Consider the following 54,644-nt stretch of genomic DNA (forward strand, 5'->3'; position numbering starts at 1 on the left):
GGCTGAAGCCGGTGACGTTTCCCTAGATGAGCTCTGCGATATCTGGCTCAAGCGTGCCAAGGAAATCCACGTCGATGACATTCGTATGTGTGAAGACATCGGTAAGTTCGGCGGCGAACTTATGGATGACGGCGACACCATCATGACCCATTGCAACGCCGGTGCTCTGGCTACCGCTGGTTACGGTACTGCTCTCGGTGTTGTGCGCGGCGCTGTTGATCAGGGCAAGAAGGTTTCCGTTATTGCTAACGAAACCCGTCCTTTCTTGCAGGGCGCACGCCTGACAGCATACGAGCTGCATCGTGACGGTATTCCGGTTAAGGTTGCTTGCGATAACGCCTGCGCACTGCTGATGAAAAAAGGTCTGGTCCAGAAAGTTGTTGTCGGTGCCGACCGCGTTGCCGCTAACGGTGATGCTGTGAACAAGATCGGAACCTACGGCGTAGCTCTGCTGGCCCGTGAATTCGGCATTCCTTTTTATGTTGCCGCTCCGGTCTACACTATCGACCCCGAAACTCCCACCGGTGACGATGTGCCCATCGAAGACCGCACTCCCACCGAAGTAACCCACGTGGGCGATCATCGCATTACCCCCGAGGGCGTGGAAGTTTTCAACTTCGCTTTCGACCCGACTCCCAACGAACTCATCGCCGGGATCATCACCGAGAAGGGCGTGCTGAGACCTCCTTATACCGAGGCTATCAAGAAGCTTTTTGAAGAAGAGTAAGGTGAGATTGGGCTAATAAACTGCTTTACAGTCCCATACTCATATGACATAGGACTCCTTTAGGGAGATTTTAATAGCGGGAAGCGGATGTCTTCCCGCTTTTTTTGATATATATTGCTTTGCACGGGATCCGTTATTCCTGTGGAGCGCATTCATTTTTTTTCGGAGGCCAGCCATGCTGCCAACCATAGCACTTATCGGACGTCCCAATGTAGGAAAGTCCACCTTATTCAACCGACTGTTGAGGAAAAAAAGGGCAATCACACACGATATGCCCGGTATTACCCGCGACCGCATTTATGCCGAAGGTAATTACAACGGCGTCCATTACGCTTTGATCGACACCGGCGGTCTGGTCATGGAAAGCGATAATAATTCTGAAGAATTTCAGGGTGATATTTTCGAACAGGCCCGTGAAGCCATTGAAGAGGCTCAGGCCCTTATTCTTGTTGTTGACGGACGTATCGGAATAACCCAGCTTGATGAGCAGGTTGCCGCATACATTCGCCAGAGTAACAAACCGATCCTGCTGCTGGTCAACAAGGTTGACGGTTCAGAGTTGGAAGCAACTGCCACAGCTGATTTTCATAGCCTCGGCTTTGAGATGATGGCAGTTTCCGCTGAACACGGCTTTAATCTGCTTGAACTGCGTGAAAAGGTTGCCGACATGGCCCTTGCCACCGGGATCGAGTACGAGGAAGAAGACGAGGAAGCTAAAGGTCTCAAGATCGCTATGCTTGGCCGTCCTAATGCCGGTAAGTCTTCTATGGTCAACGCCTTGACCGGTGAACAGCGTGTTATCGTCAGTGATGTTGCCGGAACAACCCGTGACAGCGTTGACGTAACCTTTGAGAGCGGTGGAAAGGTTTATACCTTTGTAGACACCGCCGGGGTTCGCCGCCGGACCAATATTACCGATACCATTGAGCGGTTCAGCGTTGTGCGTGCTCTGAGGAGCAGTACCAAGGCTGATATTACCGTCATGGTTGTGGATGCCCTGGCCGGGATCACCAAGCAGGACAAGCGTCTGCTGGAATACCTGCTGCGCGAGGCTGTTCCGTTCATTATTGCAGTAAACAAGATTGACCTTGTTTCCAAATCTGAGCGTAATTTATTGCGCGATGGTTTTGAGCGTGCTCTTCGTATGGCGCACCATGTTCCGGTCGTTTATACTTCCTGTATTTCCAAATCCGGTCTCGGTGGAATTCTGCCTCTCGCCAGCAAGCTTAAGGCAGAGTGTTCACTGCGTATTTCTACCGGTCAGTTGAACAGGATCATGAAGGAAATCATCGAGAAACATCAGCCTCCGGTAGTTAAGCGTAGAAGGGCTAAGTTTAAATATATGACTCAGGCCGACGATGAGCCGCCAACCTTTATTTTCTTCATTAATGATGAAAAATTGATCAAGTCTTCTTACCATCGTTTTCTTGAGAACAGACTCAGGAAGATTCTGAATGTGAAGCATGCTCCTTTGAATATTGTCTTCCGTTCAACTTTTAGAGCAAAAGAAGATATAGTTCATAAATAATTCAAAAAAGTTTAAAAATGTTGTTGACAGTCAGGGGGCGTGGATGTATTACAACGCTTCCTGAGTGAGTGAAGCGGATCACGCTTCTTCACCACATATACGGAGAGGTGGCCGAGCACGGCTGAAGGCGCTCGCCTGCTAAGCGAGTATAGGGCTTAAAACTCTATCGAGGGTTCAAATCCCTCCCTCTCCGCCACATGAAAGTCAAAAGGCAGTTGGAGGAATCCAGCTGCCTTTTTGCTTTAAGTGGGCTTGCAATCCTCGAGGGCAATCTGCCAATTTATCCGTTAGTGTCAGGTTGCTATTTACCTGCTTTTCTTGTTAAGAATGAATCTCAGTTTTATAGCTGGAGCTTTATATTATCTATTCCTTTTGGGTGGTTGATGTTAAATTTGGTTACAGTTGTTATTGCCGATGATCATGCGCTGGTCAGGGAAGGGCTGAAGACGATACTCAAGTCTCAATCTGGGATCAGCGTTCTTGGCATGGCTGAGAACGGCGAAGAGGCGGTGCGTCTTTGCAGGCGTTTGAATCCGGATGTGGCTCTTATGGATCTATCTATGCCCATCAAGAGCGGCGTTCAGGCTATTCAGGAGCTTTCCGGTGAAGGTAAGACAAAGTTTCTGGCCCTCACTGCTCATGTTGAGCCTGATCATATCTATTCTGCTCTTGATGCAGGAGCCAGCGGTTACGTTCTTAAGACTTCTTCCAGTAAGGAACTGGTCATGGCTATTGAAACTGTTATGCAGGGCAAAGTGTATCTTGCTCCTGATATTTCAGCGGAAGTGGCTAAAGGATTTCTGCAGAGGGAACGCGGCAATAGTTGTGATAGCCTTGAGTCTCTCACCGAACGTGAACGTGAGGTGCTGAAGCAGGTTCTCGCGGGTTATAAAAACCGTGAAATTGCCGATCTGCTGGTCATCAGTGTTAAAACCGTGGAAAAGCATCGCTCCAACTTTATGAAGAAGCTCGGCTTGCGTTCTAAAGCAGAGCTTAAGACTTACGGTGAAGAGCTTAAAGAAAAGGGTATTTACCTTTAAAATAGGGGATGTGGGCAGTTGGAGGAGCTTGAATAAGCAACTTTGCATCGCAGTAAAGGAAATAATCAGGTAGCTGCCGCATTTACCATACAAATTTTACGTGTTATTTTTAAAAAAAGGTTGACATCTGAGGCAAGTTCGGGAAAGTTCTTGTCTCACCTTTTGGAGAGGTGGCAGAGTCCGGTTGAACGCGGTAGTCTTGAAAACTATTGAGGGTTTACGCCCTCCGGGGGTTCGAATCCCTCCCTCTCCGCCATTGATATTAAAGGGTTTTAGGACATAGTCTGAATGTCGTGCGTAAATCCATGCGTAAATCGACACTCAGAATCGAGTTTCTAGCCTGTTATTTTAGACCGTAGTGTGCCAGCACTGCGGTCTTTATGTTTTGGATCGAAGAGCTCTTTCAGTGCAGAACTCTTGCCCTGTATCTTATGGATGTAGATTTCAGTCGTTCCGAGGCTGGCATGGCGCAGCGCATCGCTGGTGCGTTTGAGATCCGTCGCGCTGATCGCCATCGAAGCGACCAGATGCCGGATGCCATGGAATCCGAAAGCCGGTTCCACTCCGGCGCGTTCGCAGAGCTTACGCATCAGCTTTCCCCGGCTGGTGTATGGCTGACCATTCCGCTGGCAGAATACGAATACTGATTGCGCATTCTGTTTGTGCTCCCGCAGCCGGTCGGCCAAATCAGTCGACATATCCATCCAATCATACTTAAGATCACCACTGGAACGCTTACGGTGTCCCAGCCTGATCAACCCACGTTCGAAATCTATATCGTGCCAGGTCAACCTGAACAGTTCCGCTTTCCTGCCTGCAGTGTGCAGATAGGTGAAGAGCATCAACTTATCTTTGAGTCTGGCCACATTATAGACCTTCCAGAAATCATCCAGCGAGGGAACAACTGCAGGCTTTTCGTCAACCGCATATTTCTTAGTTCCATTCACTGGATTGGGTTCTCCGTGTTTATAGATTGCAAGCCCCCATTCCCACATGGCCGATACTTCCTTGCGGAGAGTATTTGCCGGGCCGGGACCGAATTCAGCTTTAACCGTTTTCATCACCTCAAGGACCATGGACGTTTTCACGTTAGCAATGGGGGTGTCGGGGTGGACGATTGGTTTCCGCTTGATCTTGCTCTGAAACAGCCGCTTCATGGCAAGTTTTTTGCGGGCAAATACCTTCCCGTCATGAGCTTCCTGAGAATAAGCCAGGTACGCATTAGCCAGCGAGAAGATCGAAAGGATCTCTTCCGGTACATCCGGTGTTTCCCAATCCTCCAACGTTTGTTCTGACTCCCACCTTTGGGCGTCCCTTTTTCTGGTGAACGATTTTGACCGACGTTTCCCGTCGATCATGCGTTGTGCCCTCCATTTCCCGCTTTTCTTCATTAGATATGGCATGTTCTCCTCGCAATATCTGGTCAATCTTAGCGGAGGAGAAAAGGATCGAACCACGCTTTTGCGGTTGAAATCCTCCCAGTGCTTCCTTGTTGCGATAAACCCAAGAGGCGGGTTTATGCAAGCGTTCAGCAACGTCCTGCGCAGTGAGCATAGCCATGACCAGTCCCTTATTTATTCGCCTCGTACAAAGCGAGTTGGGCCTTGTACTGGTCGATGACATCGTTGGCAATCTTCATAAATTTTGCCGCTTCTTCTTCAGGATCGCGGCCTTCGGCCTTAATCTCAGCGATTAGTTCTTCATCGGACATGGACATGATTCTATCGACATTGGTGTCAACGACAGCCATCAATTTGTCATGAATATTCCCAGCCAGCTTTTCGTATCCTGCAGCCTGAACAGTGAATGCGTACTGATTTATAGCAGCCCAAGCGTTTGGATCATCGAATTCCAGCACAATGCAGCCGCCTTTGATGGGCTTGCCGTCCGTGCGCTGAACTATGTATTTATCGTAGAGTCCTTTTTCTTTGTCAGACATCTAAAGTTCCCCTTCAAGGTTTTCAAACGCCCAGCGATCCTCGATGCGCCTTTCAACTTCCTGAACATGCTTCCGCAGAGGCTCTTCATCACCCTGCATCCATGCCGCCATACCAGCACAGCAGTCCTCGCAAAATCTGAGAGTGCGCATGCTGCCGTCATAAATCTCGTTACGGACGCGGTGATGTGTGCCGGGCTTGCATTCCTGGCCACATTCAAAACACCAGCCTTTTGATTGCCCGACAACGACCTTGTCGCTGATAACGCGGTCAAGATCTTCATCGTGGTCGCTGGTGAGGTATTCGAGGCATGCTTCCTGTTGTTCAACTGTCAACATGGCTAATTTCCACCTACACAAATATGCCGCAGCGCAATATCACGCGACTTGCCTGTCTTCTCATTTTCAACGCTGAAGGACAGACTGCCGTCCCAGTTCCAGCGCACACCCTGAACTCTGCCGGTCGCAGGTTTTTTCATGGGCGGTTTCACGAACTGCAGGCGGGTTCCTTCGGGATAGAGCTGGTTAGCTTTTTTCTCGATGGCCTTCTGCTTGTCGTGAATTTCGTTTTCCATGGAAGTCAGTTTTGAGATTTTGGACATAATCAACCTCCCGCCGCTTACGCGGATTTACGGTGTGCGTAGAGCGATTCTTCGTATCGAAAACGCTCGTCCCACCAGCGCAATTTTTTACCTTCTTTAAACCAATGTTTCTGCCTGTCGTCCCTGTCGAGCATGTCGGCCCACAGGTCCGGGAAATATCGTCTCAATGTCCGTAGCTCGGGGATGTTCTTTTGTGGGCAGAGATAGCAGGACACCCGATCAAAATAGTTGTATAGCCCCCCCCAATCGAACCCATAACTATAGCAAATATCTAATGCGTCCTTTTCAGTTATCCCCCATTCTACGAGGGGAAAACGGACGTTGCGCCCTTCGAACTCTTTTGCCTCGCAGCGGTGCTTTTCATCTGCGGCAATACCGATACACTCAACGCTGTTCGGAATTGCTTGAGCATACGAGGTGAGAGCGTTAATCTTTTCGCGTTTGCACCACGGTCCCGGCACAGGCCAGCCGTACCCCGTCTTTTCTTCGCCGCTTCGGGTGTTAACCTCATGCTCAAACATCAGGTAATCAAACGGCTTGGACGGCTGGAGGGTTACGACTTCACAGCCGAGAAATTCAGCGGCTTCCTGCGCGGTCTCAACCAGCTGCGGAAATTCCCAGTCAGTGTCGAAAGATACGAGAGAGTGAATAGGCTCTTTGCGTTCAATCATCAGCAGGGCCAGAGCAAGAGAGTCTTTGCCCCATGAGACGTTAACGACATAATTCGGGCTACCCACTTTAAACCGCCTCCAGCTTCGCAGCGTAACTTTCCGCGACCGGCACATAACCGATCTGGTGCGCAGTCTGCCGAATCAGTCGGGCAAAATAATAGGTGCAGTGCGGGACTTGCCCGTTACCGATACCTCGACATCTGTCCACCCGATTGGCACACCCATCAACCACTCTTCCCAATCCGGGTTCAACAGCCCACCAGCTCGCTCCCCATTCCGTAGGAGAAATCCCGGAATCGAATCCCGCTCCAGCTGCGAAGGTGGAAGCGTTGAATTCTTCGCGTCTTGTGCTGTTGGCGTTGGAAGCAACTTGTGTCCGTTTAGAAATGCAACCTTGTCGTTCAGATTCCGGCTTCTCTTTTCCGGTGTCTGCCATCGGGAACCTTCTCCGGTTCGAAAGTCTCTGCTCTGTGGTGTAGGCCATTTCTCTGGCGTGTTGACCATCTGAGGCAGGGACTGTCCGGTCATGTTTTCCGTGATTCGCCCCCCCCTGGTTCCGTCCGACGCTGCCGGGGTAGCCCACAATCCATATCCGGTCGCGTTTGTGGGGTGCTCCAAGGGCGGCTGCTGATAGACAACGCCACTCTGCATCATACCCGATCTCGGAAAGGTCTCCGAGAACTCTGGATAACCCCCGTCCAGTAAGGCGCGGGCTGTTTTCCACGAGCACGAAACCGGGTCGTAAAACGTCAATGGCTCGTGCGAAATATTTCCAAAGACCAGACCTTGTGCCATTGATCCCAGCTCCTTTACCTGCAGTACTTATATCCTGACAGGGAAAACCGCCTGTCAGCAGGTCGACCCTTTCGACCTTAGAAAAATCAACTTCCTGAATATCACCGTAAATTTCGCGTCCGGGCCAGCGTTTCGCCAGCACCTGCCGGGCATAATCATCGACCTCACAGAACCAGCGGTGCTCGAATCCGGCCCACTCGATACCGAGATCGCCGAGGCCGCAGCCGCTGAAAAGGGAACCGCAAGTGAGGTTAAGCATGGCTAGGCTCCCTCGAATCACGCCACTGCTGCAAATCATGGACAGTCAAACCACGATCCTTGAAAATTCTGCCTGTAACCTCAAAAGTCGCTTCTCGGATATTGTCCAAGCCATGAGGCAGCATGATCGCGCAAAGCAGCTCAAGCAGATCCGTTTGCTCGAAGTGCTTTTCAGCGCACTTAGGGCAAAACCAAAGGCCGCACCACCGACAGCGGTACAGATAGATAAGTCGGACTTCCTCTCCACACTCGGCACAGGGAGCTTTCTTTTGCCCATGCTCAATAGCCTTAAGTTGCTTCTTGAGGATGACTCTTTTCTGAATTCGCTCATCTTCGGGGATGTTGGGGTCAAATCCGCGTTTAAGCATGGTTAGGCTCCCACTCAACCAACACGCCCCTAAAAGGAAGGCCGTGCTCTTTCTTGAAAAATGCTACGAACTCATCAATGGAATCAAAGCCGTCAGCCAGTGCAAACGCGGTCAACCGCTCAGCACCGACCAGATTGACACCAGCAACCCGGACATCTGCAAAGTCATAAATGGAAGCAATCTCGATATCCCGTACCGCCGTGCAGATCGGATCAGGATCAACCAGCTTGCGGCACTTCTTTGTGCGCATGCCTGTATAAAGCTGAACAGCCTCACCGGGGCGCGCATGGCGTTTGCGGTCAGCGCGGATGGTCTGTTTCTTTTTGCCGGATTCAACGTCCTCGGCGAATTGGAGTTTGAAGCTGTAGGCAACCATTTATTTGGCCTCCTTCCGCCATTCCCGCATATGCTCAAGGCAAGCAGGGCCGTACTTGTACAACACCTCGGCAGCATCTACCCAGAGCTGGGAGGGCTGGCAGGACATTACCGCGCTGCCTTTAGACTCAGACCTGTTAGCGATAAAAGGACCAATCATGTGCAGATCGTACCGCCTGAAAAGTCTTGTGTGCTCACCGTTCTGATCGTCGACATTAATTTTACGGAGGCAAAGCCAGCTCAAAGCTTTCCCTTTTACACGGTAAAGCTCTTCACTTTCACAAGTTTCAAATCCATCCTGTATAAACTGTTTTGAGGGGTCATGCTCGGACGGGACACACAATTCGATTTCAAAAAATTCTGACTCGCAATATCTGCATTCATAGACACCTACAGTTGAGCTGTATTCTGTCCACTTATTGCCAATACCGAAATACTCATGGAAAGGAGTGTCTCCATCAATGAAATTAGCTATCGCTTTGAAATCACAAACTTCTTCATTCTGTTTAACCGTATAAAATACTTTGCCGCACTTAGGGCAGGTAACTGTTGCTGTCTCCATCGGTGAAAATTCAAGCTTACCCATCTTACGCCGCCTCCTGTTTCACATCAGCCAACCAACGACTGGTCCAGACAACATCACCATCCAGATTCACAAGCACGGAACCTGCTGTGGTCTTGCTGCAGCCGAGCCTTTCTGCTTCGGCCTTGGCCTGCTCGATAGCCTGTTCCATTACGCGGGGGCGGATTTCGCCTTCCACTGTTCCGAGTACGGCTTTTCTACGACCATTATTGTATAGTGTAATTGTAGCTTTCATGATTACCTCAGCGGACAAACCTGCGGATCAAATGCATTGAGTCCGGTAAATTCTGTGTATGCTGCGCATCTTCCTACGCGGTAACTTGCCTCGCCTTCTATCCAGAATTTGAGCCAGCCCTTGGATAGTGCCTTGGACTTTCTGGGCTGCTCTATGGGAGCGGGGGTGACGGGGGTCATGTCGCGGCCTTCTGCTCTGGCTTCTTGGTATTCTTTACGCAGCTGGACATTATAAATGTCAGCCTGCTGGCGAATACGGTCGTGCCATTTCAGGTTGAATTGCGGTCCGCCATCGAAATAATGAGAGTACAATTCCTCAGCTACGAAAACTTTTGCCACGCTTCCCCTGTGCAGGGTGTATGCGGGACGCTTGCATGCGCTGACTTTTACGGGCTTGATCTGTCTGCCTACGCCATAACCATTCTGTTTACTCAGGCTGAAAACAGCTCCGTTTTCGTCAATCTCGTAGTTGTAGCCTTTAATTCTTTTCCGTTCCGGTACCTGATCCTTATTCATAAAACCTCCCTGAAAACACATCTCGGACCGTCCTCGGTCATGATTGCTGTTACGTGTTCCGGCTTGAACGTGCGCAGATACGTTTTGTTGCGCCTTCCGTTCGTGACTAAAGCTCCCACCCAGAAGCCTCGGGGGTCAGGCCTTAGAATTTCAACCTCGACTTCCTTGCGCCTCGGTCGCTGGAACGTTACCCGCATTCCCGGTTTGAGCATCAGTCGTTAACCCTGCAGCCGCGATGAACGGCATTCTCATCCGGCGGACACTGCGGTTTCGCATGATCTTTCAGGTCCGCCAGACTCGCCATCACAGAACATGTCTTCGCTCGGCCCTGCGCAGTCATGTGACACAGCAGCGCCCGCAGTTCTTTCTGCAGGATATCCAACCTCTGATTCACAAACGGATTCGTGCTCGTTGTCATGATCCACCTCCGCAAAAGCTTTACAGTTACGATGCTCCCGCTCGAAATCTTTGACCTCTTCGGCACTGAACAGAAAATCGCAGGCCCCGCAGCCGGAGCAATAAGCCTTGAAAATTACCTCGCGGTCGATACTAAGATGCGAAAGCATTGCTTCTCTCCAAAGCGTTTTGCAGCCGGGCAGAATGTGTTGCGGCTATGAAATCGGCCTTGTTCTTGTAAAGACCTTCCAAAAATTTGATTGCCGCCTGTGCTGCTTCTTCCAGCGACTCAGTGCAGGCCGGGCCGTCAGGATTATCAAGGAGAGAGCTTGTGCCCAGCCCTGGCACAGGTTTGCTCGGATTCATGGGGCAGAGTGCGCAGGATGAGCCGTCACACCCGTTATCCTTGTTGTACCTGCATAATTCGTGATTGAATTCTTTACTCATGATGTCCTCCAGGGAAGCGGCTCCGCTCCGTATTCACGCAAAAAATAGTATCGAATTATTTTTAGTTGTACGGATGTTGGAGCCGAGCCGCTCCGGTTTCTGGCTGTTTGTGTTTACATCCTCAGCAGATTCACGGATTACCCACCATCCCGGACCCTGTGTCCGAGCAGCAGGCAAGGGATTGCCAGAAATATTTACAGGTTGCAGAGTATGCCCTGAATCGCGGTCAGGGCCTCATGGCCTTCCTTGCGTATTTCGTCTTTCTCATCAGCAGTGAGCTTCTTGTCTTTGATAGCCCGGCCATATGCGGCGACAAATTCTCCGAACTCAGTAACCACATTAATCATGTCCTGTTCGCAATCCTTGGTCTCAGGAAGCGGGATATAAACGCCGCCCATTCGCTCAGAGAGATAACGTAACGGTTCCACGCTATTGCATGCATTCATCAACGGGATGAGCATGTCAGCACCGAGCTTGTGACGGTCATTTTCTGAATTCATTTCATTGAGCAGGACCGGATACTTCTTGCCCACGGCCTCGGCGACATCACGTGCTCCGAGGGTTGAATTCAAAACCATTTCTTGAACTTCGTCCGAAAGGGCCATTTTTCCGCTCCTTATAATAATGATAAAATTAACGTCGCGTACGGTCTGGTATTCCGTACAATCATGCTATGCTTATCGATTTACCCGTTAACCAGTTCCATGAAGTTCTCTTCGCTCAGCACCATCACCTTCAGCTTTTCAGCCTTGTCGGTTTTGGCCTTGCCCACGTTCGCGCCGCAGACCAGATGAGTGGTCGCAGCGGTGATGGAACTAAGCACGTCTGCCCCGTGCTTTTTCGCCAGCTCGGCAATGGTCTTGCGGCTTCCGAATTCCATCTTTCCGCTGAACACAACCTTGTACCCAGCCAAAGCGCCGGACTCCGGCTCACGGGCTACCTCAAACTTGAAGTGGTCCATGAGCTTTTTTATTGTTGTGAGGTTCTCTTGGAGTCCGGCAGCTATGGCGTGGGCGGTCTTCTCACCAACGGAGGGGATGGAGGTGAGTTGCTCAGGAGTGACGAAAAGGATTTCATTGAGGCTGAACACCTCAAGGATTTTTTTGGCGGTGGATTCGCCAAGCCCGTCAATGCCGAATGCGGCCAGAAACTTGGCGGGGGTTACACTTTTGGCTTTTCGGGTCTGAATAGCGTCATTCAGGTTGACACTTTGCTGCATTCCGAACCCAAAACCGACATAATGGTTTACATCCATCTGCTCGAAGAAGTGAACCAGCGGCACGGTTGCAAGTTTTTCAATGGCTGCAGGGCCGAAGCCTTTGATCTCCAGAGTCTTGAAAAAGTGTTCCTTCTGGCGGCACTGTTGTGCAACGCAGTTGTTGGAACGGCAGATCAGCGAAACGCCGTCACGGGTCAGCCGTTCATTGCATTCCGGGCAGTAGGTTGGGATATACACATCCGTCTTCTCAAGTACCGCATCAACTTTGGGAATCACCTCACCAGAGCGGATAATGCGCAGCCGGGTCCCCATGCCTATGCCATGGTCTTCCATGAACTTGGCGTTGTGCCCTGTCACATTATTAATAGTCGCCCCGGAAATGGTGACGGATTCAATCTCAATCACGGGAGTTACAACCCCGCTCCGGCCCACCTGCCAGCGGATCGCCTTGACCGTGGTCTCAGCGGTCTCGCCCTTGCGTTTAAAAGCGATCTGCCAGCGGTGGTGGTGGGATGTGGAGCCGAGAAATTCTTTTATGGTAGGGTCTGTTACTTCGACCACAAGACCGTCGATGGGGTAGTCGCATTCGAAAGAAATCTGCGGAAACCAATCAGGATCAAGCAAACCTTCAAGCAAGTCTCCGGACAGCATATCAAAAGCAGCGGATTGGCCGTTCATTGTATAAAGCGAGGCGAACGGATAGAAGACGATGGCCTTGTTTGCAAAAGCCGTTTCCGCTTCAGGAGTGAGGGTATCCGAAAGAATCGCTCCAGTAATGAAATTACGCGGATGGGTGTACTTATCAGCCAGATGTTCTTCAAAATACTTTTTGGAGACAACGATTTCACCGGGACCGATAGCACTGGGAAGCTTGATTGCTACTGCTTCGTCGTCCATGGGTTCATAAAGATCAGCGTCATTGGTGCTGCCGAGTATGAACAGCCCTTTATTAAGGGCATCAGTAATGTCGAAACCGTATTCTCCACCCCCGCGAGAAAGCAGCTTCTCGCCGTCCCAGTGAGCAGCCATGCCATCAAGCTTATGGGTAATGGCAAAATGTACATAATCAGAATCAAGCCCAAGATCCTGAATCGCCCGTTTTATACGCTCATGGAATTTATCAATTTCATCTACTGTATAAGCCTTTTCAGTACTCAGCATGGGAGCGGGCAGCTTCACCTTCTGGCGATCAGACTTCTCAGGCTCGACAGTGTGCAGAAATTTGTTGCCCGGATCAGTACGCGCCAGCACATCGAGCATGCGGTCATAATGATTATCGGACATGGTAGGCTTGCCAGCGCGATACGCTTCATTTGCGGCGGTCAGGTCCTCGAGCAGGGATACTTGGGCTTCGGCGGTCATGGCTACACTCCGGTGTTTTTGGGTGTTTCGCGGACTTCGCATCCACATGCAGTGAGGCGGGAACGGAGGTCTTTGTTTTCGGAGTCGAGTTTTTCGTTTTTGACAGTAAGATTTCTGATCATTGAGACCATATCGAGCTTGCCTATGCTCGGAAAAGGAGCCAGACGCTTAGGGATGCCTATTTCGACTATTTTATTGCAGACTCTTTCGGGAGCGGTTTCACGGAGAAAATACCCCCTGAATGACGCGACGGTCATTCCAACTTCGTCCGCTGCCTTTTTAAGAATTTCAGCAGGAATGGGATGGGCGATCAAAAACTGTTTAAGTTCAATCTTGCGTTTTAAAAGTGGTTCTCGTATTTCTTTGGATTGCATGTTTTTACCTCGTTTAAGCAATTTGTTTCGTTAAAAATGTGAATTTGCAATCTGAACTATGGAATATTGATACTCTGGGTTGCTCAGTGTGTCAATCTACTTTCTGCATTTTTGTGCAGTTTATTTGCCTAAAAATGATATGTTGCTGCATGGTGGTTTGTTATGTTTAATGAAAACAATGTTTTAAGTCCTGTGGTTGATGCTGCTCTGGAGCGAATTTGTGAGGTTGCAAATTGCGCCGTTGATGATTTGCAAGGCATTTTAAATATCAGCAGGCAGGCATTCAGTGCCGGATTAGGTAAGGCCACGTTGCCTAAAAGCTGGGCAAAGAAGATCCAGGATAAATACAGCGTCAATTCAGAATGGATATTGACAGGCGAAGGCGAACGCACAATGAGCCAGTTTCACCAACAACTGGGCAATGAAGTTAACGACATTAATGACTTGTTGATCACCGTCTTAAAGAAGATGGACCGTTACGGTGTAACGGCTAAAGAAGGAAAGCTGGTTAATAAGATGCGAGCGCCCATAACCGAGCTTAAGCATTTATTAGATGAACGAGCTTTTAGAGAGTGTCTTGATCTGCCGGAGGATAGACGCACCAAGCTTTATTATCAGCATGAAGGGACGGCAGAGCGTATACAGGTTGTAGACCTTCCCAACCAGCCGACAATCTCAGCGCCGGTCGCAGCCAAGCCGATTCCTGAAGCAACACCCGGCATTCTCGCTTCAGGCCGCACAATTCCCCTAATCGGCCTTGCTGAATGCGGGGTAGAGGGCTGGTCAACCCAGATGGAAGGAATGGCAGCGACAACACAGGTCCCGGATGTTCATGAGGACATGATAGCTGCGCTGGCAATCGGAGACTCGATGGAACCTGCAGGGATTAAACCGGGAAATGTCATTTTCGCAGATCCACGTTTAACTCCCAATCCGGGGGACATTGTCTATGTCGTGCGCCGGGATGGGCTTGGAGAAGGAACTGCTACCGTTAAAATTTATCAGGGCGAAACTGATGGCTGGCTGGAGCTTTGCGGCTGGTTGCCCAAAAAGCACAGTGAAAACGGACAGAAAGAATTTTGCATCAAGGAAAAGCTTGAGTACGTGGAAGTGGTTGCGCCTGTTGTTATGATTCGGAAACGGGCGGAGTAAAAAATGGATCAAATTCAAGAAATTTTGAAATATCCGATTGTACAGATTCTTTTGTCCATCGTTTTTTCAAGCGGAATTGTTGGGTTTATCTCTAGAAGAAAGATCAACAATTACTTTGATAAAAAGTTGGAGAATCATAAATCGCAGCTTGCTAAGGAACAAGCTGAGCATAAGAAAAAGCTCGATGAGGAGATAAGAAAAACTGAATACGAGATTCAGAAGCTTTTCAATAAAGTAAGCATGGTTCAGCAAAAAGAATTTGAGGTCCTACCAGAAGCATGGGTCAAATTCTATGCAGTATATCAATGTGTGTCGACATACACCGCCTCTCTAAAGAGTGTTCCAGACCTAAGTCGGGAAGATGAAACTTTTATTGTTGAATATCTTACCGGGAAAGAATGGTCTAAACATGATATTGAAGAATACTTGCAGGCTAGTGATAGGCATAAATATTATTTAGAACATGAGGAGCATAAGGAATTTGTAAATTGCAGAAAAGCAATCTATACTTTTTACGATTATATCCAAAAGAATAAAATTTTTCTTCGGAAAGACTTAAAAGAAGAATTTGAAAAAGCTGCAAAATTCTTTTCAGATTTGGTTTTTGATAAAAAGCATGCCAAAGATGAGCCTTACGATTCCTACGTAAAAATACGAAAAAAAATGGAAAATGAAGCCATAGATGCCATGGCAAGAATTGAGAAGCTCGTTCAAGCAAAACTTCAATATGATAAAGCTCTATAGTCAATTGCCAGACTATTAAAAGCTCTAGAGTCCCTGTCTACCACCCAACTTTCCGCCCCCCATCATAAGGATGCGCCAGCCCCAGAGATAATAGACCCTCTGCGAGGCTGGCACCATCAACGTATACATCCGCTACTATGCGAAAATATTTCCCCCGGCGCAGGTTGCGCAGCTCAATGACTTTGGCCTGTGCAAGCACCGCCCGTACATAGTCACGCGCTTTAACGGCCAGAGCTTTGATCTCTATGCGTTTGTCGCGCATTTCCGGGGTATCGATACCCGCGACTCTGATTCCGATCTTCTTGCCGATTAGCGGCGGGAACTCATCAATATCGGCAGTGAACGTATCACCATCATAAACAGAAACAACCCGGCTTACTGTTGCCGACGCTGCATACACGTCCTTGCCATTAGGCCAATCAGAACAGGCGAATCGGTATTTCCATTCGCTTGGTTTAGTATAGCTAAACCAAGTTGACAACTAAAAATTAACTCTAGTAGCGTTTTTTCCCAACTCCGCCATACAACCACCTGAACCTGACTTTGCAATCCAGCAAACATTGGATGATCCACGCCGGAGGCACTTCCCGGTTATGGATACGAACATTCGAAATAGAGCTGGCCACAACTCCGAGCCGGGCAGCGAGGTTTTTATCGTTATCAACCTTGTACGCTTCCCACATACGCTCCAGAATTCCCAGAGCACGGTTCACTGCCGGTCGCGTCATCACATAATAACGATTTCCATAAAATTGATCAGGCCCGTAAATAACGTCAATTTCAACTCTGCTGATGCCGTACTTCCGCCGCGCATCAACTGTTATGGTTATTGCATCTCCCTGAGACAGCATAGCCTTTTCAAATGCAGCATCGAGCGCGGCATGGTCCTTTGCCTGTATCGCCCCGGATAATGAGAATCCCGGTTCACGCCCGTAAAAAATTGAATCCGGGTCAGCGCTGAATTTTAGGGTTTTGTAATTTTCATCCACCACCCATCTGCTGTCAGTGGGCAGCTTCGACTGGCGCTCAAAGAAAACACTTTCCAGCCGCTGCAGGTTGTCTACAGGATGGAACAACATCATGGCCTGATATTCGGTATCTGTCTCAACAGGGTAAATCTGACCGAATACACGATGGATACCGTCTCCGAAATCCATATCAATTTCAAAGGGCAGCATAGTGCGTTCAGCAATCGAGTCCTGCTGCAGCTGTAAAATTATAGTGTACCCCTGTCCGAATACATCGTGCAGGGTTTCAACCGGATAACGCAGCATTTCCGATAGCACAGGGTTGCAATGCACAACCCGACCGGAATAGTCCGCTATTAATCCAAACTGGGTAGTCAGATTGATAAAATTTAAAATTGCATTGGGTGTAAAATTATCCATAATCTATTAAATCACCAAATGTGATGTAAATCACTAAATGTTAACTGTCTAAAATTATTGACAAATGTTGAGCAGAATAATAATTCTACAGTATCGTCACAAACAGAACAACGTTAAAGGAAAGGGGTATTTAACGTATGGAAAATCTAGTTCATTTGAAATTTGATGAGAGGGGTGATTCTGCAACAACAATTCAGAATCTGAGTGACAATATTCGGGTACTGGCAAATATGGAAACCAGTAACGATAATGAGACGAAAACTATTCACTGGCTAATTGATTTGTTGGCGGAGGGTGTGACTAACATTGCTGAGACAATCCGCCGCTAACACGTAAGAATCCCCGGCACTCACCATGAGCGCCGGGGATTCTCCAAGGGGTATGGATTTTAGATCCAGCCCCGTATTTATACTACTGCTGTTTTTTCGGCAAGGTTCTGGTCATATTCATCGAGCAGTTTCCGGTTGGCCTTACTGAACCAATCCCCGGTAAATATGCGCCTGCCCAGAACGATAGGCCCGACCACGATCATGGCCGCTTTTTCCCAGCCAGTGTCAGCGAATCTACCGGGAGCCTCCCACATAATGTCGAGCGGCCAGCTCTGACCTTTCAGACCTTTCAGGTGCCCGTCTTCGTGAATTTCAGCAGGCACAATCAAGCATTCCGGCCAGTATGGGTATTCGTAGGCCTCGGCTCGGGTGTAGTGGCGGTTGCCTTCGTTGTCAGTGTCCCACCAGCAGCGGGCAAAGACGGGATCGCGGAAGAACTCTTTCCATGTGCGCTTTACGCGCTTTACTTCTACTTCTGGCATTAGTCCCCCTTGCGACCTACCAAAATAGCCTGCTGAGCCGTCACAATTTTAGTCAGTGCGGTGATGCGTGTTGCAGCGGTGGTTGCGGCATCCAGCTCTGTCCATGCGGTATCGAGTTCTGCATGAGTCTGCTTTCCGATCTGCCCACGGTCAATAATGCAGATCGGAACTTCTTTAAAAATATCACCAGACTGAACCATGACCTTCGCGTTGCCATGCAGAGCCGCAACTATCGGCCCCAGCAGTTGGTTAACCAGTACATTTATTTGCTCCACCGTCATGTTGTTTGTATCAATGAGCATAATTTACCCCTGTTTCCAGACGTCTGCCTGAGTTTCGTTATTTTTGACCAGTGCCCCTGCCAACAGACCTGAAACACACAGAGCCACACGACGGGCCGAGGTCTCCAACACCTCAATAATGGATTCAACCAAAACGAATTTGGGATTATCAGCATCGGCATCAGTGCCTGTGGTAGCTGTAGCGATGGCAATCTCGCTGAAATCATCAGCAGTGAATGCCTGCGCAGCATTGCCGGTCGCTGCCATCAATTTCGGCAGGACATAAACCCGTGTCGGAGCAGACTCGAATCCGGCGGAGGATATGTCGATAAGGTGCGCAGCCTCAGACAGTTTTAATTGCTGGCTGGCATCATAGCCGACCATAGCCGAGGACGTGACCTCCAGCAGGGTTACACCGAGATTGTGGTTGGTAAATTCGGAATCCGCAGGGCCACGCTTCTTCGGTCCCCAATAGATAGTCCCGTCATCAGTAATAAATGCAGCTCCCGGTGTGGATGCATTTTTTAATTCCCATGATGAACCATCAGCCGAGAAATACATTTTATATCCGGAAGAATAGCAGACAGCCACCAAACCCACGCTACTGGAAGCAAAATGGTAGTTAGTCCCGGTCACAGGCAGCGCGGTTCCCCAGTTTGACACATTACCGTTTGCATCAATCCGGCGAGGCTGGGCGTCTGTTTCGTTCAAAACCAGCAGTTGACCGTTAAAAACGGTCATAACCATCGGCAAGGGGGTTGAAACTCCTGACAATGCCACAGGGACAAATGAATCAGAGTCAACCGCTTTTTTCAAAACCCGGTTAGGAGACTGGTTGTCGCAGATCAGCCAGACAGTACCGTCAGGAGTGGCGCAAATGTCACGCATATGCGATGCCGCTACGGCGATGGGGGTAATGCTGCCGTCGGTGGCAAATTTATACACGGTAGATGCTGAGCCACAGCCCCAACGAACTCCGTTTTTATCTGTGCAAATATGATTGACAGGCTCATTGCCCGGATAAACTGTCCTGAAATGTCCGGTAGGTCCACCTTCTGCCAACGTATCGTTGCCGGTTGTGACTTTGCCCAGATCGGTTCCCAGTTCTGTTCCCGGCTCAATGGGACGAGGGCTGGCCCAGATAGTTTTGCTGGTTCCGGTCAGCAGTGCTTCGCCTGCATGACGAATTTTGGCCCTGAGCTTGATTTTAGCCCAATCTCCCTCATCCACTTCCTGATCTACGCCGTTACTGCGTAATGCAGCTCCGTCAGCCTGAGCGACCCCGGCCAGACTTGCGCTATCGGCCTCGGCCCACTGGAATGACAGCGAACCATCGCCCTCAAAAAAAGCTTCCGGTGTATGCATGGTTGTGGCGATAGACCATTCACCAGCACCGAGAGTGGTACCGATGTGCATGCATTCCCAGACGTAGTCGTTACGGGTCTGGAGGTAGCCTTTGGGGATGGTGTGTTCTGTCACCGGACCGAGCAGGCCGGAATCGTAAATGATGGTGTCACCCTGACGGATGCGGAAACGTGACCCGGCATGGGTATCAACAACATCGCCTACCACAGCAAACGCGCTGGAGATTAATGTTACATCCTCCGGCACATTCAGCGCATTGGGACTGGGGCTGACGTTGACGGCGCGGGCGGGGTAATTAAATGCAGCCTTGGTTGTAAAAACCGAAACGTCTGACCACGGCGAAATCAGGCCATTTTTTAAACGACGCTTAAACCGAATCTTATAGCTCTTGGATACGGCCAGGATATTAGCCGGCATTGCATATCCGTCTGATATATTGCTCAACCAACCAGTGTCATGCAGAGGATTGTTAAAATCGCCGCCCGCCTCAATAAGCTGCATCCAGAGCGCATCCTCTTCGCCTCCGTAAACTCGTGGCTGAAAAGCATCAAACAGAATAACCGGAGTTGCACCAATTCCGTCTGCATCATCTGCGGGATAGACGAGGAACGGGGTGCCTGTAGCATAAAGATCAAGCATATTCCGGTGCGCTTCGGGATCGGTGTTGTGGTCGTCAATGTCCTCTTTAGTAGCACTGACAAAACGGTCATCAATAACAAAACCGACCTCGGCGTTTGCCGAGACAACAACTTCAATCTTAAGCGGAACTTCCAGTGGAGTCCCTGTCTTGTCATGGATGTATGATGATTTATCGAGCGTGACACAATCCGCCATGTACAGGATATCCCCGAAATCAGGATGCTCGGCAGTGACGCCCAGCTCCAGAACGGAAAAACCGACCTCCAAATCCTCGTTATTAACCAGTCCGGAAACAACGACCTTAGTTCCTTCCTGTTCAACTTTGGTAACGGCAACACGGCGACGAATATCCACCAGATTATCCGGCGCACCACTGTTCTGGTATTCCGCAGGCCAAGTTCCGGCACCGAGAAGAATCTCTTTTAAGACCAGCTTGGTACCGCCCTGCGTTTTGAGCAGGAGATCGCTGCCCTTGCTGGTCCACCTCATTTTTCTGAAATCACTCATTGCGTGGCTCCTGTTATGCTGAATCCCATCCGAACAATTCCGGCTGAGATGATTGGTTCAACTGATGTTGAAATATCTGTCCTCGGCAGAGTTCCCGAAATGGGAAAACTCATGCGGACTATTGCGGTTCCGGCAGCATGAGCAGCCTCAGTGCTAATCTCGTTGCTCAAACTGCCTGTTATGGAAATTCCTATGCGCGGCAGGCCCGCCACGTTTGCGGCGGCGTTTTCTGTGTGCGGGATTTGAATGGAATCCAGATGAGAGCGCACATTCTTGGCTGAATTGATGGCTGTCAAAATGGGTGCGCAGTCTCGGACCTGACCATGCACTGCCACCTTGAACATGTACGGATCGCCATCATAATTAAACCATTCCAGCACCTCAGCACGTTCGCCGGTAGCAATCTCAACCGCCTTTTCCACTGCCCACGGAGTACCCTTTTTCTTGTGCAGCTTGATGGAATTCTTCACCGCTTCACGCTTGGTTTCCACGCTCCAGTTTGCATCCCAGTGGTCAACGTGGAACTGCCACGCCAGCAGGGAAAGCAGTGGCTCTTCGTGCTCTTCGATGCGGGAATAGATTTCGATTGCCGGGATGCTGGCAAGAATCCCTTTGAGCTGCTTGTCGAAAGTCTCAGCCAGAGCCTGAAACTGTTCATCCTCAGCAATGGAACTGGGAAGGATATCGATGAGCTTGAGGTCGGCGAGGCTAGTCATCCTCAATGCCTCCGTAGGTCACGTTCAAACCTCCATCGTTCAGGATTGCAACCTGACGTTTTGAAAGCACGGTATCCACGGGGCTGGTTATCTGCACCCGCTTGGCTCCGGCCTGACGGATCAGGTGGACAAGCTCAGTGGGGTTGATATCCCTGCCGAGCTTTGATTTCTGCCAAAGGATGAAATTCTGAATAGTCTGGTCAACGGCCTGCTGAATGGATGCGGCGAGGGTTGCATTGCCGGAACCGAGCCACCATGTCAGCTCGATGTCATAGTTGACCACTTCCGGTGGCATCACTTCTGTGTGGTCGGTCAAGGGCCGCACATCCTTGGGAGACACAACAGCATCAACAGCAGCCAGCACCTCGGCTGAGGGTAACTTCCCGCCATTCATCAGAACGATGATATCGACCTTGCCGGGAGTGGGAGAATCTACTTCCACATTAGCAATGTCCTGATGTGCGGATTCAGCCCAGTATCGATACTTCCCCGCGGGGCCTGCAACGCTGGCTTTTTCCGGGGAAAGCTGAATGCGGTCCCGGTAGCGGTCATTCTCTTCAACCTCAGCGCCGCCGAGAGTTACACCCGTGTTCGCAACTTTGATCACCCCGGCAATGGGATCAACCAGCCTGTTAAGCTGCCCGGCAAGAAAACCGTTTCCGATGGTTCCGGCGGTCTGGCAGGTAGCCCCGACTTCCACAGAAATATTTCCGGCCGCAATCTCGACCAGCTCATCAGTGGCAAACATGAGTTTATTGTCCGGGGTTATGCGCGTTCCCTTGGGAATGGTGACAGCTGATCCCTGCGCTTCACCCAGCTCAAAGCTGATACTGGCCACAGCCGAGTACGCAGGTAAACGCGGAGTATCAGTCAATGCGCCGAGATGGTCGAGGTGGTCGCCTTGAGCATATGCCAGAAGATTTGATTTGCCTGTCATATTTACCAGCTGACGCACCAGCAAAAGGAGATAAGCCACCCCTTCAACATTCAGCCGTTCAGGGTTTCCCGGCGCAAGGTTGCGATCAACAACGGATTCATAATCGGACAGGGTTTCCCGCTCGACCTTGGCACCGTCAGTCTCGCAAAAATTAACCTCAGGAAGAGCTTTCAAATCACTCATATCGCACCATCCTTAATCCTGACCCGCACCACGGGATAAAGCCGCCCGTCCATGGCCTCGTCAGGCTTTGCTTTAAAATCGACACTGGTCACGGACACACGGGGTTCATATTTTTGCACAGTCTGAATCGCATCCCCTCGGAATTCTGCCATGGCCTCCGGTATGGGCTTGTCAATATATGTGATGGTCAGCCCGAATAGACGGTCAAACGGAACCGTGCCCCTGATCGTGGACAAAATTATGCGCACGTTCTGCAGGATCTCGGCAACACCAGTTTCACCGATGACCAGCGGCGCGGGTTTTGTAGTATCAACGATTAATTCCATCAGTTGTATTCCTGTAGGCCGAGAGCCATTTCGATATATTTGGCCCCGGTTTTGTCGTGATATTTTTCGCTCTGCTCGATAGTCTTCAAAACGAAATCCCCCCTGTTCTCGCTGCCGATGACCAGCGGACGCGGTTCCCCGGAGCGGAGCGCAGCCCAGAACGCGGCGGCGCGATCTTCGGGGTCGGTAAAACCTGCATGCAGTTGCACTGTGAAAGATGTGGTTTCCAGCTTCACCCCGGTAAACTGGAGCTTACTTTTCTGTTCCAGCACCTGATGTTCCGCAAATTCAGCCTCACCATTGCGGGTCAGGTCCTTGAAAGTCAGGATCTCCCGGGCGGAGGCCTTGAATACTATTGTACCGAAGCTGCCGACCTGCATTTATGACCCCGCAACTGTGCCGTTAATAGGATTGGTCACGGTCAAGTTATCCACCGTAAGCTCATCAATATGAGCGGTGCCGGTCAGTGTGTAACTGCCCTCATGCTCTGTATGGACCCGCTTGGTTTCGTGACCGATTTCGCCGTTGACATCAGTCTGGGAAACAAAGCCCTTGAGATTGATTTTAGGAGCACTCAGGTCAATGGATGTTCCGGCAGTCACCTCGGCAGTCTCATCAGCCTCGGCAGAAATATTGGTTGCTGTAGCGGATAGGTCCTCGGAGACATTCACCGCGGCATTGTTGCCCACGGTGGCGGTCAGATCGTTAACCACTGTCAGCTGCGCATCATGCCCGATGGTGATGTCGGCATCGCGTCCGACTTTAGCAGTGAGATCCCGTCCAACAGTCAGCTTGGCATCGATATCAACTGTGAGATCCGCATAGCCGTTAACAACGTGTCCGGACAATTTGTGTTCGCCACGGTGGTACTCAAACCAGCTGCCGTCTTTCATTCTGACATGCAGGACATCCTTGTCCGCCTTCGGTACGCCGTCCGCCTGCGAATAAATCGCGCCCAGCACGAACCCCTGACGCAGACCAAATGGAAGGAACAAACAAAGCACATGTTCACCCACATCCGGCATGCAATAAAACTTATCGAGCAATGTTTTATGGAAAAGCACGGCCAGCTCATCGGAAACCAACGGCTTGCCCTTGGCATCAGCATCACTGAATTCAACGCGCACAGTGCCGTTCTTCTCGTTCACGGATGAAACCACACCCACGCGCACAGTTTGTGTGAGAGCAGCTTTAACAGCTGCTCTCGCCTGATCTAATCTCCAGAAACTCATACTAGTACCCCAGCACACCGCGCACGGCGAGGTTAGTGGTATAGCCAGCACTACGGGTGTACGCATGTGTCGCAGTATCAATGAAATATCTGCCGTCAAAACGGTGAAAGCCGGACAACCCGAAAACCATGGTCGCCATTCGGCGCGGATCGCCCATCATGGAAATGGAACCGGAACGTTCCATTTTATTTTTAGCCCGCAGTTTGGCTCTAGCTCTGCGCTCAGCTTCGGCAATGGATTCAACAGCACCATTGATTTGCAGGACCTCACCAGTGACAGGTGCATCCGGCGGGGTGAAAGTGTAGGTCTTGAGCTGCTTGTCCTTGGGATCGTGGTATTTCACAATGCATGATGAATAAACGTCGGCGACCTTGTCACGCAGGCTAATCCGTCCAATATTGGATTGCCCACGGGACAAAGTGAATGAGGCCGGATTGCGGTCATAGTCCACGCCGGAATAAATGACGATACGCCCATCCACGATCTTGAGAGAATTGCCCTCATCCTCGGCAATGCGATCCAGAAATTTCAGGTCGCTTTCCTCGCGTTGGTCGATGCGGTTGTATGTGGCATCGTTGCCGCTGAACTGAATAATCAAACTGTGCTCGGCAGCAATATCGCTGGCAATGGTGGAAAGCTGGACGTTTTCCCATGCGCGGGTCTTTTTCTCTTTACGGATGCTGTTTTTCACCAGCGCGGATACGGCTTTCAAGGTGACCGTATCGCCTGCCCCGGCACTCATCTCAATCTCATCAATCTCAAACTTGCCGCATGGCAAGACGAGATCTGCACCGCCGGATTCAAACCAGTTCGTGCAAACGATAGAGGCCGATAATTTCGCACCTTTATCGGGATACCAACCGGACTTCCAGAGTTGATCCCGGTCCTCGAGGGATACGCTCAAATCGTCAGCCTTGCCGCCGGAATTATCATTGAAGGTGAACCCAGTCACGTAAGGCCGGATCTCAGTGGAAATGTCCGTACCCTCGTAAAGCAGATTTAGTTTTGCGCTGCGGGGCTTCATGTTCATGACTTACTCCAAGGCGGAGTGGTAATCTCCGCATTACTGGGCGCTTTAACGTCAGGAATTTCCAGCTCGACACCAGCCGGAAAAATCACGGTACCGATGTGGTCGGGGTTGGCTTCCATCAACTTGGAGCACATGGTTTCACGGCCATATTGGGTACGGGCGATGATGTCCCATGTGTCGCCGGATATGGTGGTGTACTTAGCCAAAGGATAGCCTCCTTTGCTCTGCAAACATCTGTTCAACGATAGCGCGTACCTGCTCTTTCAGGTCGCTGTTTGCCTCAGCCATGGCTTTTTTTACAGCGGAAGTATCGCTTCCAGCGGGAACGTTAATGGTCTGGTTGACTGTAAGGTTGATGGGAGCTGAAGCCGGAGCAGCTACCATAGAAGATCCATCCATCTTGGCAATCAAATCGGTGGCCTGTTGTTGTTCCGGTGTTTTCTCAGAGGTAAAAAAGCTGGTGATGCCGCTTCCGGTCATGTCGCCCAGCCAACCGCCGAGCATGCCGCCGACAGCGCCGCCGATGGCAGTACCAACTACGGGAACAACGGAACCCAATGTTGCGCCAAGCAATGCTCCGCCAGTACTGCCCAGAGTTTCGCCAACAGCTCCGCCGACACCAACGCTATCGCCGCTCATTGCTGCGCCAGCAATATCCATCATTCCGAAAGCTGCACCAAGCGGAGCCGCCGCCTTGCCAAGCAGCTTGCCGCCGCCTTTAAGGAAGGACGTAAATTTTGTATCTTTGAGGCCGGTAAAGAAACTGCCGACCTTTGATGAAAGGATTTTTTTATCTTTAAGATCCTTGAAGAAGCTTCCGACCTTGCCTAGCTTTCCAGGCTTGCCCCGGCCAGAACGACGGGACTTTCTTTTGCTTCGCTTGGAATCTCCGCCGCCCAGATCAGCAAGACCGCTGCCACCGCCGGAAACATCAGCGACATAAAGCGGAGTTCCGGGTGTACCGCCACGGCCATTGCCATTCTTGCCGGAGCCACGGCCACGAAACTTATTAACCAGCCCGATAATCCCGCCAATAGCACCCACTGCCGGAGACAGGACCATCATGCCGGCCTTAAGGCCGATAAGCCCAACACCCAGCATGGCAACGCCTTTGACTACTTCCTTATTTTCCTTGGACCACTCGGCAATACCATGCACCCACGGCTTAACTTCCTGTATTAACTCATTGAGAGTCGGAAGCAGGCTCTGACCGATATTCCCGGACATATGAGCTAGTGTATTGGTAAACTTCTGGATATTTGACTTTGTATTATTGGACTTCTTGACGAACTCTTCATGCATGCTGCCCGCATAAAAAGAAGCATCGGCAGTAAGCTGAAAAGCTCTCTCGAAATTTTCAAGGTTGGTGAGCAGCGGGGTAATCGCACCCTTGGATTCATCACCGAAAAGCTGAGTCAGGATAGAACCCTGCTCGGCCTTATCCAGTCCGGCCAGTGCTGCAAAGACTTCCTTGATGGTGCCTTCCGCATCTTCCTGCATGCTTTGCGCAACAGTTGCAGAATCCATACCCAGAGCGGCAAATGCATCCTGCTGACGCTTGGAAGCGGCGGTACCGATGGTCAATGCCCCGGTTAAATTCTTAAGAGCCGTTGCAGCGATCTCTGCGGGAGCACCACTGGACAGCAAAGCCGCCGACAAAGACGCGGCCTGAATTTCAGAAAGTCCAGCCCCTTTGGCAACAGCACCCTGCCGCTGGATAACTTCACCGATGGCCGCAGCCTCGGCATTCATGTTGTTGGAAAGATGGTTTACCGCATCACCAAGGGATACTGCCTGTTTCTGACTCAGCTTCATGCCGCTTCGCCAGTCGGACATCATTTTGCCGGGATCTTTACCTTCTTTTGCCAGATCAAAGGCTGTACCCATTTCTCCGGCATCACGGGCAAATTGAAGCAGACCGCTTTTTTCAATGCCGGATTGACCAGCAGCCGCGATAATATCAGCTATGCCTGCTGATGCGATGGGAATTTCTTCCGAAAGATTGCGAATCCCGGATTCCATTGCCGCAAGACCTGCGGGAGTCTTGAAGTCCACGACCTTTTCAACATCGGACATGGCGTCTTCAAATGCAATTGCTTCCCGCCCTACCAGAGTTAGAGAACCAGCAATAGCCATAGCCGGAATACGATCCGCCCCGGCACGCACTGCCTGTCCGCGCCCAGCCCACTTGGCAGTGGAATTCTGCAACCGCTGGGTGCGGGAAATTTCATCGTTCAGACCTTTATAGTCATGACGCAGACCATCAAGTGAGCGTCCAGCATCCTGAATGGAAATAACCTGATCACGGAGCTGACGCCGATTATATTGTAGCCCGGTAGTGAAGCGGCGGACATTGTTCTCGGCAATCTGAATGCGCCGGGCCAGATTGGCACTGGTGCGCCCGGACTTCTTCTCTTCTTCCTTCAGTTTGGCAAGGTGCTTCTTGGCTTCGATCAGGGCACGGGAACTCGAACGGGTCTTTTCAGTGAACTTTTCCAGCCCCTTGCCGAGCTTGAAGGCTTCTTTACCTTCAAGCTCGGTGATGGACTTTCCAAGCCGGTTGACCTGACCCGTGGCACGATTTATAGTAGACTGGAATCCTCCCCCAAGGGAGAAACCCAGTGCAAACGTTAAACCGAGTTCCTTTATTGCCATGATTAAGAATATCCTTGCAGCCTTAGCCGCTTTTGTCGCAGTCGCTTATACTGCGACCTGGTTAATAGACTTGTTCGGTATCCCGGAGCGGTTCCAGATGTGGACCACAGTCGGGATCGGAGCCGTGGTTTTTATGGCTGTGTTCATCCCTCTTTCATCTCTTTCTGCAATTCCCGAAGAGGATCGCCCCACGCCAGCAGGGCCGGAACAGTCTGACTTTTAATCTCATCCAATCCCCAGCCCGTCATTTTCGAAATGATTAGGACGAGCTTGCGAACTCCCCCGCTTCAAGGCCGTCATCCAGAACCCTGAACCTTCTGGTTACTGCGTAGTAGTCATAGCTTTTCATCTTACGCAGATCCTCGATAGGAACACCGCTGACGATAGCAACAGTATACGCCTCAATCGCAAAATTGCCTGACCCCGGCCCTGCCTGAGCAGCTGCATCAAGCAGATCTTCGACCAGCGGTTGCCGCAGGGTAATGGAAGTGATTTCGTTATCGCCAACCTTCAAAGGTGAATTCAGGGGAATAACGTTGGGATCTACGGTTTCAGTTTTGTTTTTCTTTTCTTCGCTCATCTTCTAGCTCTCCATACCGGTGTTGCGTCTTGCGGTTTCGCGATAGTCAGTGCCGTTAACAACGAACTTGTCGTTCAGCTTGTCGATTTCGAGGGTGTCCTTGCCGTCGAGAACCTGCTTGACGTAAAGGACTTCGAATTCCACTTCATTTTCCTGTTTCTTGGCCTTTTCCGGCTTGCCCAGTGCGAACTTTTTATTCATTACCTGGAGCACAACCCGTTCACCGAGATGGACATAGGAACTGTCTTTCTTCACAGCCAGAGTATTAATCCGGCAGTCCAGCTGGTGAACACCGGGGGCAATCAGATCTGCCCAGCCTGAATACTTGGTTGAAAAAGTCAGCTTCACGGTCATGGCCTTGGGCTGGGTAACGGGCGCATCAATTTCGCCCATGATGCCAGCGCCGGAAAGGGTATCCGACATCATTTCCACTTCGGGCAGCTCAATACTGGCAATACCGAGAGGCTTGCCGCCGTCTTTGTAAACCTTATAGCTATCAGTGAGATCGTGTTGAGGCATGGTTACTCCTTACCCGAACAGGGCCTGCAGGTTGCTCGGGTCATATTCATAGTCAGTAATGATTGCCCGGTTTGGAGAAGGCGGAGTCATCTTTAGTTTAAACTTGATCAAACCATCCATGACATCTGTGATGGAGTTCATTTCTTCGTGGAGATACATTTTACCGCCAAGAATTACTTCATCGGAAGTGAAGGTATTTAAGCGATAATTTTCACTGTCCATGATGGTTTCCAACTGTCTACGCGTCAGCGGCCAATCAACCTTACTGAAGTAGGTCAAGATGAAAGTTATTTCGTGCCAGTTGAAAAAACGGCGAACAGGAATAAACGCATCTTTAGGGTCAGTAACAGAAGGGTAGCAGCCATTACGGTTACCCCAAAACTTCCAACCCCCATCCCAATTAAGCGCCGTCACAATACCTTGAGCATTGAGAGCATTGTTAGCTTTTTTCAAGTCGAGAAAAAGCTCTTTACCCGCATTATCAACACCAGTAATCTCAAATCGCTGATTGGAGGGAGAACGATATGGAATTCCACCAGCTTCATAGTCAACACGGGCAATAAGTGCAGCCAAGTGGCTGGACATATGATAAAGCTTTTCGCCCTTTCTGACCTTAGGCCAGCAGACAATCATATGTTCATCTGTCAGGTTTTGAGTCTGGGTATACTCGGCAACGTCCGTATAGACAGTTACTGTATCGGAGACATCCACAATAGCCTGCGCCTTAAACAGACCGTTAATGTCAGAAGCCTTGCTTGACATGGAAAGGGCAACAGCAGGCTCATCAGAAAAACCGGGAGCAAGAATCAACCCCGGAACAAGACGAAAACGGGGGAATATTTCATCAATGAGCTCAAGACCTGTATTTTCTTTGGTCACATTATCAACGCCACCAATGATGTCATCACCGACCACAACACCGGGATCAGGGTTTTCACCGGTCTTATGTTTGGCCGGATCAAAAACGTTAATGAACACAACCGGTGCCATGTTGTAGTCTTGTAAGAAACAGGTTGCGAATTCGCAAAGAGTGTACTTCTCCCAGGCATCACTCATGCCGAAAGCGGCAACGAATTCATCAAGCGAATAGCAGAGCTTGGGTTCGTTGATGGGCAAATCTCCATCAGTAGGGCCGGGAGCTGTGCCGAACACAACCGGAATCGCAGAATCCACCCGCCGAGGAGGAACCAACGATGTCGGGGATTCGGTGGTGTAAGTACCGTGCAGGTAGGTCATAACTACCCCTCCATTGAGGTTATATCCGGCAGCGGATATTGCCAGCTCGACCGGATGGTTAAATGATGATGCGTGAAATGCCGTTCATCTAGGTTCAGTTTCGGATTGATGGCTTGAATCTTACCGATACGGGTAAACTTCCAAGCGTTAGCTCCGGGTAATTTGTAGAGTCTTGTTGTTTGACGCAGGATTGAACGAACACGGCCTGCAATAACATTCCCCCATTCTTCTGAAATACTACGTCCAGATTCAGAGTAAGTGCAGACCAGAACATCAAAGACTTCGACAGCGAAGCCGTCTACTTCCTCAGCTTCTACCCAGCGCACGACCAGACACGGGTAAGCCACCTCATCATTGTCTTTGCTGGGAATGAAATTTTCATAAACCTTGAGCGGCTGCAGGACTTCATGTCCCTGTTTTTCTGCCAGCAGCGGCGCAATATTCTTTTTAGAATCGCCCTTAATCTGCTCTTCAAGTAGGTCTTTGAGGGCTTTTAAAATTAAATCTGTCATCGTAAACCCGCCTGTCTAAGAATGTGAGTTGCCTCATGCTCTAAATTCTTAGCCATCAATTCCTCAGCCTGAAATTCAAGCTCATGCAACACGCTGGCATCTGCCAGCATACGCAGGGGCGATGGTCCCCAAAGTTTTGCAATGGGTAGCCGGTCGGTACCAACTCGTTTCATGATGGTCCCGGAGGGCATACGGAAACCGCCCTGGACCAGTTTGCGGCCTCCGGCTTTTTTGACTTTGACGGTTACGCCTTTGTGCTTGACTTTTACCGGGCCGGATGATGTTGCGCGGTTGCTGACGACTGTCCGGTCGCGGGGATCAAAATGCGAGAGTGAAATGGAACGGCTGCCACTGGCTTCGAGCACTGCAAACGGGTCGTATTTTGATGCCTGACGGATGTAGAACTGACGGTCAAGATCACCGGACTTAATGTTGTAATCCTCGCGGATCGCTGCCTTGGCGACCACTTTTAAACTTTTGATGCTCTTGTTCGCTGCCCGTGTGCAGGCCAGCTGTATGCCGCCGGGAATCAGACCGAGCACTTCCTTGAGGTGGGCGATCTGGTTCTCAGATTGGCGGGTATCGATTTCAAAAACACTCATGACTTCTCTCTGAAAATCTGAATTTTGAGGATAGGACCCGCAGGCAGGACGCGGGAAACCATCCATTTCGCGCCATTAAACTCATACGAGCAACGCACTTTGGGACGTTTAATTAAACTAGCCAGAACATGCAGGGTGATGACCTCAACGCTCTCCGGGCCGTTACTGTCATCCGAGAGTCCGTCACCCTCATGGATAACCTCAGCGTCGATTTCCTCGCCGTCCCATGTGATGGGGGCGGCGTTTTCGTCGGTGTTGAGGTGGATGTTCTTCGCATCCCATTCCATGATTTCTTTGAAGTTCATTATTCTGCCTGTTTGCGGTAGCAGTTCACTTCTGCTTCCAGCTGCTCAATATGGTTTTTAATAATGACGTCATTGATGTCCCGGCTGCTGACATTCTCCTTTGATCCAACATGAGGATCATTTTGCAGGGCGTGCATTGCCGCCCTGTTCAGCGGGGGAGTTCTGCCACATTTTTTATACTTGGCTACGAACTCAACACGCCTGACCGAATCAATGGGGTCTTGTTGCGTTTTTGGAGCACAACCCCCAAAACTTATTATAATGAGCAACAACACGAACACTGTCCTCATGGCTGAGCACTCCTGTTGAATTGGTTATGGGTACATTCTTGGCTTCTGCTAAAAGCTGCCGGGTTTCACGCAGGTCGATCTGATGCCTGCGCAATTTTTCCTTGTCTTCTTCAACCTGCCCGCGCAGAGCCGAGACAGCATCCTCGGAATTGGTAACGGACTCGTTAAGCTTCTCAATCTCGACTTCGCCGGTCCTGACTTCCAGCTTGAGGGCGGAAATCCTTTTATCCAGTTCAGCAATCGTGCTGTCGCGTTCGGAAATGGTTCCTTTGAGATCAGCAATGTCGCCCTTGAGTGAGACAATCCAGATGCCAACGATGGCGACAACAATCAGGACAACGGCAATTTTAATTAAGAGCTTGCCTTTGCCGGAGCCGAGGAAACTGACGATGGTGGCGATGGGGATCATGGCTTTACTTGTTGTCGTAGACCCAACTTACGGGTCCCCAAATGTTAAGTTTTTCAGGATCGATATCCACATGGATAAAGGACCGGGCAATACCGATACGTTCGAAACCAGCCATAATCAGACCCCGAAGAATCTCTGCTCGAGCAGGGCCGGAGGGAGTTGCGATATCAACAGCGAAACCTCCCACATGTGACGAGGTCGGTTTTGCTCCCTCAGCTGCGTTATGTGCTGGGCAACGGTAACCGCTGTTAATAGTGAAAGGGACTCCGGCAATAGACCGGGCCAGATCCAGCTTCTCGAGAAGCTCCGGGACAATCTTGCATTCCTTGCAGCATTCACAGGCCAATTTAGGGTCTGTCTCAAGAGAGAAAAATTCAGACTTAACCATACATATCCTCGTCGCTCATTCCGGTATGACCGGGGTTAGAGGGTGCTCTTTGTGATGCCGGTCGGGTGTAGGGACGATGCTGACCGTACTGGCCTGCTCCATATCCATAACCGCCTGCGCCGTAGTCCATGCGTCCGCTGATAGGGTCGTAGTTGTCTTGGTAATATTGCAGTCGTTCAATCAGCTTTTGAGGGATGATGCGGACACCCATCCTAGTCAGATGCTTGGTGATGCTGATGAATTCAGTTACTGCGAACCAGAAAACTACGAACTCACGAAATTTTGCTAAAACAGCAGGAAAGCTACCCTGCTCAATGGTGATATCCACCATGTTTGAAACGACTATGACCACGCCATAAAGAATGAATTTGAGGAACCCGCGTACAACTCTGGGATTGTTGTATGTACCATCGCGCAGAGCCAACATTATCCCCAGAACTAGATCAGCGATCATCAGCACCAGAATGGCAAGCAAAGCCATGTCGTAACCACCAACCAGCCATGAAATTCCCGTGCAGCAGGCAGAGCAGACTGTTTTTATTGCGGCGTCGCTGAAAAGCTGGTTCATCATTCCATTCCTTAATTTTGCCCGGACCGCTGAAAAGCGGGAGGTGCGGTCCGGGCTATTGCGAGGTGATTATGATTACTCGGCAGGTTCTGCCCCGGCATCCAATTCGGTCAGCACCAGCGGGTTGGTGCAGTAGACGAGCTCATTGGACTCCATGTAGATATCAACCCCCATGTCATACTTGCGAGGTTCCTGCTTCATGTAATATTCGATTCCTTCAGTCCCTACTGTCTCGTTGAAGCCTGCAGGTGCCCAAACGCCTCTGAAGGTGCGCTTGCTTCCCATTGGAATTGCATGACCTTTGCCTTCTTTAATGAAGGAGATCATTTTTTCATCGTCGCCCGGAGCTTCGCCTTCGAATTCTTCGAAAATCACGCCCTGAATTCTGCAACATTGGCTGGAATCAACTTCCAGATGTTCGACGCTCTTTTCATGATTTTTCCAGTATTCAACGACACTGGGGTGCTTTACGAGTTTGTCGTAAAAAGTGGGATGGATGAAGACGTGTACATAGTCCATCACGTCACCCTGCAGGCTTTTTCTAGTGACGCGGGTGAGTTCTCTGCACTTTTCGGGGACGTTGCCTTCTTGGTTATCAAGATCGAAGTACATGATCCGTTTTTCTACATTGAACTCTTTGAATAAGTTGCAGAGGACTGTTGCTCCGTCACTGTCGTAGATGATTCCCTGCAGGGCTCCCCATTTCATGTATTCCTTGGTAACTTCAAAGGACAGGAGGTTTTCAAACATGAAATCAGCAACGGCGTCCGCGGCAGACATAACCACATCGGTTGTGCCGAATCTGCGCTTGTTCATGTATTCTTCGGGAAGAATGTTTTCCTCAACATTAATGTGAGGCACGACCAGAGTGATAATCTCTCTCTTACCGTGTTTGAGATGATTGAATTCACCGCCTCGGGCAGTGGCAGGAATAATCCTGATGCGATTGTTTTTTGCTTCGATAATGAGGATGCTGGTATTGATCCCCTTGAAGTTAAAAATACCGGAATTGTTCAGCCTGCCGAATGTGCAGGGAATTCTATTCAGCTTATCAGTGAGAGTCGCCATGCCGAAATAGGCATCATCATTGAAAGGGTTAGCCATATTTTGAACCATTAGAGACCTACCTTGTTAATGAAGCCCCTGGACGCAAGGACTCCCATTGCCATTTTTTTCTGCTCATCTGTGGCATCTGCAGGCCAGATCAAAGCAGAACCATCAATCTTCGCATCCTTTTTGATGACCACGCCGTTGACGTTGAATTCAGTTGCATCATAGTCGGCGATGGGAAATCCATATGCGATCTGTCTGCCGTCAGTTGCGGAGAAATCGATCTGGTAGGCAAGACCGTCACCCGGGGACACTTCGATAGTGAAAATATCTCCGACAACAAAGTCTGGATCACCATCATTAATGGTGAAATTAATGTGGGGAGATACGAAAGCTTCACCTACTTGCGCATCATGAAGGCGGACACCTTCGGGAGTGGTTACGTGGAATTTTCCGCCATCTGCGGAAATTTCAACGCAGGAAAGAGTATATGTGCCGTACAGGGCCATGTGGCCGATGGAAACATTGTCAACACTACCCAATCCGGTATTGCCAGCCGCAGCGGTACCGGAATCAGGGACAGAAAAAAGGCGACGACCGACAACAGTGCCGACAAGAAGCTTTTTGTCTTTGCCGAAAGTAACGTTTTCACGACAAAAATCCCGATCAAGTTCGCGGTGGAGGACATCATTCAGACGGTTCCCTTCTGACATCATAACCATGGGCTACACCCCCTTATCTATTTTGCGGGCAATGGCATCACCGAGAGGATCGACTTTAGCCTGTGCCGGAGAACCCGGAGCCGGGCCACCCTGATCATTTGCCTGAATCGCATTCAGGATCTGCTGTCTGGAATTGGCATCCGCATCCGGTGCGTCGCCATCATTATCGGGCTTGCTTGCCAGATTCATGGACAGCCCCAGAGTGTTGATCTGTTCGGCGTTCAGGTTTGCATCAAGCGCGGCCTTGAGCTTGCCGCCTGCTTCCGGCCCGAACATGGCCTCGGCTACCGCAGCGGCGTTGGATTTAGCCGCTGCGGTCTGATTGTTAGCCTCCTCAATCTGGGAGGCAGCCTCGGCCTTGGCGGCATTTTCAATGTCGCTTACGGCAGCGGGATACTGTGCCCGTAGTTGTTCCGCATTCATATTGGCCTCCTTGAGGATATGCGAAATGATTTCATCACGACTGCATACGCGGTCGATCAGGCCGACGGTTTTTGCGTCTTCACCGAGGAAGACGCGACCTTCGGCCCATTCCTTGGACTCTGAAATTTTGAGTTTCTTGCGGCCTGAGGCCACAGCTTCGATGAAAATCTGGCAGGTCTTGTCGAAATGACTTTGCAAAGACTTCCGCGCTTTGTCGCTCAGCTTTTCAAGATGGTGACCCAACGCTTTGAATTCACCTGACCTGATGATGGTGGGCTTGATTCCTACTTCTTCATACATCCCGGTGTAATCAAGATGCACAGCAATCACGCCGATGGAACCGAGGTTAGCTGTCTTTCCTGCGGCGAAATAACGAGCCTGACTACCCAGCCAGTATGCTGCTGAGGTGGCCTTGCTTGCGGTAAAAGCGTAGACGGGCTTGCTCTTGTCCGCGTTTTTGATTGTGAGCGAGAGGTCCTCGCAGCCGGAACATGTGCCGCCGGGGGAATCGATATCAAGCATGATGGAGCGGACGGAATAGTCAGCAACAGCCGCTTTAATCTGGCCCTGCACGACATCATAACGGCTGCAGTACGGCGGATAGTGCCAAGTGTTATTGAGAGATCCAGTGATCTTAATGACCGCAATGTTACCGTTCATCTTGTACGGGCGCTTCTTTCCGGTCATGGCATCAGCGGACAATTGCATTCCACTGTTCAGCAGCTGAACCAGCGCGCCTTCTTCCATCAGCCAGAATTTTTCATCAAAAAAAGGGTTCTTCATTATGCTGCTCCGGCCTTGTTTTTTTCATCGTCTTCTTCCGGTTCGTCAGGGGAAATCGGCATTGTGGATGATTCAGGCAATGGAAGCCCCAACTTTTTAGCTCTCTTGCGTTCACGAGCCATTTTTTCGAATTCAGTTTCCCAGTTCAGACCCTGCTCAGCGAAAAAGGCTTCATAAGAAATTTGGTTAGTTGCGAGTTTGCGCTCGTTGGCCTTAGCTTCCTTGTCCTCATCGATGTGACCTTTCGCCGGGGGGGTCCATTTGCAGGCAGTCCAGAGTTCACGCGCTTCGTAAAAGTCCGGACATCCTTCTGGGATAGACCACATGCCGCGAAGCCATGCTTCCTCGATGACTATTTCGCGGACCTTTTGCAGGAACAGACGAACCAGCCAATCGCGGTAGCACTGGAATTCACGCCAGCTCTCGAGCAGAGCGGCGCGGGCGGATGAGTAGTTGGTCTCTGAAAAGTCTTTAATGACTTGATGATAGGGAACCCCGGCAGCGGCGCTCAGGGTTTTGAGGATCATCTTAAAAAAAGGATCAAAGTTATTACCGGGCCGGTCAGATGAAAGTGCTGTGATTTTTTCTCCGGCGTTACCGTAGAAAACCTGGCCGGGATTGATATCCTGATAGTAACGACCCTTTTTTTCATCGACTTTGAAGTCAGCTGTATCTGGAGGAAATGTCTGCTCAATGGCAATAGGGAACGAGGCGGTAATAATCTGGGCGATTACCTCGTAGTCGAGAAAGTCATATTTATCGCGGAAGAGCTTGATTACAGGCGCAAAAATAGAATCTCCACGGACCTGCTCGAATCTTTTGGCTCTGAATCCATGGAAAAATTTAGGCAGATGGCCGTTTCTTGCGGGGTAATAGCAATAGGATTCCGGTTCATTTAAATCAGCAGGGTTGTGGATGTAGTAGCCGATTATTTCGGAGTCGGAATCAAAGACGACACCATCGCGAATACTGCCATCAAAAACTTCAGTGTCGGGAGTGCGGAGCCGGATCGGATGAATATCCTGCAATGCGAATGAAAAATTCCGGCCTTTGCGGATGCGAGTGATTTCATCAAAATAGCGACAAAGGTAACAGAATTCTCCCAGACTAACCTGACCGGAAATGGTGAGAGCTTGTATATCTGCCCATTGAAATTTTCCGCTGACATGGGCTTCTTTTGCCCAGAGTTCAAAAGAAGTGTTCTGTGCTCTCTCTATCTTGGCAACCTGCTCAGGTGTAAGATTAAGCAACTGTGCAGCTAAATTAGACTGGGCTTTCAGGCCCGGACCGACGATGTTGGTGGTAAGAGTTCCCCGGATAGATTCTGCATGCCCGTCGTTGGCAACAACGTCCTCGATGCGTGATTGCAGTTTTTCGCGGTCCAGCCGTTCAGAGCCGCGAGACTGCCGCTGCGGATGCCAATTCCCCAAGGTGCTGCCATTACCGCCCCCGACAAAACGTACAGGGCGGACAGCATTGCCACGGGCTTTCGCCTGTAGCTGTTTGACCTTGCGAAGGGACATCGTCATTAATTGGCCCTCCCGATGCGGGTGCTAACTATGCGCGGAGTAGCCCGACCAGCACGGCGATCCATTTCGCGGCCTATGTCGGCAAGAGTATCTTTGATGGATTTGATATCGGCGCGGGTAAGCTGAGCACCGCCACTGGAAGTGTAGCTTTGCGCAAAAGCAAGAGTGTGAAGAGCTTTCTTATAATCAGCGGAAAGCTCTTCTAACTCTTCGGAGGTATATACTTTTAGGTAGCCGGACATGGGTGTGACGTTAAATCAATGTGGGATTTAACGTCACGGTATGGGGCGAACCGTGGCGAACTATAGAGTTGTATATGGCCAAAATAGCTGAGATTATTTTTAAGTTTTAACTAAAAATCCAATAGATCAATGTCTAATAATTTTATTTCCGTCTTGAATAAAAGTCTCATGTTTATTATCTGGTTAATCTGATTTCAAATACACACTAAGGAGTTTAAACATGGCTAAGATTCCCTGTCCCGGATGCAACAAGAATATTTCTGAAAATGCGGAAGCCTGTCCAAAATGCGGAGAGCCGCTGACACCGGAAAAGGTGGAAGCCGCCAAAAAGAAACAAAAGAAATTCACCATAGGATGTCTAAGTGTTTTTCTGGCCCTCTTTCTTCTTGGCTCCATCGGCAAAAGCTGTTCGTCGGAGAACCAACAAACAACCAACACAGCATCTGTGCAGACAGTTCAAGCCAGTACGCCTATTCTGGGAATTGATGCGGGAGAATACTTGAAAGCAATCGATAAATATGCGGCAGAATTAAACCTGAGAATTACTGATGTTAAATCATCTGAAGGCTCTGTTAAAAATAGCGTATCGGCTATGCTGGGATGCTGCGCTCACATATCTGTTTTCACCACCAAGGACGAACCTGCTAAAGTGGCTGATGTTTTACTAACACTTGGAAGTGATGGGACACCTACTGCTGGCGGGGAAATGATATTAGCCATGGCAGATGTTATCATGGCAACAGACCCCGGAAAACCAGCAGAATACCGGGGCGGAATTATAAAAGAGATGGGATTTACCTCGGGCAAGCTTCCTGATGATGTTTCCGTGATTAGAGGAAATAAAAAATACTGGTTTAAAAATATTCCCGGAATGGCTGCAATGTTCGGGGTAGAAGCAATAAACTAAAAAGATAATCCATTAGGGCCGGGACTCCGGCCCTAATACTCTTTCTCTCTTTCCTGATTCCGCTCCCGATATGCCTCAATATCAGATTCAGGAATCATGACCTTACGCCCGACATGGTATTTATTCGGAAATTCCCCGTTGGAAACCATTTCCCAAAACTTGGTTTTTCCGCAGCCCAGCACCGCCATGACCTGTTTGCTGGAATATCCTTTATCAATACTCATAATCTACCTCCCGCGACCACCGAAGCCGCCACCGCGACCTCCAAGACCGCCACGGCCACCGAACCCACCAGATGGGCCAGAGCTAACCGGAGGCGGTCCGGGTATCTTTTCTTTTTTTGGTTTGTTCAAATTTTCAGCAACACTAGCCAACGATGGTGACCACTGAAAATGCGCCATTGCCAAATGTCCGCAAAGGGTATCCAGATAGTGGTTGTCCTTGCGCACGGCTTTCCAAACTTCTTTCCCTTTCTTCGGGTCCCAGACTTTTTTCTCAGACAGGATCTGGCGGAAATAAATATCGTCTGTGTTGCCGTGAAACCAGATGGGCTCCTCTTCGTGTCCCTCGGTCAAACGCCACATGATCATGGACTTGAATGCATCCACGTCCAGCAGATACAGGCGCAGGCCGTTCTTGAGGGGCTTGCCGTTGGGGAATTTTTCAAGCAGAGAAAATTTCACTTGTACTCCGGGGGTTTGATGGCTCATGCCCTTGGTGCCGAACATTGATCCGGGTGGTTGCTTAAGCAACCATTTGTATACCTGCATGGTCCGGGATTCATCCACCGGGCGGAGTCTTGTACCCCCGGTATCAATGCAGCCGCGCCAGAATCCCAGCCTGTCGTCAGAACCCTGCTTGCGGTAGGATGTTTTGTGCCGCAGCTCCGCAATTTCATCGAAGGTTCCGATTTTTCCATAATCGAAAATCCATTCTTGCCCAGGGTCAACCCTATGAGCGCATGAGCTATACCAAAAGTGGTCCTTCTGGGTATCAACTGAGAGAGTCAGAGCCGTGGTTTCGGGCGGAAGTATAAGCACGGGCAGCTCAGGAACGACGAATTTTTTGAGCATGTCCTCGTTGACCTCGATAATGGTAGGCTCATACGGAACTGCGCGGTGTGAGTTGTCGAACCACTTCATACCTGTATGGCCTTCTTTCTGCTTCTTAAAATAGTCGGCCATTACTTTAGACAGGGACATGGATTTGCAGGACCATGAAGGAAGATGGAAACCCACGACAGTAGGCCGTTCTACTTTTGAATCTGTATACCAGTACCCAGCATCAAGGGCTTTGTTACGGGTATAGTCGTTCCATGCGTATCCACAATGAGGACAAATATACCGAGCTGACTTATCTGCTTCGATTTTTGCCGAATCACGTTCTCCTTCCGGCACCTTGATATTCTCGAATTCCATTAACTGCCCAGTTTGACAGGCAGGACAAACGGCATGGTATTCATATATGGCTTGGGATTCAGCTTTCATATCGCGCCAGATTGTGGATTCGTCTATTGTCCCTCTGGGCTTGCTGAATCGGAAAATTTTATGTGTCCGTTCGTAGGACCATGTTCGCTCTTCAACTGTGGATACTGAATTTTTATCTGTGTTGGCATCCTCTTCATCTATGAGCAGTGTCTCCGCTGAAAAAGAGGACATCCGCATTTCTGACCCCTGCCAGATACCGAGAAGCAGAGATCCATCTTTAAGCTGGATCTGGGTATTTTGCTCAGCGTACCGATCAGAAGAAATAAGAGAGCGAAGCTGCTGACAACCGTTGATGTGAGGTTGGAGACGTTCAGTGAAAACACGCTTAATTGCGCCTTCATCAGGCATGGAGATGCCAAGCGGTCCGGGACGACGGGAAACCTGTGCTAGGCCACAGGCATATGCGATGGTGGTTTTTTTAGTGCCCTGCGAGGAACCGATGAAGAATAGCTTGCGTATTTCCGGGCGATCCCACACATTCATCATGAAGGGTGCATGTGGGACTTCTTCACGGTTCCATAAACTTCCTTTTTGAGGGCCAGCAGCAAGGCGAAAATTCTTACTGGACCACTCACAGGTCGGCGTCTGAGGCCGCATTTTAAATACGGCCTTTTCACCGGGAAAGAAGTTTATGATCGGGTTTGTGCTCAATGAAGAATTCCTGCTTTACGGGTAATGGTGAACATCGCAAGCAATGTTCGTGGGTCGGTCCCGGAATTTGCCTCAGCCATGATATCAATGGCTGTTTGAACCTGTTCTTCTTCCTGCCGTTCGAGCCACTTTACCATTAGCTCTTCCAGTTCTTCTGTCAGCCATGTGTCGGTGGAAAACACATCAAGAAAAGAACTGATGCTGGAATGAAAATAATTGATAAATGCAGGCTGTTCGGCATGAATAACAGCAGCAAGTTCCGGTGCTTTGGATTTATCCACTCCAATCTTCTCAAGCATCCGAGCGGCAACCTGTTCATCCGCACCAAATATCCCAGCAATTTTATCCGCCGATTTTTCCCCAAAAGCCTCAAGGGAGTACCGGAAAAGCTGACAACGTTTTGCCATTTCAAATTCAACAGCAGAAGCCGGGAAAAGGTCCTTGGCCTTTTCTTTAATTTCCATTTCCAGTTTTATATTCTGGAGTTGGGTTTTGCGCCTACCTTCATCCTCAGCTTCAAGTTTTGTTTTCATCAACTCAACTGAGGTTTGTTTCTCCTGAGCCGAGGATGCCTTTAGTTTTATTCCAATGGAACGTATGTAGTTATTGACCGTAGCAAGGGTGATCTCGCCGTCCTTATTCGGCAAGAGTCCTGCTTTATCGTTATATACTTTAGATTTAGAGACTTTATAGCCTTGTTCTGTCAAGTATCGGTAAACGTCTGAAAGAGTTTTAAAATTTTCAGGGGTTTCTTTCATTTCGGGAAAGTGTTTTTCGGTCAATTTTTGTATTTCCTCCTCAAGGCCTTTCTTTGCCGCGTCCCAGTCTTTCTTGTTTTTAGCAGTGGGGTCAGTCTGATAATTGCTTAGAGTTTTAACCGCTGCATTATTCAGCACGGTCAGCTCGGCCTTTTCGAGCTGAGTAACTACCTCAAAGAGTTTAGTGAGTTCTTCCTGCATATTGCACCTGCTCAAATGTTAAACCGTCAGATTCACGAACAGCCGCACGGCCTGAGAATTCCTGCCAGCGGCGGACAATGACATCAGCAAAACGTGGGTCCAGTTCCATGGTTCGGCATTTACGCCGGGTGCGCTCACAAGCGATGAGCGTGGAGCCGGAGCCGCCGAAGGAATCAAGCACGGTTTCGTTTTTCAAGCTGCTGTGCTTGAGAAACCGTTCCACCAGCGCGACGGGTTTCATGGTGGGGTGTTCATCACTGCGTTGGGGCTTCTTTTCATGAACCACCGAGGGAATAAGCTCTTCAACCTGCAGGTTGTCACCGGTGATGCTCAAAACCCTGTTTTGCAAAGTTAGTTGAATGGAATCATTTTCAACCTGCAGCTGGTCGTCGTTTTCCAGCATCTGGACGGAAGTACGTTTGCGGCCTCCATACCAGCAGTGTCGAGCACCCGGTTTCCAGCCGTAAAGAATCGGCTCGTGTTGAGGCTGGAAATCCGAACGGCCCAGCACGAAATTATTTTTCGCCCAGATTACGCAGGACGCGCATTTGAAACCAGCGTCCCGGAATGCTGTGCGGAAATTGATGCCCTCACTCTCGCCGTGGGCAACGTAAATCGGCCCACCTTTTTTCAGGGCCAGAAACATGGCTGTGAAAGCGTCGTAGAGAAATTGGTAAAACTGGTCGTTCGACATATGGTCGTTTTTAATCTTGCCGGCCTTTCCTTCGTAATTCACATTGTAGGGCGGATCGGTGAAAACCATGTCCACAGCTTCCCCGGCCATGAGTCTCGAAATGTCCGCGCCACTGGTGGAATCGCCGCACATGAGCCGATGGTCGCCCAGAACCCAAATGTCACCGGGAGAGGTCACGTATTCGGATTCGAGATCCGGTACAGAATCAGGATCAGTGTTGCCGGAATTCTCCGGACCGAATTGTTTGAGCAGATCCTCGACATCTGAAATGGCGAAGCCGGTCAACTGCAAATCAACATCGAAGGTGCGCAGCTCGAGCAGCTCCAGCGCAAGGGCTTCTTCATCCCATTTCGACCATGCAGATGAACTATTCGCCATCAACCGAAATGCTTTTACCTGTGCCGGGTTGAGATCGTCAGCCAGCACAACCGGGATTTCATCAATCTCAAGCTGCAGCGCAGCAAGAAAACGCAGTTCGCCGTCGATGATTTCACCGTTAGTCCCAGCCAGTACCGGGATGCGAAAGCCGAATTCCTCAATTGACTGAATCATTTTATCCACGCTTGATTTGTGTTTTTTGAGGTTCCGATCATATGACCGGAACCTCGCCAGGGGCCAATACTCTAAAGCGAGTTTTGTCATTCGGAGGTTCCCGTGCTATTCCCCTCGATGCCTAGTGAGAGGGTTGGGATGTACCTGGTCGAATGCAGCCTCATTCGGTCGCCGGGTGGAAGTACCATTTCCTTCCGGCAACCCTCACCTAGTTTATTCGTCTCGGCTTCCAACCGCGCTTGACCCATGGGTCAAGGATATTTTCAGCCGTGATCAATCCGTTCAATTCATCTAGAACAACATCAAATCCATCTGATTTTTTGAAAACCAGATCGGATACTTTACAGAAGGCCATCCAATTTCGCTCATTTTGGTTTGCCCAGCACTCTGGATCTTCAACAATCCTAATGCCGTCATCTAACTCAAGAGCAAGAGGGTTCCGTACAAGCAGTTGATAAAGCATCATCATGTCGGCTGGAGGCGGAGTCGGCTCTTCTTTCTTTTTTCTTCCCTCCCCCCTGCTCGTAGATGCCGCGCCAGATTTTGAAGGTCCGAGCGTTAGGGCCGGGGGGAGGCCTGCAAAAATCCATGAGCGCAGGTCGACACCAGCGGCAAAAGCCTCGCCGGGATCTTTGCCTTCCGGCACTGGCCACCTACGGCAGTTGGGCAAGTTTTCCTGCCACCACTTCTTTGTCCTGATCTGCTGCTCAATTTTTTTCCGCTCCTCATCATCCTGCGCATTGCCGAATTCGAAATCCAATGCATTAAGGACAGTCATGGCTTCTTTTAGTTTGGGCCATGAATACGCATCCGGTTTGATAGACAGAGATCCAAGCCCCAGACACCCGACATCAAGATCCTGTACTGCGAAATCTACAGCCAGTGCATCCAGCTCCGCTTCAATGGGAACCCATGCTCTAGCCGATTTTCGTGTCACCATCGGGCCCATGCTGGAGCCGGGCAAAATCACATACTTGAGATGAGGGGCAAATTTCTTGCGGTCCTCATTGGTGCGACGAAACCGCACCCGGAAAAGAACGCCTTCTTGAAAATATGGGATGACAAGACCGCGTGGCATCCATAGCGGTTTACGATTTTCAGCCTGTGGTAAGCCCCATGCTTTGCGGGCGCGGAACGTCCCTTTTTCGGTCTCACCGGGATTCCAGCCGAGCTTGTATTTTTTGACCGCTTCCAGCGGCAGTCCGCGGGCGGCAAGGTAAGCAAGTTCTTTTTCATTTTTCAGCAGCTGCTCATGTGCCCAGTCCACGAGATTGTTGGACCGTTCAAGCCACAGCTCTTTAGGCGCAGCGTAATTATTGGGAGCAAAGTTCTTTTTTTTCAGCTGTGTAGGGCGCGGGGTGTAGTCCTTCGGATTGCGGCCAATTACATCGCAGGCATCCTTGAAGGATGCGCCTTTGAACTCCCGCAGGAACTCGATGTTGTCGCCGCCCTTGTCGCAACCACGGCACCACCATGAACCAGTCCCCCCATTTTGTTCAGGCCAGACGTGGAAACGATCTTTTCCGCCGCATGCAGGGCAAGGACTATGGAATTCACCACCTTTACCTCCAGAGACGTGAACCGGGCTCACACCCTCAGCTTTAAGCAAGTCGAGAACATTCATACATCTGTTTCCTTGGACCGTAGGACCGTAAATATTTACCGTCCAAAACAATGGTCTTTAATATAACTATTTATTTTATTTACTTTTTATTTTCTTTTTGGACGATAAGACCAAAAAAGAGATAAAATATGGTGCAAAAACATGTAAAATTTATTGTTTAAAGTATGCTGAACTATGGTCCTTTCGTCCGGGCGCACTAATTTAGTGCATATTCCTAAGTGTTTACGAGGTGGACGTATCCGTTTTTAAAACGGTCCATATGGTTTTACGGTCCATTTAATGGCCTCTCTGTATTTCGTCTCTGATTTCATCGAGAACCCTGACTCCCAGATACCAGTACGTTCCGATCTTTTTCTTTTCGAATCGCTTCCCGGCCAATTTACCGAACGTTTTTTGAGCAATATTCTTCTTTTTCGAAATGTTACGACTGAACCACCAACAAAAAACATCATAAAGATCAGTAGCCTGAATTCTTTCTTCTTCATCTAGAGCGCAACAATCATCGAGAAATTCTTCCAAGAGATCCTCATCACGGCGGTATTCAGCTGTCGCTTCAAGAATTTTAGCAGGTGGATTGAGTCCCTGCTCTTGCCACTCAAGACAGCCTTGGGCTAGCCAAGCCAAAATGCCCGACAATTCTTTCTTAAGTTTATCGCCCAGCTCCTTGTCCATGGGCCGTTCATTTGGGGCCCTGGGTTTCCGATCCACAAATGATAGTTCAAATGGAACAAGCTGAAGGCGTTCCCAAAAAGCAAAGTCGTCGGCAGGTGCATGAGGCTTGTGGTTTGTCAGCAGAAAAAGCATGTGAGATGGCGTGAAAGTAATCATTCGTTTGTCGTAGCCGTTACGGCCAGTAAGTTTGTCGCCACCGGAAAACCATTTTACGCGGGAGGGAGAAAATTTGCGGCCTTCGTCAGTTTCAGATGCGAATGCAAGACGCTGACCACGCAGAGCCATGATGTCTGGGGAAGGACCTGCAGAACTGCGAGCATTTCCCTGATCAAGCAACATTTCAGCTGGGATCGGGTTGGCAAGTTCCCCCAAAACCTCGGTGATTGTGTCGACCATGAGGGATTTACCGTTACGACCAACCCCATGGAACACAGCAAAAACATGTTCAGTAACCTTACCCACGATGGAACAGCCAAAAAGACGGCGGAGATAATCCGCCATCTCCTGATCTCCATCCATAATTTCAAGGATAAACTGGTCCCAACGTTCGCGTGGGGCATCAATTCCTTGCCATTCAACTGGGCTTGCTTTGGTAAGATAATCTTCCGGCCTCCCCCCACGAAGCTCACCAGAACGAAGGTCCAACACTCCATTCGTGCAGGGTAGGAGCCACGGTTCAGAATCCAACTCCTGTCCCTGAATTCGGGCGGAAGCAATGCGGTTAGTGTGCGCACATTTGAGGCATTTTGTTCGGCCATTGTCGCTGTGCAACTTGTTGACCCGCTTGAGGATCATGTCGCGGAGTTTTTCGTTTCTTTTTACCGTTTCTTCATCCCCTGCGTCGTTGGCTTCGCGGATGCGCTCATACAGTTCGGCATATGTTTCCATGTATTTGTCAACGACATCTTCCACGGAATCCTCGACTTCATCCAGATCATCAAGTTTCCAGTGATGACCCATCCATTTCAGCCATTCTTTCATCTGTTTGTTGTAGACGTATTTACCGTCATGGACAGTTGCGAAGAGAGCACCATCGCCCACTTCATTGGAGCGAAGGCACTGAATGACAAATTCCGATGAAATGCCACTCGGCCCTCCATCGTCAGATCCAAATTTTTCTTCTTCATCGGTACGAGCTGCGACCTTTTTCCGAATTTCTTCCAAGTTGGTTACATTATCGACTGACATAGACACTCCGAGGTAACACCCGATTTGATTATGGTGTTATGAATGGTGTAGGCAAAAATGGATTTCCATTTTTCCACCCAAAATAGAAAATTTCGCGTGGCTGAACATCGCGCTCGAAGCCGCCCGCATGAGGGCAAAAGGCTAGGAAGGACCCAATAGATTATGGGCTTGATTTTAGGGAGTTTCCCGCATTGGACTTTGGATTGTTTATGGTGCAGGGGGAGAAGGGGGCGAAAAGCAGCCCCGACTGTAGGGATTAAGGATGCGTCTGCTGACGCAGTCGCGATGATGAAAATATGCTGTCCAGATGGGGAATGCACATGCGTAAATTTGTGCGTAAAACAGGTGCGTAACAGGGCCAACAAGCTGATAGACATAACAACCTAACAGACGGGAATATAAGGATAGCACTGGGAGTCTCACGCCCTCCGGGGGTTCGAATCCCTCCCTCTCCGCCAGTTAATAATTAAGCCCTTGGAATCACTTAAGTGTCCGAGGGCTTTTACTTTTCTGCTTCCAAACTGCTACACCAGTATGCTACACCGGAGGCATGAAAGACGTGTGCAAACATACCCGCCTGCACCGCCGCAAAGGCAGCCGTAATTACTATTTTCGTGCGAAAGTCCCTGTTGATTTACAGGGCGTTTACGAAAAGAAAGAGGTCTATTTCAGTCTGCGTACCAGCGATCCCAAAGAGGCTCTTGAACGTGTCCGTCTTGAGTCTGTGAAGTTGGATCAGGAGTTTGCTGCAAAGAGACGTTTAAAAGAAGCGCAGTCCGTTGAAAAATTATCCCAGGTTGAAATTGAGCGTATAGCCACTTTGTGGATGCACGAGGCTTTGAAAGAAGATGAGGAAACCAGAATCCTTGGATTGAGCGATCATGAATATGATCTATGGGATGAGGTTTTATCTACTGCTCTTGCTGAATCGGCAGAGCAGCTTGCGATTGGTAATCTTAAACCAATTGCAAAGGATGTCGACTGGATTCTGAATGAAATTGACGTTAAGATAGATAAGGAAAGTGATTCTTACCGAGAGCTTAGCTACGCTGTTTTGAAGGCAAAAGTAAAAACTCTTGACCTTGTTCGTAAACGTCATGTCGGAAAGCCTATTGATACACCCCCGCGCCCTGTTTTAAGTAAAGGCATGCTCAGTCATGCTCCTTCTTCGGTTTTGGAAGCTCCTACTTTTACACAAATTTTTGAAAAGTGGTCTGAAGAACATAAGTCAGCAGGTGGTCCAGAAAAAACAGTCAAAGATTTTGGTACGTATGTCAGACGTTTTGTTGAGCTTCATGGTGATCTTCAGATTACCCAGATCACTAAAGCCCATGTCAGGGCATTCAAAGATGCAATGCTTCGGCTACCTGTTCGTCCGTCAGGAAAGCTTTTGAAAATGACTGTTCCTGAACTCGTTGAGTACACTGATAAACATCCTGATATAAAAGTTTTGTCAGCAAGGACAGTCAACGATAAAGGGCTGGGTGCAATTGGGGCTGTACTGAACTGGGCTGTTGAAAATGCCTATATTGAAGTGAACCCTGCATCCAAAGTTAAAGCAAAATCTACAAAGACCAAGAAAACCGTTCGTCAGCCATACAGTGTTGAAGACCTGAACCTTATTTTTAATTTCCCCATTTATTCAGACAATGACAGGCCCAAAGGAGGGGCAGGTGAAGCAGCTAAGTGGTCACCCTTGATGGCTGCGTTCACAGGAGCCAGACTTGAAGAACTGGGGCAGTTAACTGTGGACGATATTAAGCACGAGCAGGGCATATACTTTTTCGATATGACTGCCGTCGACGATAATAAACGGCGTAAGACCGAAAGCTCTAAAAGACGTGTTCCCATCCATTCCAAGCTCATTGATTTAGGATTTCTCGATTATGTTGCAGAGATGGGCAAAGCAGGACAAGAAGCTCAACTCTTCCCTCAACTCAAGTCTAAGGGGGAAAAGCGAACTGCTTCATGGTCTAAGTGGTGGAGCAAATACGCCAGAAAATATGCTGCGTTCGACAGCAGCAAAGTTTTTCATAGCTTCAGACACAGCTTCAAGGATGGACTCAGAGAAGGTGGTGTTCAAGAAGAGATCAGTGATGCTCTCACAGGTCATGCTCCAGTTACCGAAGGCCGCAAGTATGGAAGTAACGCCTATCCTTTGAAACGCTTGAAGGAAGGTATTGAGCAACTGACATATCCGGGTTTGGAGCTACCACATTTTTAAATCCTGTGTGGCACATTTTATTTGTAATTTCGAGTTAAGTGCTTGAAATAAAATAGCGTTGATCGTTAGGTGATTGAAAGTCTCCTGTGTCTTCTGTTTGAATGTTTTGGTCAATCACGATGTCAAAAATGTGGTCAACAGATTTGCGGTTGTCACTGAGGTGGTAAAGCGTTTCTCGTCCTCGACCTCTGGTTCCGTCAGGGATTCAAGAAGAACGAAATGGCATATTTAAATTTAAAATAATCAACCCTGATTTTGTCTTTTATTACAGGTGTATAGAATTGGGGCGCACTAGTAAGAAGAGACCCAGGGATGAAAGAAAGATTCACTATAAAATATCTATAAGAGTACCATAGGTAATCTATAGTCTTCTTATAGTTATCCCTAAGTTTAATCTTACTTATCTTCTTCTTATATCCCTATTTAAAGTTAACCCATAAGAATACCATAGGTGTTCTAAAGATATTCTTTGTTCATGTAATTCTCCTTTGAAGCAAGACCAAGAGGTCTGTCTCAGTTTCTGGTAGCTATTCGGTAGCCAAGAACAGAGTTAAGAAGCTCATCACTTTGATTGTCTGATGGTGGACAGTCAGAGCGGTGAGCTTCTTTGATTATGATTCTTCTTCACAATTGATCCTCCCTCCCATCGTCTCTTTGCGTTGGGTACAGCAGGGCAGTCATTACGGCTATCCTGCTTTTCTTTTGTCCAAAGTAAACCATTAACCACATACAGGAGTAGCTATGTCTAAGACCGTCAAAAGCAACAGCGATACTTTGAAGATTCCCCGCAGCAGCAATACTCAGCCTCAGGTTCGCCTTAAGGGTGCAGGCAAAACACAGAAGCATGCTTTCTGTACCACTCCAGAGCTTGAAGACGACCTCCAGTTCATCCGTGATTGGTACAGTGAAAAGCTTGGAGGTCGTTCCTTGTCGGCTTCTGCAATTGTTCGTCGTTCCCTGGTCATTCATGCAGAACACCTCAGGAACCTCAAGTCAGGTGAAGAGTCAGACCGAGAACTTATCAAGTTTCTCATGCTTGCAGGGGCCAGAGGTAAAAGCTCAATCGTTTAACACGACAGGAGGTCAAGAATGTCAAAAGCAGATCAAGATCAGTCAAGGGCATAACCGAAGACTGGATTCGGCAATACAACGAAGAGCGGCCACATGAATCGCTCGGAGACATGACTCCAGTCGAATATGTCCAAACTCATTCACCCCAAGAAAACTCTACTTTCGGATGGCACTAACTTGGGGAGGTTTACACAAGGATTTGATCATTCAAGAAAGGATGAAGGCTTATCTTGCCGCCGACAAAGTGGGCTATGACAGTCCTTCACAGTTCAGCCGCGAGTTTAAGCGTTACTTCGGGCAGAGTCCGGCGGATGTGATTAGGGAGATTCGGTAAAATTTAGTGTTTTTACTAAAATAAAGCATAAAAATCCTGAATGTGGTCCAGGAAAATTCGTATCCTTTGCGGTAGTTGAGCTGATCCGGTGACTATGTGGACGTCATGTTCAAACCCGCCGCTCCATTCCGGTAGAACTTTGATCAACCGACCATCCTTTTCATATGGCTCCGCCTCCTGCCTTCTGATCAGGGTGAGACCATGTCCGGCAAGGGCGAAATCGCGGCACATGTCTACCGAGCTGAATTTGTATTTGGGCTGTATCTGGATTGCGACCTGCCTGTGCCCGTCAAACATGGGCCAGCGGCTTCCGAAGCGTTCAAGTACAATGCATGGAATCTGGTGCAGATCTGCGGGCTCGGCAGGCAGGGGATAGCGTTTAAAAAGCTGTGGAGAGGCGTAAATAAAAGGTTCGATTCTGAGCAGTTTTCTGGCAATCAACGGCGGGGCGATGGAGGGTCCGATGAGAAAAGCAACATCGTAAGGGGCCGTGCGCAGGTCAACCGGATGTTCCACGCAGGTAAGTTCCAGCCTGATATCAGGGTAATTGTCGGCGAATCCGATCAATGCTTTTTTCATATTACGGTCATAAAGATCGCGAAACATACAGCAACGGACCAGTCCTGAGGGATTCTTCATATTGTTCACAACTGAATCAAAGGTCCGTCTGGTTTCACCAAGTATGAATTCACAACGGTCCAACAGCATTTGCCCATTATCTGTCAGCTCGACATTGCGGGTGTCCCGGTAGAAGAGAACTGCTCCCATCCTTTCTTCCAGCTGTTTTATACGTCTGGATAGAGTCGAAGCACCTATGTTCAGTGTTTCCGCTGCGTTGGTAAAATTTTTTTGGCGCGCTACCTCCACAAGTAATGGAATGTCATTAAGAAAATCCTTCATGATTATGCTCTTTTCTGGAATAGAGATTTCCATTTAGTCTGTTTATTTTGTTTGTGAGTATGGTATGTAAAGGTATCACATAAGGCAATATGTCTGTGCGAAAGCTTATTACATGACCAAATGAAGGAGGAAAACATGACAATGCAGTCCATACTTGATGACACCATGACTTTCATGGGGCACTTAGGGTTGAACGAAGAACCTTTCGGAGTCCACTACAGCGACATTAAACCCGAAAATGCATACGGACCCAAAAAAGGAGTCCCCATTTCCCGCGAATTGGAGGAGAGTGGCAATCTGGATATGAGGGAGGCCATGAAATCTTTCTCCTGCGTTATGGGCAATATCTGGCTGGCAAGAAAAAAACAGGGTGCGGCATTTATCTCAGCCGAAGAATATGGCTGTCCGGGGGGAGTATATTACTGTTCCATGATGAAACCCCATCTGCGCTTCATTGAGCATTATGTCTCCACTGGGTTTGAAGAAACTCCCATGCACGGGGAGCGCTACATGTCCAATCCTGATGCCATGCGAGAATTCATGCTTAAGGTGAATCCGCGCAAAGCTCCGGCGAAGTACTGTATCTTCAAGCCTCTGTCACAGTTTTCCGATGAAGAAAAACCGGAGTTCGTAATATTTTTTGCACGCCCCGAGATTCTGACCGGCCTGTTTATTCAGACAGTTTTCACCACTGGAGATATGGAGTGTGTGGCTTCTCCCTTCGGTGCAGGCTGTACAAATATTCTCAGCTGGCCCCTTTATTACAAAGAGCAGGGAGTGGAAAAAGCCGTACTGGGCGGGATGGACCCTTCGGCCAGAAAATTCATGAAAACAGATGAACTGACCTTCACCGTCCCCTTAGGCTTGTATGAGAAAATGCTGGCTGCTTTACCGGGTTCCATGTTCAATCATGAAACTGCTTGGAAGAGCGTACGCAAAAAAGTTGAGCGCAGTGCCAAGGCATGGGGCGAAGAAAGTTAGAAAGGTTGTTGTTTATGCAATTGCTCACAATGCAAAGATTTATCACCTATACATGGTTTTATCGAGATGATAATTCAGAGGCTGCTCGCAAGGGAGGCTTGAATTTCCCAAGGCCGACAGGGTTGGACGGGGTGCCGGAACTAGTAGATGGTTCTAGCTACGAATCAATATAAATCTAGAATAAAGAAGCCACTTTTTCTTGAGGTGGCTTTTTTCTTTGAGGGCAGATCTTTTGCTGAGGTGACAATTAAAAATTATATTGAGAAAAACTATTACGACCCATATTCATTGTGTAATGTAGGCCTTTCCATGCCTGAGATTGATTCAGGCACTGAATAAAATATTTGTTAAAAATTAAAGTCTGTAAATCTTTAAAAATAAGTTTTTTAAAATAATTTTAACTTTCCTCGCAATTCTGAGTAACTCCCTGAGTAACCACAAAAATAAAACAACCTAATCCCTATTAAAACAGACCATTAGCATATCTATTCGAATCCCTCCCTCTCCGCCAGAATATAATAAAGGCCAAGCAATGCTTGGTCTTTTTTTTTGCGTATATTCTAATCAAAACTGCAAGTTGCGTATAATAATTAGCTGAAGGCTTTTGTTTCTTAATAATATATTTAGTTGTTTAGGTTATTATTAATTTGGTTGAATTGAGCCAGTAGCCGGACTATCGTTGATCCGATTAGATATGTGTACTGACTGGCAAAAAAAATTAGTGAGCTTTTTGAGGCTGTGAACGCTTCAAATTAGAATCAGTTTTCTATAATTAATCTATGGAAAGACGAAAATTAGGAGAAGCAAAATGAAGAAGATTTTGATTCTTGGATTCTTATTATTTGTAGCTGCCTGCAGCCCGGTGAAAAATTCAGAGATATACTGGGTAAATAGTTATAAGCAGGATTGTGTCGGTGTCGGACCTATGAAATGTATGCTCGTTCAAAAGGGAGAAAACCCTGATCAGAGCCAATGGCAGAACTTTTATTCACAAATTGAAGGTTTTGAATATCAGCCGGGATTTATTTACAAGCTGAAAGTAAAAGAAGAAAAGATGCGGGATGTGCCTGCTGATGCCTCTTCAATAAAGTATACCTTGCTCAAAGTTTTGGAAAAGAAAGAGGATGCTCGATTAAAGTTAAGCGGCAATTGGGAAGCAGTTAAGATAAACGGTTCAGTAATAAAAATACCTCGCATACGGGGAGCCGGTGTTATCCCGCATTTGAACATTGATATAAGTGAAATGCAGATAAGCGGCAGCGACGGTTGTAATAATTTTAACGGTCGTATCACTAAAGTTGCGAAGCAGAAAATTGAATGGGGCCCCGTTGCCTCAACTATGAAGTTATGTGCCAACATGAGCATTGCTGACTCCTTTAATCAGGCATTTAACGTTGTGGCGGAATATCGGATTGAAGGCGAGAGCTTGGTTCTGACAGATAAAGAAGGTAAAGAGCTGCTTGAGTTTGCGAAAAGCGGTACTCCGGCTAAAACGCTGCTCAATGATATCTGGATTGCCGAACAGGTGGACGGTATTGTTGTGGCAGACAAAATTAGTGCTCCCAGGTTGGAAATCAATATTGCTAAAATGAAAGTTATGGGCACAGATGGCTGCAATTATATAAACGGGGGCATTAAAACTTTAACCGATTCCGAATTGGTTTTCGGTCCCGTGGCCGGAACAAAAAAAATGTGCTTTGATATGACTGTACCGAACAAGTTTAATGCCATTCTTTCGAAAGTTCGTAGTTATAAAATTGCTGAATTGAAGCTGACGCTGTTTGATAGGAAGGGTAGAATTCTTGCAGTATTAAAAAAGGGTGATTAACGCCAATCCCTGATAGTTAGCCCGATAAGTATAAGGCCCTGACTGAATAGTCAGGGCCTTTTGTTTTGTAGCACGCATTCAAATCTTTGCTTGAGCTTAACTATCGATTCCATTCCGGATCACCAGCATCACTTTCTTCAACTTGGGATGCCAGCTTGTCTAAAATGTTCGGGAGCATCTTCTCCGAGAAGCCGGCAATAAAAGCCCACAGTATGGCTAGCGCAGTGTCTTCCAGATGTTCCGGTTTTAGGTCCTGAAATAATTGAACTACGTTGTAGTAGACTTTTTCAGCCCCTATGAAATTTGGGAACATTGTGCCTTTTAGTATTCCTGTCGCAAACAGACCGTACAACAACCATGCGAAAACCCCTGCAATTACAGGGGACATGTATACCTGCAGTATTGCCATGAGCCTGTTATTTGAGTCTTTGTTGTAATTAAAAGATTCGTCCGGCAGGCTTTTTAGTCGTAAATATGTACTTACTACGCCGCCACCTGCACCAACCAGATAAATTACCAAGAGCATGGATATGTCCCTTGTTTTCGAATCGCTTGATAGTAAGTTAAAAATAACTGCTACGATTATGGCCGGTGGAATGAACGAATGAAATCGAGGTGTTGTCAAAAGCGCATACATATTCTTAAGCTCCTGATGATTGGAATTTTGCCTATTCTTATATTAAGTATAATTTAAATGTGGTGGTAATTCAACAGGACGGGAATAGTGACGACTGTGATTAGTTTAAGCATAAGGCTGGGCACGCAAAGAATCCCGGATCAGCAAGAGGCTGATCCGGGATTTTCGCTTATCTATATAAAGTTCAGTGGGTTTGTAGAACTACTTGGCTACATGTGCTTTGGGCACCCGAAGTAATGCACCGGAGCTGATACCACTTTTGTTGATCAATTCCAGAGTCAGCATCATTTCGTCTTCCAGAATATAACGGGCCTCATCTGCACGATGGCGATAGAAGTCGTCTTCATACAATCTTACCAGATCGACTGTATTGCCCATGG

67 protein-coding genes, 2 tRNA genes and 1 pseudogene (2 of these 70 cut by a window edge) are annotated in these 54,644 nt (G+C 48.9%); 16 read left to right on the top strand and 54 right to left on the bottom strand.

Annotated elements, in window-relative coordinates; all coding sequences use genetic code 11:
- From mtnA to ACNI23_RS00555, 5 genes are all read left to right on the top strand, one after another.
- On the top strand, positions 1-727 hold the 3' portion of the coding sequence (mtnA, locus tag ACNI23_RS00535) for an S-methyl-5-thioribose-1-phosphate isomerase (RefSeq protein ID WP_420246065.1). It extends 314 nt beyond the left edge of the window; 727 of the gene's 1,041 nt are visible here — the last part of the coding sequence; its start codon lies off the left edge, out of view; its stop codon occupies positions 725-727.
- Positions 728-902: 175 nt separating this feature from the next.
- Entirely contained in the window at positions 903-2,255 is a 1,353-nt protein-coding gene (der, locus tag ACNI23_RS00540) for a ribosome biogenesis GTPase Der (RefSeq protein WP_420246066.1), read from the top strand.
- A gap of 101 nt (positions 2,256-2,356) precedes the next feature.
- Positions 2,357-2,451 (top strand) — tRNA-Ser (locus ACNI23_RS00545).
- Positions 2,452-2,638: 187 nt separating this feature from the next.
- Complete coding sequence (locus ACNI23_RS00550) at positions 2,639-3,295, top strand: response regulator (RefSeq protein ID WP_420246067.1); 657 nt, start codon at positions 2,639-2,641, stop codon at positions 3,293-3,295.
- Positions 3,296-3,459: 164 nt separating this feature from the next.
- Positions 3,460-3,551: transfer RNA gene (locus ACNI23_RS00555), tRNA-Ser, on the top strand.
- A gap of 79 nt (positions 3,552-3,630) precedes the next feature.
- On the opposite strand, the gene ACNI23_RS00560 is transcribed toward ACNI23_RS00555, so the two are convergent.
- The 17 genes from ACNI23_RS00560 to ACNI23_RS00640 all read right to left on the bottom strand — a co-directional run bounded on the left by ACNI23_RS00560 (position 3,631) and on the right by ACNI23_RS00640 (position 13,431).
- Positions 3,631-4,578, bottom strand: a complete 948-nt coding sequence (locus ACNI23_RS00560) for a tyrosine-type recombinase/integrase (protein WP_420246069.1) — start codon at positions 4,576-4,578, stop codon at positions 3,631-3,633.
- Positions 4,517-4,918, bottom strand: a complete 402-nt coding sequence (locus ACNI23_RS00565; RefSeq protein WP_420246070.1) for a hypothetical protein — start codon at positions 4,916-4,918, stop codon at positions 4,517-4,519. The genes ACNI23_RS00560 and ACNI23_RS00565 overlap by 62 nt, the downstream gene beginning before the upstream one ends.
- Entirely contained in the window at positions 4,866-5,234 is a 369-nt protein-coding gene (locus ACNI23_RS00570; RefSeq protein WP_420246071.1) for a hypothetical protein, read from the bottom strand. Before ACNI23_RS00570 ends, ACNI23_RS00565 begins: the two co-directional genes overlap by 53 nt.
- Positions 5,235-5,570, bottom strand: a complete 336-nt coding sequence (locus ACNI23_RS00575; protein WP_420246073.1) for a hypothetical protein — start codon at positions 5,568-5,570, stop codon at positions 5,235-5,237.
- Between the two features lie 2 nt (positions 5,571-5,572).
- Positions 5,573-5,833, bottom strand: coding sequence for a hypothetical protein (locus tag ACNI23_RS00580; RefSeq protein WP_420246075.1), 261 nt, complete (start codon positions 5,831-5,833; stop codon positions 5,573-5,575).
- A 17-nt stretch (positions 5,834-5,850) separates the two neighbouring features.
- Positions 5,851-6,570 (bottom strand): phosphoadenosine phosphosulfate reductase domain-containing protein, encoded by a 720-nt coding sequence (locus tag ACNI23_RS00585; protein WP_420246077.1) that lies wholly within the window; start codon positions 6,568-6,570, stop codon positions 5,851-5,853.
- Between the two features lies 1 nt (position 6,571).
- On the bottom strand, positions 6,572-7,558 hold the full coding sequence (locus ACNI23_RS00590) for a DNA cytosine methyltransferase (protein ID WP_420246079.1): 987 nt from the start codon (positions 7,556-7,558) through the stop codon (positions 6,572-6,574).
- Complete coding sequence (locus tag ACNI23_RS00595; RefSeq protein ID WP_420246081.1) at positions 7,551-7,925, bottom strand: hypothetical protein; 375 nt, start codon at positions 7,923-7,925, stop codon at positions 7,551-7,553. Before ACNI23_RS00595 ends, ACNI23_RS00590 begins: the two co-directional genes overlap by 8 nt.
- Complete coding sequence (locus ACNI23_RS00600; protein ID WP_420246082.1) at positions 7,918-8,301, bottom strand: ASCH domain-containing protein; 384 nt, start codon at positions 8,299-8,301, stop codon at positions 7,918-7,920. The genes ACNI23_RS00595 and ACNI23_RS00600 overlap by 8 nt, the downstream gene beginning before the upstream one ends.
- A complete protein-coding gene (locus tag ACNI23_RS00605; protein ID WP_420246083.1) occupies positions 8,302-8,886 on the bottom strand; it encodes a hypothetical protein in 585 nt (194 codons plus the stop codon).
- Position 8,887: 1 nt separating this feature from the next.
- Positions 8,888-9,118 carry a hypothetical protein gene (locus ACNI23_RS00610; protein WP_420246085.1) on the bottom strand — a complete coding sequence of 77 codons (231 nt, stop codon included), beginning with the start codon at positions 9,116-9,118 and terminating at the stop codon, positions 8,888-8,890.
- A gap of 2 nt (positions 9,119-9,120) precedes the next feature.
- On the bottom strand, positions 9,121-9,633 hold the full coding sequence (locus tag ACNI23_RS00615; RefSeq protein ID WP_420246086.1) for a hypothetical protein: 513 nt from the start codon (positions 9,631-9,633) through the stop codon (positions 9,121-9,123).
- Positions 9,634-9,881: 248 nt separating this feature from the next.
- Positions 9,882-10,199: a hypothetical protein gene (locus ACNI23_RS00620; RefSeq protein WP_420246087.1), complete on the bottom strand. Its 318-nt coding sequence runs from the start codon at positions 10,197-10,199 to the stop codon at positions 9,882-9,884.
- Positions 10,183-10,476, bottom strand: coding sequence for a hypothetical protein (locus ACNI23_RS00625; RefSeq protein ID WP_420246089.1), 294 nt, complete (start codon positions 10,474-10,476; stop codon positions 10,183-10,185). The genes ACNI23_RS00620 and ACNI23_RS00625 overlap by 17 nt, the downstream gene beginning before the upstream one ends.
- A gap of 194 nt (positions 10,477-10,670) precedes the next feature.
- The gene (locus ACNI23_RS00630) at positions 10,671-11,081 is read right to left on the bottom strand and encodes a phage regulatory CII family protein (protein WP_420246090.1); all 411 of its coding nucleotides are present in this window, start codon (positions 11,079-11,081) and stop codon (positions 10,671-10,673) included.
- A gap of 80 nt (positions 11,082-11,161) precedes the next feature.
- Positions 11,162-13,057 carry a helix-hairpin-helix domain-containing protein gene (locus tag ACNI23_RS00635; RefSeq protein WP_420246091.1) on the bottom strand — a complete coding sequence of 632 codons (1,896 nt, stop codon included), beginning with the start codon at positions 13,055-13,057 and terminating at the stop codon, positions 11,162-11,164.
- Between the two features lie 2 nt (positions 13,058-13,059).
- Positions 13,060-13,431, bottom strand: coding sequence for a hypothetical protein (locus tag ACNI23_RS00640; protein ID WP_420246092.1), 372 nt, complete (start codon positions 13,429-13,431; stop codon positions 13,060-13,062).
- A gap of 162 nt (positions 13,432-13,593) precedes the next feature.
- Here ACNI23_RS00640 and ACNI23_RS00645 point away from each other — a divergent pair, with 162 nt between their 5' ends.
- On the top strand, positions 13,594-14,583 hold the full coding sequence (locus ACNI23_RS00645; RefSeq protein WP_420246093.1) for a LexA family transcriptional regulator: 990 nt from the start codon (positions 13,594-13,596) through the stop codon (positions 14,581-14,583).
- A gap of 3 nt (positions 14,584-14,586) precedes the next feature.
- Entirely contained in the window at positions 14,587-15,327 is a 741-nt protein-coding gene (locus tag ACNI23_RS00650; RefSeq protein WP_420246095.1) for a hypothetical protein, read from the top strand.
- A 37-nt stretch (positions 15,328-15,364) separates the two neighbouring features.
- On the opposite strand, the gene ACNI23_RS00655 is transcribed toward ACNI23_RS00650, so the two are convergent.
- Positions 15,365-15,808, bottom strand: a complete 444-nt coding sequence (locus tag ACNI23_RS00655; protein WP_420246096.1) for a thermonuclease family protein — start codon at positions 15,806-15,808, stop codon at positions 15,365-15,367.
- A 13-nt stretch (positions 15,809-15,821) separates the two neighbouring features.
- Positions 15,822-16,715, bottom strand: coding sequence for a helix-turn-helix domain-containing protein (locus ACNI23_RS00660; protein WP_420246097.1), 894 nt, complete (start codon positions 16,713-16,715; stop codon positions 15,822-15,824).
- Positions 16,716-16,852: 137 nt separating this feature from the next.
- Between ACNI23_RS00660 and ACNI23_RS00665 the strand changes: the two genes are divergently transcribed.
- Positions 16,853-17,044 (top strand): hypothetical protein, encoded by a 192-nt coding sequence (locus ACNI23_RS00665; protein ID WP_420246098.1) that lies wholly within the window; start codon positions 16,853-16,855, stop codon positions 17,042-17,044.
- Positions 17,045-17,121: 77 nt separating this feature from the next.
- Here the strand turns inward: ACNI23_RS00665 and ACNI23_RS00670 are convergent, their stop codons facing one another.
- From ACNI23_RS00670 to ACNI23_RS00720, 11 genes are read right to left on the bottom strand one after another with little or no spacing between them, the layout of a single operon-like run.
- Complete coding sequence (locus ACNI23_RS00670) at positions 17,122-17,526, bottom strand: hypothetical protein (protein ID WP_420246099.1); 405 nt, start codon at positions 17,524-17,526, stop codon at positions 17,122-17,124.
- Positions 17,526-17,828, bottom strand: a complete 303-nt coding sequence (locus tag ACNI23_RS00675; protein ID WP_420246100.1) for a hypothetical protein — start codon at positions 17,826-17,828, stop codon at positions 17,526-17,528. Before ACNI23_RS00675 ends, ACNI23_RS00670 begins: the two co-directional genes overlap by 1 nt.
- A 3-nt stretch (positions 17,829-17,831) precedes the next feature.
- Complete coding sequence (locus tag ACNI23_RS00680; protein WP_420246102.1) at positions 17,832-20,318, bottom strand: hypothetical protein; 2,487 nt, start codon at positions 20,316-20,318, stop codon at positions 17,832-17,834.
- A complete protein-coding gene (locus ACNI23_RS00685) occupies positions 20,315-21,034 on the bottom strand; it encodes a phage tail protein I (protein ID WP_420246104.1) in 720 nt (239 codons plus the stop codon). The genes ACNI23_RS00680 and ACNI23_RS00685 overlap by 4 nt, the downstream gene beginning before the upstream one ends.
- Positions 21,027-22,154: a baseplate assembly protein gene (locus tag ACNI23_RS00690; RefSeq protein WP_420246106.1), complete on the bottom strand. Its 1,128-nt coding sequence runs from the start codon at positions 22,152-22,154 to the stop codon at positions 21,027-21,029. Before ACNI23_RS00690 ends, ACNI23_RS00685 begins: the two co-directional genes overlap by 8 nt.
- Entirely contained in the window at positions 22,151-22,480 is a 330-nt protein-coding gene (locus ACNI23_RS00695) for a GPW/gp25 family protein (protein WP_420246108.1), read from the bottom strand. Before ACNI23_RS00695 ends, ACNI23_RS00690 begins: the two co-directional genes overlap by 4 nt.
- Positions 22,480-22,860 (bottom strand): phage tail protein, encoded by a 381-nt coding sequence (locus tag ACNI23_RS00700; RefSeq protein ID WP_420246110.1) that lies wholly within the window; start codon positions 22,858-22,860, stop codon positions 22,480-22,482. The genes ACNI23_RS00695 and ACNI23_RS00700 overlap by 1 nt, the downstream gene beginning before the upstream one ends.
- Entirely contained in the window at positions 22,861-23,712 is an 852-nt protein-coding gene (locus ACNI23_RS00705) for a phage baseplate assembly protein V (protein WP_420246111.1), read from the bottom strand.
- 1 nt (position 23,713) lies between these two features.
- On the bottom strand, positions 23,714-24,742 hold the full coding sequence (locus ACNI23_RS00710; RefSeq protein WP_420246113.1) for a phage late control D family protein: 1,029 nt from the start codon (positions 24,740-24,742) through the stop codon (positions 23,714-23,716).
- Positions 24,739-24,948, bottom strand: coding sequence for a tail protein X (locus ACNI23_RS00715; protein WP_420246114.1), 210 nt, complete (start codon positions 24,946-24,948; stop codon positions 24,739-24,741). The genes ACNI23_RS00710 and ACNI23_RS00715 overlap by 4 nt, the downstream gene beginning before the upstream one ends.
- Positions 24,941-27,397 (bottom strand): phage tail tape measure protein, encoded by a 2,457-nt coding sequence (locus tag ACNI23_RS00720; protein WP_420246116.1) that lies wholly within the window; start codon positions 27,395-27,397, stop codon positions 24,941-24,943. Before ACNI23_RS00720 ends, ACNI23_RS00715 begins: the two co-directional genes overlap by 8 nt.
- On the opposite strand from ACNI23_RS00720, the gene ACNI23_RS00725 reads away from it, so the two are divergent.
- Entirely contained in the window at positions 27,396-27,620 is a 225-nt protein-coding gene (locus ACNI23_RS00725) for a hypothetical protein (RefSeq protein WP_420246118.1), read from the top strand. The genes ACNI23_RS00720 and ACNI23_RS00725 overlap by 2 nt on opposite strands.
- A gap of 36 nt (positions 27,621-27,656) precedes the next feature.
- On the opposite strand, the gene ACNI23_RS00730 is transcribed toward ACNI23_RS00725, so the two are convergent.
- The 15 genes from ACNI23_RS00730 to ACNI23_RS00800 form a co-directional block, all read right to left on the bottom strand.
- Positions 27,657-27,977 carry a phage tail assembly protein gene (locus ACNI23_RS00730; RefSeq protein ID WP_420246119.1) on the bottom strand — a complete coding sequence of 107 codons (321 nt, stop codon included), beginning with the start codon at positions 27,975-27,977 and terminating at the stop codon, positions 27,657-27,659.
- A gap of 3 nt (positions 27,978-27,980) precedes the next feature.
- Positions 27,981-28,496 (bottom strand): phage major tail tube protein, encoded by a 516-nt coding sequence (locus ACNI23_RS00735; RefSeq protein WP_420246121.1) that lies wholly within the window; start codon positions 28,494-28,496, stop codon positions 27,981-27,983.
- A gap of 9 nt (positions 28,497-28,505) precedes the next feature.
- Positions 28,506-29,732, bottom strand: coding sequence for a phage tail sheath family protein (locus tag ACNI23_RS00740; protein ID WP_420246123.1), 1,227 nt, complete (start codon positions 29,730-29,732; stop codon positions 28,506-28,508).
- Between the two features lie 2 nt (positions 29,733-29,734).
- On the bottom strand, positions 29,735-30,244 hold the full coding sequence (locus ACNI23_RS00745) for a hypothetical protein (protein ID WP_420246124.1): 510 nt from the start codon (positions 30,242-30,244) through the stop codon (positions 29,735-29,737).
- Positions 30,241-30,846 carry a phage tail protein gene (locus ACNI23_RS00750; RefSeq protein ID WP_420246125.1) on the bottom strand — a complete coding sequence of 202 codons (606 nt, stop codon included), beginning with the start codon at positions 30,844-30,846 and terminating at the stop codon, positions 30,241-30,243. Before ACNI23_RS00750 ends, ACNI23_RS00745 begins: the two co-directional genes overlap by 4 nt.
- A complete protein-coding gene (locus ACNI23_RS00755; RefSeq protein WP_420246127.1) occupies positions 30,843-31,151 on the bottom strand; it encodes a hypothetical protein in 309 nt (102 codons plus the stop codon). The genes ACNI23_RS00750 and ACNI23_RS00755 overlap by 4 nt, the downstream gene beginning before the upstream one ends.
- On the bottom strand, positions 31,151-31,288 hold the full coding sequence (locus ACNI23_RS00760; protein WP_420246129.1) for a hypothetical protein: 138 nt from the start codon (positions 31,286-31,288) through the stop codon (positions 31,151-31,153). Before ACNI23_RS00760 ends, ACNI23_RS00755 begins: the two co-directional genes overlap by 1 nt.
- Before the next feature lie 73 nt (positions 31,289-31,361).
- Positions 31,362-31,850, bottom strand: coding sequence for a hypothetical protein (locus ACNI23_RS00765; RefSeq protein WP_420246130.1), 489 nt, complete (start codon positions 31,848-31,850; stop codon positions 31,362-31,364).
- Positions 31,851-31,854: 4 nt separating this feature from the next.
- Positions 31,855-32,238, bottom strand: coding sequence for a D-Ala-D-Ala carboxypeptidase family metallohydrolase (locus ACNI23_RS00770; RefSeq protein WP_420246131.1), 384 nt, complete (start codon positions 32,236-32,238; stop codon positions 31,855-31,857).
- On the bottom strand, positions 32,231-32,809 hold the full coding sequence (locus tag ACNI23_RS00775) for a phage holin family protein (RefSeq protein WP_420246132.1): 579 nt from the start codon (positions 32,807-32,809) through the stop codon (positions 32,231-32,233). Before ACNI23_RS00775 ends, ACNI23_RS00770 begins: the two co-directional genes overlap by 8 nt.
- Positions 32,810-32,881: 72 nt before the next feature.
- On the bottom strand, positions 32,882-33,910 hold the full coding sequence (locus ACNI23_RS00780; protein ID WP_420246133.1) for a major capsid protein: 1,029 nt from the start codon (positions 33,908-33,910) through the stop codon (positions 32,882-32,884).
- An 11-nt stretch (positions 33,911-33,921) separates the two neighbouring features.
- Complete coding sequence (locus ACNI23_RS00785) at positions 33,922-34,578, bottom strand: head decoration protein (protein WP_420246134.1); 657 nt, start codon at positions 34,576-34,578, stop codon at positions 33,922-33,924.
- A 3-nt stretch (positions 34,579-34,581) separates the two neighbouring features.
- The gene (sppA, locus tag ACNI23_RS00790; RefSeq protein WP_420246135.1) at positions 34,582-35,784 is read right to left on the bottom strand and encodes a signal peptide peptidase SppA; all 1,203 of its coding nucleotides are present in this window, start codon (positions 35,782-35,784) and stop codon (positions 34,582-34,584) included.
- A complete protein-coding gene (locus tag ACNI23_RS00795) occupies positions 35,784-37,313 on the bottom strand; it encodes a phage portal protein (protein WP_420246136.1) in 1,530 nt (509 codons plus the stop codon). The genes sppA and ACNI23_RS00795 overlap by 1 nt, the downstream gene beginning before the upstream one ends.
- Positions 37,313-37,555, bottom strand: a complete 243-nt coding sequence (locus tag ACNI23_RS00800) for a hypothetical protein (protein WP_420246137.1) — start codon at positions 37,553-37,555, stop codon at positions 37,313-37,315. Before ACNI23_RS00800 ends, ACNI23_RS00795 begins: the two co-directional genes overlap by 1 nt.
- A gap of 220 nt (positions 37,556-37,775) precedes the next feature.
- Here ACNI23_RS00800 and ACNI23_RS00805 point away from each other — a divergent pair, with 220 nt between their 5' ends.
- Entirely contained in the window at positions 37,776-38,462 is a 687-nt protein-coding gene (locus tag ACNI23_RS00805) for a zinc ribbon domain-containing protein (protein ID WP_420246139.1), read from the top strand.
- A gap of 32 nt (positions 38,463-38,494) precedes the next feature.
- Here the strand turns inward: ACNI23_RS00805 and ACNI23_RS00810 are convergent, their stop codons facing one another.
- The 6 genes from ACNI23_RS00810 to ACNI23_RS00835 all read right to left on the bottom strand — a co-directional run bounded on the left by ACNI23_RS00810 (position 38,495) and on the right by ACNI23_RS00835 (position 46,289).
- Positions 38,495-38,686, bottom strand: a complete 192-nt coding sequence (locus tag ACNI23_RS00810) for a helix-turn-helix transcriptional regulator (protein ID WP_420246141.1) — start codon at positions 38,684-38,686, stop codon at positions 38,495-38,497.
- A gap of 3 nt (positions 38,687-38,689) precedes the next feature.
- Complete coding sequence (locus tag ACNI23_RS00815; protein WP_420246142.1) at positions 38,690-40,546, bottom strand: terminase gpA endonuclease subunit; 1,857 nt, start codon at positions 40,544-40,546, stop codon at positions 38,690-38,692.
- Between the two features lie 50 nt (positions 40,547-40,596).
- Positions 40,597-41,559, bottom strand: coding sequence for a hypothetical protein (locus ACNI23_RS00820; RefSeq protein WP_420246144.1), 963 nt, complete (start codon positions 41,557-41,559; stop codon positions 40,597-40,599).
- Entirely contained in the window at positions 41,540-42,805 is a 1,266-nt protein-coding gene (locus ACNI23_RS00825) for a DNA modification methylase (RefSeq protein WP_490722698.1), read from the bottom strand. The genes ACNI23_RS00820 and ACNI23_RS00825 overlap by 20 nt, the downstream gene beginning before the upstream one ends.
- Before the next feature lie 208 nt (positions 42,806-43,013).
- Positions 43,014-44,429, bottom strand: a complete 1,416-nt coding sequence (locus ACNI23_RS00830; protein ID WP_420246147.1) for a primase-helicase zinc-binding domain-containing protein — start codon at positions 44,427-44,429, stop codon at positions 43,014-43,016.
- A gap of 276 nt (positions 44,430-44,705) precedes the next feature.
- Positions 44,706-46,289, bottom strand: a complete 1,584-nt coding sequence (locus ACNI23_RS00835) for a DNA primase family protein (protein WP_420246149.1) — start codon at positions 46,287-46,289, stop codon at positions 44,706-44,708.
- 559 nt (positions 46,290-46,848) lie between these two features.
- On the opposite strand from ACNI23_RS00835, the gene ACNI23_RS00840 reads away from it, so the two are divergent.
- The 4 genes and pseudogenes from ACNI23_RS00840 to ACNI23_RS00855 all read left to right on the top strand — a co-directional run bounded on the left by ACNI23_RS00840 (position 46,849) and on the right by ACNI23_RS00855 (position 49,918).
- Positions 46,849-48,513 (top strand): DUF6538 domain-containing protein, encoded by a 1,665-nt coding sequence (locus tag ACNI23_RS00840; protein ID WP_420246151.1) that lies wholly within the window; start codon positions 46,849-46,851, stop codon positions 48,511-48,513.
- Positions 48,514-49,254: 741 nt separating this feature from the next.
- A complete protein-coding gene (locus ACNI23_RS00845; protein ID WP_320174099.1) occupies positions 49,255-49,584 on the top strand; it encodes a hypothetical protein in 330 nt (109 codons plus the stop codon).
- Between the two features lie 41 nt (positions 49,585-49,625).
- Positions 49,626-49,760: pseudogene (locus ACNI23_RS00850) on the top strand (integrase core domain-containing protein); the annotation flags it as partial.
- A gap of 23 nt (positions 49,761-49,783) precedes the next feature.
- Complete coding sequence (locus tag ACNI23_RS00855) at positions 49,784-49,918, top strand: AraC family transcriptional regulator (RefSeq protein WP_420246152.1); 135 nt, start codon at positions 49,784-49,786, stop codon at positions 49,916-49,918.
- Between the two features lie 15 nt (positions 49,919-49,933).
- On the opposite strand, the gene ACNI23_RS00860 is transcribed toward ACNI23_RS00855, so the two are convergent.
- Positions 49,934-50,818: a LysR family transcriptional regulator gene (locus ACNI23_RS00860; RefSeq protein ID WP_420246154.1), complete on the bottom strand. Its 885-nt coding sequence runs from the start codon at positions 50,816-50,818 to the stop codon at positions 49,934-49,936.
- Positions 50,819-50,953: 135 nt separating this feature from the next.
- Here ACNI23_RS00860 and ACNI23_RS00865 point away from each other — a divergent pair, with 135 nt between their 5' ends.
- Together ACNI23_RS00865 and ACNI23_RS00870 are read left to right on the top strand one after the other, a co-directional pair.
- Positions 50,954-51,799 carry a DUF169 domain-containing protein gene (locus ACNI23_RS00865; RefSeq protein WP_420246155.1) on the top strand — a complete coding sequence of 282 codons (846 nt, stop codon included), beginning with the start codon at positions 50,954-50,956 and terminating at the stop codon, positions 51,797-51,799.
- A gap of 808 nt (positions 51,800-52,607) precedes the next feature.
- Positions 52,608-53,627 carry an META domain-containing protein gene (locus tag ACNI23_RS00870; RefSeq protein WP_420246156.1) on the top strand — a complete coding sequence of 340 codons (1,020 nt, stop codon included), beginning with the start codon at positions 52,608-52,610 and terminating at the stop codon, positions 53,625-53,627.
- Between the two features lie 100 nt (positions 53,628-53,727).
- Here the strand turns inward: ACNI23_RS00870 and ACNI23_RS00875 are convergent, their stop codons facing one another.
- Complete coding sequence (locus ACNI23_RS00875) at positions 53,728-54,264, bottom strand: hypothetical protein (protein WP_420246158.1); 537 nt, start codon at positions 54,262-54,264, stop codon at positions 53,728-53,730.
- A gap of 201 nt (positions 54,265-54,465) precedes the next feature.
- Positions 54,466-54,644: the 3' portion of a sulfatase-like hydrolase/transferase gene (locus tag ACNI23_RS00880; RefSeq protein WP_420246159.1), read on the bottom strand. Its footprint extends 2,494 nt past the window's final position; 179 of the gene's 2,673 nt are visible here — the last part of the coding sequence; the start codon falls outside the window, past its right edge — the gene reads right to left on this strand; the stop codon is at positions 54,466-54,468.

It is taken from the genome of Maridesulfovibrio pacificus (SeqCode), from assembly GCF_048612815.1.
GTDB lineage: Bacteria > Desulfobacterota > Desulfovibrionia > Desulfovibrionales > Desulfovibrionaceae > Maridesulfovibrio > Maridesulfovibrio pacificus.

Coding starts and splice junctions, on each gene's coding strand:
- ACNI23_RS00745 (WP_420246124.1), bottom strand. CDS start 30,244: ATGACAGATTTAATTTTAAAAGCCCTCAAAGACCTACTTGAAGAGCAG.
- ACNI23_RS00775 (WP_420246132.1), bottom strand. CDS start 32,809: ATGATGAACCAGCTTTTCAGCGACGCCGCAATAAAAACAGTCTGCTCT.
- ACNI23_RS00860 (WP_420246154.1), bottom strand. CDS start 50,818: ATGAAGGATTTTCTTAATGACATTCCATTACTTGTGGAGGTAGCGCGC.
- ACNI23_RS00635 (WP_420246091.1), bottom strand. CDS start 13,057: ATGACCGCCGAAGCCCAAGTATCCCTGCTCGAGGACCTGACCGCCGCA.
- ACNI23_RS00595 (WP_420246081.1), bottom strand. CDS start 7,925: ATGCTTAAACGCGGATTTGACCCCAACATCCCCGAAGATGAGCGAATT.
- ACNI23_RS00615 (WP_420246086.1), bottom strand. CDS start 9,633: ATGAATAAGGATCAGGTACCGGAACGGAAAAGAATTAAAGGCTACAAC.
- ACNI23_RS00780 (WP_420246133.1), bottom strand. CDS start 33,910: ATGGCTAACCCTTTCAATGATGATGCCTATTTCGGCATGGCGACTCTC.
- ACNI23_RS00825 (WP_490722698.1), bottom strand. CDS start 42,805: ATGATTCAGTCAATTGAGGAATTCGGCTTTCGCATCCCGGTACTGGCT.
- ACNI23_RS00690 (WP_420246106.1), bottom strand. CDS start 22,154: ATGAGTGATTTGAAAGCTCTTCCTGAGGTTAATTTTTGCGAGACTGAC.
- ACNI23_RS00645 (WP_420246093.1), top strand. CDS start 13,594: ATGTTTAATGAAAACAATGTTTTAAGTCCTGTGGTTGATGCTGCTCTG.
- ACNI23_RS00800 (WP_420246137.1), bottom strand. CDS start 37,555: ATGTCCGGCTACCTAAAAGTATATACCTCCGAAGAGTTAGAAGAGCTT.
- ACNI23_RS00630 (WP_420246090.1), bottom strand. CDS start 11,081: ATGGCCCTTTCGGACGAAGTTCAAGAAATGGTTTTGAATTCAACCCTC.
- ACNI23_RS00865 (WP_420246155.1), top strand. CDS start 50,954: ATGACAATGCAGTCCATACTTGATGACACCATGACTTTCATGGGGCAC.
- ACNI23_RS00750 (WP_420246125.1), bottom strand. CDS start 30,846: ATGAGTGTTTTTGAAATCGATACCCGCCAATCTGAGAACCAGATCGCC.
- ACNI23_RS00550 (WP_420246067.1), top strand. CDS start 2,639: ATGTTAAATTTGGTTACAGTTGTTATTGCCGATGATCATGCGCTGGTC.
- ACNI23_RS00650 (WP_420246095.1), top strand. CDS start 14,587: ATGGATCAAATTCAAGAAATTTTGAAATATCCGATTGTACAGATTCTT.
- ACNI23_RS00565 (WP_420246070.1), bottom strand. CDS start 4,918: ATGTCATCGACCAGTACAAGGCCCAACTCGCTTTGTACGAGGCGAATA.
- ACNI23_RS00730 (WP_420246119.1), bottom strand. CDS start 27,977: ATGAGCGAAGAAAAGAAAAACAAAACTGAAACCGTAGATCCCAACGTT.
- ACNI23_RS00785 (WP_420246134.1), bottom strand. CDS start 34,578: ATGGTTATGATGTCAGAAGGGAACCGTCTGAATGATGTCCTCCACCGC.
- ACNI23_RS00680 (WP_420246102.1), bottom strand. CDS start 20,318: ATGAGTGATTTCAGAAAAATGAGGTGGACCAGCAAGGGCAGCGATCTC.
- ACNI23_RS00770 (WP_420246131.1), bottom strand. CDS start 32,238: ATGGTTAAGTCTGAATTTTTCTCTCTTGAGACAGACCCTAAATTGGCC.
- ACNI23_RS00815 (WP_420246142.1), bottom strand. CDS start 40,546: ATGCGGCCTCAGACGCCGACCTGTGAGTGGTCCAGTAAGAATTTTCGC.
- ACNI23_RS00675 (WP_420246100.1), bottom strand. CDS start 17,828: ATGCTCATTGATACAAACAACATGACGGTGGAGCAAATAAATGTACTG.
- ACNI23_RS00760 (WP_420246129.1), bottom strand. CDS start 31,288: ATGCACGCCCTGCAAAATGATCCTCATGTTGGATCAAAGGAGAATGTC.
- ACNI23_RS00640 (WP_420246092.1), bottom strand. CDS start 13,431: ATGCAATCCAAAGAAATACGAGAACCACTTTTAAAACGCAAGATTGAA.
- ACNI23_RS00725 (WP_420246118.1), top strand. CDS start 27,396: ATGATTAAGAATATCCTTGCAGCCTTAGCCGCTTTTGTCGCAGTCGCT.
- ACNI23_RS00620 (WP_420246087.1), bottom strand. CDS start 10,199: ATGCTTTCGCATCTTAGTATCGACCGCGAGGTAATTTTCAAGGCTTAT.
- ACNI23_RS00735 (WP_420246121.1), bottom strand. CDS start 28,496: ATGCCTCAACACGATCTCACTGATAGCTATAAGGTTTACAAAGACGGC.
- ACNI23_RS00600 (WP_420246082.1), bottom strand. CDS start 8,301: ATGGTTGCCTACAGCTTCAAACTCCAATTCGCCGAGGACGTTGAATCC.
- ACNI23_RS00820 (WP_420246144.1), bottom strand. CDS start 41,559: ATGCAGGAAGAACTCACTAAACTCTTTGAGGTAGTTACTCAGCTCGAA.
- ACNI23_RS00845 (WP_320174099.1), top strand. CDS start 49,255: ATGTCTAAGACCGTCAAAAGCAACAGCGATACTTTGAAGATTCCCCGC.
- ACNI23_RS00740 (WP_420246123.1), bottom strand. CDS start 29,732: ATGACCTACCTGCACGGTACTTACACCACCGAATCCCCGACATCGTTG.
- ACNI23_RS00660 (WP_420246097.1), bottom strand. CDS start 16,715: ATGGATAATTTTACACCCAATGCAATTTTAAATTTTATCAATCTGACT.
- ACNI23_RS00580 (WP_420246075.1), bottom strand. CDS start 5,833: ATGTCCAAAATCTCAAAACTGACTTCCATGGAAAACGAAATTCACGAC.
- ACNI23_RS00710 (WP_420246113.1), bottom strand. CDS start 24,742: ATGAACATGAAGCCCCGCAGCGCAAAACTAAATCTGCTTTACGAGGGT.
- ACNI23_RS00870 (WP_420246156.1), top strand. CDS start 52,608: ATGAAGAAGATTTTGATTCTTGGATTCTTATTATTTGTAGCTGCCTGC.
- ACNI23_RS00695 (WP_420246108.1), bottom strand. CDS start 22,480: ATGGAATTAATCGTTGATACTACAAAACCCGCGCCGCTGGTCATCGGT.
- ACNI23_RS00875 (WP_420246158.1), bottom strand. CDS start 54,264: ATGTATGCGCTTTTGACAACACCTCGATTTCATTCGTTCATTCCACCG.
- ACNI23_RS00830 (WP_420246147.1), bottom strand. CDS start 44,429: ATGAATGTTCTCGACTTGCTTAAAGCTGAGGGTGTGAGCCCGGTTCAC.
- ACNI23_RS00720 (WP_420246116.1), bottom strand. CDS start 27,397: ATGGCAATAAAGGAACTCGGTTTAACGTTTGCACTGGGTTTCTCCCTT.
- ACNI23_RS00705 (WP_420246111.1), bottom strand. CDS start 23,712: ATGAGTTTCTGGAGATTAGATCAGGCGAGAGCAGCTGTTAAAGCTGCT.
- ACNI23_RS00805 (WP_420246139.1), top strand. CDS start 37,776: ATGGCTAAGATTCCCTGTCCCGGATGCAACAAGAATATTTCTGAAAAT.
- ACNI23_RS00625 (WP_420246089.1), bottom strand. CDS start 10,476: ATGAGTAAAGAATTCAATCACGAATTATGCAGGTACAACAAGGATAAC.
- ACNI23_RS00755 (WP_420246127.1), bottom strand. CDS start 31,151: ATGAACTTCAAAGAAATCATGGAATGGGATGCGAAGAACATCCACCTC.
- ACNI23_RS00575 (WP_420246073.1), bottom strand. CDS start 5,570: ATGTTGACAGTTGAACAACAGGAAGCATGCCTCGAATACCTCACCAGC.
- ACNI23_RS00605 (WP_420246083.1), bottom strand. CDS start 8,886: ATGGGTAAGCTTGAATTTTCACCGATGGAGACAGCAACAGTTACCTGC.
- ACNI23_RS00835 (WP_420246149.1), bottom strand. CDS start 46,289: ATGTCAGTCGATAATGTAACCAACTTGGAAGAAATTCGGAAAAAGGTC.
- ACNI23_RS00670 (WP_420246099.1), bottom strand. CDS start 17,526: ATGCCAGAAGTAGAAGTAAAGCGCGTAAAGCGCACATGGAAAGAGTTC.
- sppA (WP_420246135.1), bottom strand. CDS start 35,784: ATGAAGAACCCTTTTTTTGATGAAAAATTCTGGCTGATGGAAGAAGGC.
- ACNI23_RS00685 (WP_420246104.1), bottom strand. CDS start 21,034: ATGACTAGCCTCGCCGACCTCAAGCTCATCGATATCCTTCCCAGTTCC.
- der (WP_420246066.1), top strand. CDS start 903: ATGCTGCCAACCATAGCACTTATCGGACGTCCCAATGTAGGAAAGTCC.
- ACNI23_RS00795 (WP_420246136.1), bottom strand. CDS start 37,313: ATGACGATGTCCCTTCGCAAGGTCAAACAGCTACAGGCGAAAGCCCGT.
- ACNI23_RS00590 (WP_420246079.1), bottom strand. CDS start 7,558: ATGCTTAACCTCACTTGCGGTTCCCTTTTCAGCGGCTGCGGCCTCGGC.
- ACNI23_RS00700 (WP_420246110.1), bottom strand. CDS start 22,860: ATGCAGGTCGGCAGCTTCGGTACAATAGTATTCAAGGCCTCCGCCCGG.
- ACNI23_RS00570 (WP_420246071.1), bottom strand. CDS start 5,234: ATGTCTGACAAAGAAAAAGGACTCTACGATAAATACATAGTTCAGCGC.
- ACNI23_RS00610 (WP_420246085.1), bottom strand. CDS start 9,118: ATGAAAGCTACAATTACACTATACAATAATGGTCGTAGAAAAGCCGTA.
- ACNI23_RS00765 (WP_420246130.1), bottom strand. CDS start 31,850: ATGATCCCCATCGCCACCATCGTCAGTTTCCTCGGCTCCGGCAAAGGC.
- ACNI23_RS00810 (WP_420246141.1), bottom strand. CDS start 38,686: ATGAGTATTGATAAAGGATATTCCAGCAAACAGGTCATGGCGGTGCTG.
- ACNI23_RS00665 (WP_420246098.1), top strand. CDS start 16,853: ATGGAAAATCTAGTTCATTTGAAATTTGATGAGAGGGGTGATTCTGCA.